This window comes from Stenotrophomonas sp. Steno-Z10-HUANG, from assembly GCF_056393075.1.
Window position 1 is genome coordinate 1 of the sequence record NZ_JBWJPA010000006.1, and the last position, 57671, is coordinate 57671.

Below are 57671 nucleotides of genomic sequence, written 5' to 3' on the forward strand. Positions count from 1 at the left end.
TGCGTGAGGGTGACTTCAACTTCCTGCCTTCGCTGCCAACCACCGGCCGGCGGCGAAGGAGCGGAAGTATGCAACCTGTTTCAGGTTTTGGGAAGAGGCAAATACACATCACCTGCACTTCCCGCATGCGCGGTGTGAACCGATGCGACAACGCCGGCTCAGCCGCCGGGCTTGGCGGTTTCGATGACCACGCCCAGTTCCCTGCCCGCTTCGGCCACCTTCACGCGCCGCCCATCGGCCCGGGCGATCAGGTAGTCCGCCGCCACCCAGCCACTCTGTTCGCCGTGGCGCACGTTGCACCAGCTCAGGTCGTCCAGGCAGCGCTGCACTTCCACCGTGGTGCCGACCGGCAGTACCGCCACCCGGTCGGCGCGCGTGTCCGGCGCGCTGCGCAGGTTCAGGCCGCTGCCACTCACCTTGGCCGGCGGCTCGACGATTTCGGGCTGGAACCACAGCACCACCGCGATGATGGCGGCGGCAGCGGCAAGGCGCGGGATGAGACGGGGCATGGCCGGTCCCTGCGGAGAAGAGCGTCCATCAATACCGCGGCCAGGCATCACCGCGGCTGAATCCCGCCGGGGCGATGCCCATGGCCGTCAGGCGGCCATACCACTGTGCCGCAGCAGGGCATCGATCCGCGGTTCGCGCCCGCGGAACGCGAGGAAGTTCTCGGCCGCACTGCGGCTGCCGCCGCGCGACAGCACTTCGTCGCGGAAGCGCGCGCCAGTGGCGGCGACCTGGTCGGGCGCTTCCTCGAACGCGGCGTAGGCATCGGCGCTGAGCACTTCGGCCCATTTGTAGCTGTAGTAGCCGGCCGCATAGCCGCCCGCGAAAATGTGGCTGAACTGGTGCGGGAACCGGTTCCACTCCGGCGGGACGTTGACTGCGACCTCGCCGCGTACGCGCCCCAACAGCTGCAGTACGTTTTCCTGGGAAGGCTGGTACTGGCTGTGCAGCAGCATGTCGAACAGCCCGAACTCCAGCTGGCGCACGGTGAACATGCCGCTCTGGTAGTTCCTGGCGGCCAGCATGCGTTCGAACAGCGCGCGCGGCAGCGGCGCACCGCTGTCGACGTGCGCGGTCATGGCCTGCACCTGCTCCCATTCCCAGCAGAAGTTCTCCATGAACTGGCTGGGCAGTTCGACCGCATCCCATTCCACGCCATTGATGCCGGCCACGGCCAGCTCGCCAATGCGGGTGAGCAGCTGGTGCAGGCCATGCCCCATCTCATGGAACACGGTAGTCACCTCGTCATGGCTGAAGGTGGCCGGGTTGCCATCGCTGCCACGCCCGAAGTTGCAGACTAGGTAGACCAGCGGGGTCTGCACGCCGGCCGCGGTGACGCGGCGGTTGCGGCAGTCGTCCATCCACGCGCCGCCGCGCTTGCCTTCGCGGGCATACAGGTCCATGTAGAACTGGCCGACCAGCGCGCCGTCGGCGTCGACCAGGCGGTAGAAGCGCACATCCTCGTGCCAGACCGGCGCCCGGTCCGGCTGGACCTCCAGGCCGTACAGGCGCTTGATGACCGCGAACAGGCCGGCGAGCACCCGCGGTTCGGTGAAATACTGCTTCACCTCCTGCTCGGAATAGCTGTAGCGCGCCTGCTTGAGCTTCTCGCTGGCATAGGCCAGGTCCCACGCCTGCATCTCGCCCAACCCCAGTTCATCGCGGGCGAAGGCTTCCAGTTCGGCGCGATCGCGCTGCGCATGCGGCCGCGCGCGCGCGGCCAGGTCACGCAGGAAGTCCAGCACCTGCGCCGGGCCCGTCGCCATCTTGGTGGCGATGGAATACGCGGCGTAATTGTCGAACCCCAACAGTGCGGCCAGTTCGGTGCGCAGCGCGAGGATGCGGTCGATGTTGCCGCCATTGTCGAGCGCGGCGTCGCCGAATTCGGACGCGCGCACCGCATGGGCGCGGTAGAGCGCCTCGCGCAACGCGCGGTTGTCCGCATAGGTCTGCACCGGCAGGTAACAGGGCATGTGCAGGGTCAGCTTCCAGCCTTCGCGCCCTTCCCGGGCGGCGGCAGCACGGGTGCTGGCACGCACATCGGCCGGCAGGCCGGACAGTTCGGCCTCGTCCTCGACATACAGGGCGAATGCGTCGGTGGCGTCGAGCACGTTCTGCGAGAACTTCGCCGACAGCGCCGACAGTTCCTGCTGGACCTGGGCGAAGCGCGCCTTGCCGGCCTCGTCGAGCTCGGCGCCACCCAGGCGGAAGTCACGCAGGGCATTGTCCAGCACCTTGCGCCGGGCCGGGTCGAACGCCGCGGCCTCCGGCGACGCCGCCAATGCCTTGTACTGCGCATACAACGCCGGGTTCTGCGCCATCGCGCTGCCGAAACGGCTGATCCGGGGCAGGTTGGCGTTGTAGGCCTCGCGCAGCTCCGGGGTGTCGGCCACCGCCTGCAGGTGGGCGACCTGGCCCCAGGCGCGATACAGCCGCTCGGTGGCGTCGTCCAACGGCGTCACGAAGGCCTCCCAGCTCACCGGCGCGACGGTTTCGGCGGCCTTCACCGCGGCTTCGGCTTCAGCCAGCAGGACATCGATGGCTGGAGTGACGTGCTCCGGGCGGATCTCGTCGAATCGCGGCAGGCCGGAGAAGTCGAGCAGGGGGTTGGCAATCATGGGCAGTCCTGGAAACGGGTCCGGCGTGGCTGGTATCAGCTCCGATATGGCGACGGCTCGAGCCACGCACAAGGCAGCGCCGGCAGCCCCTGCCCGTTCACCGCCGCGGCGACGGCGGCGTCGGCGGCGGCCACGTCGATACCCTGGTGGTCGTACCAGGCGGGGTCGTAATAGCTGTGCGCATAGCGCTCGCCGGCATCGCAGAGGATGCTGACGATGGACCCGTCACGGCCGGCATCGCGCATCAGCTGCGCGGCCTGCAGCACGCCGATGAAATTGGTGCCGGTGGAACCGCCGACGCGGCGCCCGAGGGTGGCGCTGACGTGGCGCATGGCGGCCAGGCTCAGGGCATCGGGCACCTTGACCATGGCATCGACACAGGTGGGGATGAAACTGCGCTCCACGCGCGGGCGGCCGATGCCCTCCACACGCGAGCCGCCTTCGCAGGTCAGGTCGCGCCAGTCGGCCCCCGCCAGCGCGGCGCAGTAGCCGTCATAGAACACCGATACCTCCGGGTCCGCGCACATGATCAGGGTGTCGTGGCGGCGGTAGCTGACATAACGCCCCAGCGTGGCCGCGGTGCCGCCGGTGCCCGGGCTGCAGACGATCCATTCCGGTACTGGATGCGGCTCCTCGGCCATCTGCTTGAAGATCGATTCGGCGATGTTGTTGTTGGCGCGCCAGTCGGTGGCGCGCTCGGCGTAGGTGAACTGGTCCATGAAATGGCCGCCGGTTTCGCGCGCCAGCCGTTCGGATTCGCAGTTCAGATCACAAGCGCGCTGCACCAGGTGGCAGCGCCCGCCCTGGAACTCGATGGCGGCGATCTTCTCCGGCGAGGTACTGGCCGGGATCACGGCGATGAACGGCAGCCCCAGCAGGCGCGCGAAGTAGGCCTCGGACACCGCGGTCGAGCCGCTGGAGGCCTCGATCACCGGGCAGCCCTCGCGCAGCCAGCCATTGGCCAGCGCATACAGGAACAACGAGCGCGCCAGGCGGTGCTTGAGGCTGCCGGTCGGGTGGCTGGATTCGTCCTTCAGGTAGACGTCGATGCCGGGGAAACCGGGCAGGTCCACCGGGATCAGGTGGGTATCGGCCGAGCGGTTGAAATCGGCTTCGATCTTGCGGATGGCCGCCGCCACCCAGGCGCGCTGGGACATGGATCACACACTCTAATGAAAGCTGAAGCCGATTCTACTGCGGACGGCAACCGCTGCCGCCGCGGGCAGCGGCGCGCGCCGCACGGTGGTATGGTGCGCGCAGGTTTCCCTACCGACGCCGCGTGCCGCGCATCCTGCTGCCCCTGCTGCTGTGCCTGTCCCTGATCGCCGGTGCGATCGGGTCGGTGTGGTCGGCCACGGCGATGGCGATGCCGGCCGCCGCCGCCGCGCCGGTCGCGGCCATGTCCACGGACATGGAAATGGGTCACGGCTGCTGCCATGACGGCGGCGGCCTGCACGATGCGTCCAAGCCGTCCCCGGCTCCCGCGTCGCCCTGCGACGACGGCAAGCAGTGCGACTGCACCCAGCACTGCAACATGCTGCCCACGCCACTGGCGTCGCCGGCCAGTGCCATCGCCCGCGCGACCGAGCCCGGCGCGCCCACGCCAGGGCGTTACGACGTGCGTCCGCGCCAGCTGCACCGGCCGCCCATCGCCTGATCCGGCTGTTGCCGCCGCGCGGGCCATTCGCGCGTGACGGCCATCCCCCCCGGGGCACGCAGCGCGTAGCGCGGGTGACGTCGGTCGCCGCCTTCCGCCGGCGCCTCCCGCGCGCCCCCGGCAAATCCGCAGTTGCCGCCCGCCTTCGCCGGCGGGCGACCGATGGAGTTCCCATGAATAACGATTTCCTTTCCGACCCGCGCTCGGTGCTGTCGCGGCGCCGCTTCGTGCAGGGCCTGGCCCTGGGCGGCGTCGTCGCCGGCAGCGGCCTGTGGCGCGCATCCGACGCATTCGCCGCCGTCCCGCGGGCGATGGCCGCCAGCGAGCTGCGCGGCACCGACCTGAGCCTGGCCATCGGCCGCTCGACGGTCGATTTCACCGGCCGCGCGCGCAGCGCGGTCACCGTCAACGGCTCGCTGCCGGCGCCGATCCTGCGCTGGCGCGAGGGCGATACGGTCAGCATCCGCGTGGCCAACACGCTCGCCGACGAGATGACCTCGATCCACTGGCACGGCATCCTGTTGCCGTCCAACATGGACGGCGTGCCGGGGCTGAGCTTCGACGGCATCGCCCCCGGCGAGGCCTTCCAGTACCGCTTCCAGCTGCGCCAGTCCGGCACCTACTGGTACCACAGCCATTCGCTGTTCCAGGAACAGGCGGGCCTGTACGGCGCGCTGGTGATCGATCCGCTGGAGCCGCCGCCGTACCGCGTCGACCGTGAGCACGTGGTGCTGCTGTCGGACTGGACCGACCTGGACCCGGCCGCGCTGTACCGGCGGATGAAGAAGATGCCGATGCACGACAACACCTACCAGCGCACGGTGGGCGATTTCATGCGCGATGCCCGCCGCGACGGCCTGCGCGCCACCCTCGCCGACCGTGGCATGTGGGGGCGGATGCGGATGACGCCGTCGGACCTGTCCGACATCAACGCCCACACCTATACCTACCTGATGAACGGGACCGCGCCGGCCGGCAACTGGACCGGGCTGTTCCGCAGCGGCGAGAAAGTACTGCTGCGTTTCATCAACGGCTCGGCGATGACCTACTTCGACGTGCGCATCCCGGGGCTGAAGATGACCGTGGTGGCGGCCGATGGCCAGTACATCCACCCGGTGAGCGTGGACGAGTTCCGCATCGCGGTGGCCGAGACGTTCGACGTGATCGTCGAGCCCAGCGGCCAGGACGCGTTCACCATCTTCGCCCAGGACATGGGCCGCACCGGCCATGCCTGCGGCACGCTGGCGGTGCGCCACGGCCTGCAGGCGCCGGTACCGGCGCTGGACCCGCGGCCCTTGCTGACCATGGCCGACATGGCCCACGACCACGGCGGCGGCCACGGTGACATGCCGATGACGCACGGAGAGCCTGCCGGACAGGCAGCGCATGGCACCCACGGCGGACACGGCAGTGGCGGTGGCAGCGCGCCGAAGCATCCACCCGGCGAGCGCGGCAATCCGCTGGTGGACATGCAGAGCGCGGCCAGTTCGCCGCGGCTGGAAGACCCCGGCATCGGCCTGCGCGACAACGGCCGCAGGGTGCTCGCCTATGCCGACCTGCACTCGCTGTTCGAGGACCCGGACGGACGCGAACCCGGCCGCGAGATCGAGCTGCACCTGACCGGGCACATGGAGAAGTTCGCCTGGAACTTCGACGGCGTCCCGTTCGCCGGTGCCGAGCCGCTGCGGCTGAACTACGGCGAGCGCATGCGCATCGTATTGGTCAACGACACGATGATGACCCACCCCATCCACCTGCATGGCGTGTGGAGCGACCTGGAGGATGCCAATGGCCAGTTCCAGGTGCGCAAGCACACCGTGGACATGCCGCCCGGCACCCGCCGCAGCTACCGTGTGCGCGCCGATGCGCTGGGGCGCTGGGCGTTCCACTGCCACCTGCTGTACCACATGGAAGCGGGCATGATGCGCGAAGTGAGGATCGAGGCATGAAGACACGTACCCGATCGCTGCTGTTCATCGCCCTGGCCGCGGCCACCGGCAACGCCGCCGCGCAGGACCCGCATGCCAGCCACCACGGCCATCACCGCCATGGCGCCAGCGCCAAGCCGGATCCGCATGCGGGCCACGTGCCTGCGTCGCCCGGCAACGCCGCCGAGGCCGACCCGCACGCGCACCACGCCGCCCACGCGGCAGCGGCGAAACCGGCCGCACCGGCCCCCGACCCGCATGCGGGCCACCGGATGCCGGCCAGCACGTCCGCACCCGCGGACATGCACGCCAGCCATGCCGCGGCGGCGGCCCCTGCGGCCGACGCGGTACCGCCACAACCGGCCACGGACCCGCACGCCGGCCATGCGATGCCGGCATCCGCCGCGCAGTCCATGCACGGCGATGATCCGCATGCCGGCCATGCCACTCCCGCCGCACCCCCATCGCGGCCTGCCTCCGGCGACGCCCATGCCGGCCATGGTTCTGCGGCCAACGGCCTGGACGTGCATGCCACGCATGCCGATCACGCCGGCCATGGCGCCGCGGCCATGCAGGCGCCGCGCGAGCCGATTCCCGCGCCGACCGCCGCGGATCTGGCGGCGGCGTTCCCGGCGCTCGCGCCGCATGCGATGCAGCACGCGCCCGGCATCAACAGCCTGGTGCTGTTCGATCACCTGGAAGCCTGGGACAACGCCCGCGGCAGTGGCCAGTCGTGGGCGGCCAAGGGTTGGGTCGGCGGCGACATCGACCGCCTGTGGCTGCGCAGCGACGGCCAGCGCAGCGAGGGCCGGTTCGGCGAATGGTCGCTGGACGCACTCTACGGGCGCGCGATCTCGCCGTGGTGGGACCTGGTCGGCGGCGTCCGCCATGACGGTGGCGATGCGCCCGGGCTGACCCGCGCCGCCATCGGCGTGCAGGGGCTGGCGCCATACAAGTTCGAGTTCGCCGCCACCGCCTACCTGGGTGGGCCGCGCCGGGCCGAACTGGCGGTGGAGGCGGAGTACTCGCTGCTGCTGAGCAACCGGCTGATCCTGCAGCCGTCGCTGGAGGCCAGCGTGGCCGCCGACGACGACCCGCGCCGCGGCGTCGGCAGCGGACTGGGCCACGTCGGCGCCGGCCTGCGCCTGCGCTACGAGATCACCCGCCGCTTCGCGCCTTACGTCGGCTTCGTGCATGAGCGGCGCTTCGGCCGCAGTGCCGACCTGCACCGCGACGCCGGGGAAGCCGCTCGCGAATCGCGCTGGGTCGCCGGCGTGCGGTTCTGGTTTTGACCCCGCCCCCACGGCGGAATGCCCCGTGGCGTTCCGCCCCCTTCCGAAGGAGATCCACATGAACACACTGCTGCACAGGACGATATCCGTGCTGATCGTCGCCAGCGCCGTCTTCGCCGTCGCCGCCTGCGATGCCGCCCCGCCAGCGGCGGCGGGCAAGCCACCGGCAGCCGCGCACGCCGCCCACGCGACGCAGGTCGTGCACGTCCACAAGGACGCCAACTGCGGCTGCTGCAACGGCTGGATCGCGCACATGCGCGCGGCCGGCTTCACCGTGGTGGCCCATGACAGTACCGACATGGCCGCGGTGAAGCAGCGCCTCGGCATTCCGCTGTCGCAGGCGTCATGCCATACCGCCGAAGTCGGTGGCTACGTGCTGGAAGGCCACGTGCCGGCCGCGGACGTGCAGCGTCTGCTGCGCGAGAAGCCGGCCGCGCGCGGGCTGGTGCTGCCGGGCATGCCCATCGGTTCTCCGGGCATGGAGTCCGCCGATGGCCGCCGCGAGACGTTCACGGTCGACCTGCTGGGCAAGGACGGCAGCCTGCGGCCCTACGCCCGGCACCCCTGAGCGGCAGGCAACGGCGCACGCCACCGGGAACGCGGCACGCTGCGTTCCCGGTGCATTGCCGCGCCGCGCTCTAGAATCGCCCTCTCCCCCATATCAGGAACACCGCCATGAGCCTGAACGCTCTCCACCAGCAGCCCGGCGTGGCCGCGCAGCCACCGGCCGAAACCAGCGGCTTCGTCTTCAACCACACCATGCTGCGGGTCAAGGACATCGCCGCTTCGCTGGATTTCTACACCCGCGTGCTCGGCTTCCGCCTGGTCGACAGGCGCGACTTCCCGGAGGCCGCTTTCAGCCTGTACTTCCTGGCCTACGTACCGGCGGGCATGCAGGTGCCCGAGGATGACGCCGCGCGCCGGCTGTGGATGGCCGGCATTCCCGGCGTGCTGGAACTGACCCACAACCATGGCACCGAGCACCAGGACGGCCCGGTCTACCACGATGGCAACAGCGAGCCGCGCGGCTTCGGCCATATCTGCGTGTCGGTGCCGGCACTGGAAGCGGCCTGCGCGCGCTTCGAGGAACTGGGCGTGCCGTTCCAGAAGCGCCTGCAGGACGGGCGCATGAAGAACCTGGCGTTCATCAAGGACCCGGACGGCTACTGGGTCGAGATCATCGGCAACCGCTGAGGTCGCCGGTAGCCGCGGCCGGCGCACGGGCCGCGGCTACTGCTGCGTCACGCCGGCGCCTGCTCGCGCGCGATGCGTTCGGTCTCCGCCGCCAGCAGTTCCGGGTGCAGGTCGAACTGGTCGGACAGCAGCAGGGTGCGCGCGGCTTCGGTGACTTCGATGCGCTCGGCCTGCAGCAGGTCGCCGTCGCGGAACAGTTCGATGTAGCTGTCGAGCACGCCGGACAGGGTGCCCTGGGCGGTGTCCGGCGCCGCCAGCACCAGCTGCAGGCCCAGCGAGCGCAGGTAGTTGGTGGTGGCGCGCGCGTTCTGCGCGTCGATCTTGTCGCCGAACTCGTCGAGCAGGATCAGCCCCAGCCCGCCCGGGTGCGCTTCGCTCTTGCCGTAGGCCGCGGCCAGCGCGGCGCCGGCGATCACGTACAGCGGCGCGCGGTGTTCACCGCCGGAGCCCGAGCGCATGCGTTCGCTGAGGCTGCCGATCACCCGGTCGTCCTGGCGGATCTGCACTTCGAAGCGGAAGAAGCGGCGGTAGTCGTCCAGCGGCGAGTTGGCCACGTGGGTGGCGGCCTTGTCCTCGACCAGCGCGCGGAACGCCTCGGGCACCTGGCCGGCGCTCTCGAACAGCGTGTCCTCGCCGCCGATGTCGGCGGCGCGCTGGATGAAGCGGTGCAGTTCGCGGAACTCCGGCACCACTTCGTAATGGAACTGGTAGCGCTCGTTGTTGGAGAACGCCGGGCTGGCGCGCAGGGTGCGGTTGAGCGTGGCGATCTGGGTCTTGAGCCGGGTGAAGTTGTCGTACAGGGTGGAGGCCACGCCGGTGCGGAAGGTATCCACGGCGGTGGCGTAGGCCTGGCGCGCCTCGGCCTCGTACTGCACCAGCTCGGTATCGCGCAGCTGGGTCAGTTCGCGCTGCAGCAGGCTGCGCGCCGGGCGCCAGGCGCTGGCGTCGAAATCCAGCTCCAGCCCATGGTCGCGCGCGTACTGCGCCAGACCGCTCCAGGCCTCGGGCAGCAGCCGTGCCAGCTGCGCGTCGCTGTCCCTGGCGCGCTCCTCGCAGCGGCGCGCGCGTTCTTCCAGCGACGGATATTTTTCGTCCAGCTCCTCGCGCTGGCGTTCGACCCGGTTCGGATCGACGTCCGCATCGGCGAAGGCGTCCACCGCGCGCCGCGCGATCAGTTCTTCCTGCTGGCGCAGGCCTTCGAGCAGGGCCTGGGTGCGCTCGAGGTCGGCCGCCGCCACGGCTTCCTGGCCGACCAGCGCGTCGGCGCGCTGCTCGCAGCCGGCGAGCTGGGCGTTCAGTTCACGCAGCTGTTCGGACAGGCGCAGCAGGTCCGGGTCCAGCGAGGCGAGGCGGCTTTCCTGCGCGCTGCGGTAGCGTTCGGCCACCTGGCGGTGTTCGAGCACGCGCTCGTGCAGCGCCTGCGCCACCGCGTCGGCATCGGCCAGCCGCGCCAGGCCGCGCTGGCAGTCATCGGCGCGGCGCAGGCGCGGCTCGATCTGGCGCAACTCCTGTTCGGCCTTCTCGATTTCCTCGTGCAGCACGCGCAGCCGCGCGCGATTGTCGGAGGCGCCGATGCGCAGGTCGCCGGCCGCCGGCAGGCGCAGGCGTTCGATGCTGCCGCCGCGTGCCAGCAGGCCGTCGCGGGTCAGGCCCTGGCGGCTGCGTACCAGCTCGGCCTCGGTTTCGACGCAACGCAGCTCGCCGAGCTGGCGGCGCAGGAACGCCAGTGCGTCGGCGTTGACGCCCTCCAGCAGCGCGGCGACGCTGCCGCTCTCCGGCTCGTCGGCGCCACGCGACCTGCGTGCATGGCTGGACAGGGCGAGCTTGACCCCATACACCGAGCGCCCGCCGGACAGGCCGCGGTACAGCTTGACCGCGCGTTCCTCGTCCTTGTCCGGGATCAGCAGGGCTTCGACGTTGCTGCGCAGATAACCTTCGATGGCGTGCTGCCAGGTCGCGTCGGTGACCCGCACCAGGTCGCAGACCGGGCGCGCGTCGATGCCGGCATCACGCAGGTAGCTCATCAGCCGCACCGTGTCGGGGTGCAGTTCGGCCTGGCCGGCGGCCAGACGCTTCTGGTTCTGGCGCGCGGTCTCCAGCGCGTCGCGCGCCTTGTCGTGGGCCGCGTGCAGCTGGCGGGCGTGGCGGTCGACCCGCTCGCGCAGCGGGGCGGCGGCGCGCAACGCCTGGCGCGCACCGGCGAACAGGTCGTCCGGGGTCCATGGCAAGGCGGCCTCGGCGGCCAGCGCCGACAGTTCGGCATGCCACGCGTCCCACGCTGCGCGCGCGCCGGCCAGCGCGGCGGCGTCGATGTCGTCCAGCGCGAGCGCGTCGAGCTGGCGGAACTGGTCGCGCACGAAGCCGACTTCGCGCGCCAGGTCCTTCTTCAGCTGCGCGAGGCGGTCGCGGTCGCGGCCGGCCAGTTCGTCCAGCTGCGCCTGCTCGCCGTAGCCGGTACTGCCCTGCAGGCGTGCGTTGGCGCGGGCCTGTTCCTCGCGCAGGGTGTCGCGTTCGACGCGGGTGTCGGCCAGGCGGCGACGGGTGTCGGCCAGCGTGTTCTGCGCGGTGGCGAGCGCGCCTTCGGCCTGGTCGAGCTGTTCGCTGTACAGGTCGCGGGCATATTCGGCGGCCAGTGCGCGCGCCGAGGCGGCGCGGGTGGCCTGCGCGGCGATCTTCTCGTACTGGCGCTCCGCGCCCTCGGCGGCGTCGATGCGCTGCTTGACCTGTTCGATCTTCTCCTTGATCTGGCGGAAGCTGTCCAGCAGCGCGCGGAAGCGGGCGATGTCGGTGGGCCGGTCCTCGGCCACCAGGGTACGCACGAACAGGTCCACGTCCTCGACCCGCTGCAGGTTCAGCGCGTTGAGGAAGGCCTTGCGGTAGGCGTTGAGGTCGGGGCTGGCCGACGGGCTGGCGCGCAGCCGCAGCAGCAGGTCGCGCAGGAAGCGTTCGGCATTGGGATGCAGCTGCGGGGTCTCGCCCACCTCCTTGCAGCGGCGCGCGATGTGTTCGCGGAAGGTATTCCAGGCCAGCGGCAGTTCCTTGCCCTTGACCCGCTCCAGGTGCTCGTCCAGCGCCAGCGCCACGCCCGGCAGCAGGTACAGGCCGTGGGTGCGGTGTTCGGGCTCGTCGACCGAGGCGCCGAGCGCGATGCCGGCGGTCAGCGGCACCCCGGTGTCGGTGTCGCGGAACACCAGCGAGATGTAGGTGGTGGCGGTGCGGCGCTTGCGCCCTTCCTCGCCGCTGCGGAACACGCCCAGGCAGTAGTCGCGGATGGTACGCGCGCGGTGGCTGCCGCCGGCCTGGGCGTTGAAACGGATGCGGCTGCGGTCGCCGCCCAGCAGCACGATCTGCAGCGCGTCGAGCAGCGCGCTCTTGCCGGCGCCGTTGGGCGCGATGATGGCGCTGGTCGCGTCCAGTTGCAGGCTCTGCGCCTCGAACAGGAAGAACTGCACCAGGTGGATGCGTTCAAGCTGCTGCATCGTCGTCCTCCGCGCCGGTGTCGCCGGCCTCGTCGCGGTTGTGCTGGTCCAGGCGCTGCAGCCATTGCTCGCCGACGATCTCGACGATGGCCGGGCGCACCCGCAGGTGGAACGGCTGCGGGTCGTCGCCTTCGGAGTCGATCAGCCGGCATACGCCCCAGCGCTTGAGCGTGCGCGCCAGCGCACGCAGCGAGCCGACGTCGGGCATCGCGCGGCCGGTCAGCGCCTGCCAGCTCTCCTGCAGGTCCGGCAGTTCCACCACCACCTCGCCGTGGTCCTCGATCAAGCCCTGGCGCATGGCCTCGTCGTAACGCTGGCGCAGCACCAGCAGGGCCAGGGTTTCGTCCAGCGTCACCGGCGCGCCCTCGCCATGGGCCGGCAGTGCCACCACGTAGCGGTAATGCGCGTTGCGCTCCAGGCGGATGCCCAGCGGCTCCAGCGCGGCGACGAAATCGGGGTAATGGTCTTCCACCAGGTGGTAGGCCACGCGCGAACGCGGGTCGGTGGCGTACAGCACCTGCTCGGTGGCCAGGCGGTAGGCGGCGCGCTCGAAGTCCTGCACGGCATAGGTGCCGTTGGACATCTGGCTCAGGGTGTTCCAGCTGCGTTTCATGCGGTTTCCGGGAGTTTTGCGCCGACCCGCAGGATGCGGAAGCGCGGGCCGCGCAGGTAATCGTTGTGGTCGCCGTTGCCGGCATCGAGCAGCTCGACGCGGAAACCGCGCAGCAGGCGGCTGAGCGGGTCCTCGCGGCGCAGGCCGCCGACGCGGTTGCCACGCAGGGCCAGCGTGAGCAGGGTCTGGTAGGCGCGCAGGTCCTCGATGCTGGCGATGTCCAGCCGCGCCGAATCGACCGCCGCGCCCTGCCGCAGGTGGCGACCGACGTAGCGCGCCATGTCCTCGGCGTTGACCAGGCGTGCGCGCTTCATCCGCCGCAGCAGCGACAGCCGCGCCAGCTGCTCCGGCGTGGGCGGCGTGGTGGCGTTGGCACTGCGCGGGATCGGCGCCGGCTTGCGGTGCGGCGGGCGCAGGCGTGCTTCGTCCATCAGCGGGCCGGGCGCCACTGGCAGCCGCAGCGCGTCCTCCGGCGCCGACAGCACGCCGCGGCAGGCGCGGCGCAGCAGCACGTCGAGCCGGTCGGGGGCGCGCAGGCGGTAGTCGAGGAAGGCCAGCGCGCGGCGGTTGGCCTGGCGGATGTCCTCGTCCAGCCGGGCCAGGTATTCGTCGATGCGTTCCAGCTCGCGCAGCCGTCCCAGGCTGCGTGACAGCCGCTGCTGGGCGCGCGCGGCGTCGCCGCCGGTCACATGTTCGGCGTACCAGGCCACCAGCGCTTCGCGCTGCGCGCCGGACTCCAGCTGCTGCACCATCGCCAGGATTGAGCTGCGCCGCGCCATCGGGTGGTCGGCGCGGTGCAGTTCGGCATAGTCGCCGATGAACAGCTGGCCGACGTAGCGCTCGAACCACTGCCGGGCGAACTGCGCGGTGGTCTCGGCCTTGCTCAGTTCCGGCATCAGGTCGCGCACCTGCAGGCTCATCGAGGCCAGCGACACCAGCAGCCGCCGCGCCTGGTCGGCGGCCTCGTCGAGGATGCCCCCGTCCAGGCGGCCTTCGGCCACCTGCTGCAGCTGCAGCTCCACCGAGCGCATCTTGGCCGAGACGAAGGTCGGGCCGTGCTCGCTGAACTCCACCAGGGTGGACAGCAGCTGCGCCACCATCGGCGGCATGGTCACCATCTCGCGCGCGCCGATGCGTTCCTGGCGCAGCCAGCCGGCGGCGCGGAAGCGGTCGTGGATGGCGCTGGCGCGCACGTTCAGCAGCGCGTCCGGGGCCTGCCCGTCCTCGTCTTCCCACGGGTCGTCGGCAAGCAGGTAGCGCTCGATCGCGGCGGTGATCTCGCGGCGCGGGAAGCCGTGGCTGGGCGGCACCGGCGCGTCCGGGCCGAAGAACTCGTCGAACATCCGGCACAGCAGCGACCAGTAGTTCTGGCGGTTGGCCGAGGCCAGCGGGCCGAAGATGCCGGCGGGTACGACCGAGAACAGCGGCGGGGTGGTCGTGGCGGTGGTGGTGGTCAAAACGTCGGGGTCCTGCAGCTTCCTGCCGTGCGGCGGCGATTGTGGCATATCGCCGCCGCCGGCGGCCCCCGGCGCGGGAGGGTCGCGGGGCCGCAACGACGACGGGCGCCACCGGGGCGCCCGTCGTGGCAAACAGCCCGGGTGGCGGCTCAGAACTTCTGCGTGTAGCGCAGGTAGACGATGCGGCCGTAGGCGTTGTACAGGTTGAAGTTCCAGGGCCGGCCGTCGGTTTCGACCAGCTGCGGGTAGCGGTTGCCCAGGTTGTTGGCGCCCAGGGTGATGCCGGCGTTCCACGGCGCCTTGTAGGTCAGCGCCAGGTCATGGGTGACATAGCTGCCCACGCGCGTGCCCGGGTCGCCGGCCAGGAAGCCGAAGGTCGGCTTGACCCCGGGGTTGCGCTGGTCGCCGATGTAGTTGACGTTCCAGTTGACGCTCCAGTCCCCGCGGCTCCAGATGTTGCGCAGGCTGCCGCGCATCTCCGGGGCGGCCGCCCAGCCCAGCCGGTCCTTGACCGTGGCCCCGTCGGTCACCTTGAACTCCAGCACGCGCGCCACCTGCAGCCAGCTCTCCAGCCGGCCCCAGCCGCCGCCGTCGAAACGGCCGCGCAGGTTCAGGTCCAGGCCGCGGGTGCTGAGGTCGCCCTCGTTGGCATAGGCGGTGTTGATCTCGCGGATGGAGCCGTTGGCGCGTCGCTCCACCGAGGTTCCGGCCGGCAGCGGCAGGCCGTTGTTGTCGAACTCCACCAGCTCCTGGTACTCGATCTGGCGGATGCGGTCGTCGATGCGGATGTGGTAGTAGTCCAAGGTCAGGTTCAGCCAGTCCAGCGGGTCCCAGGCCAGGCCCAGGCTGTACTGGCGGGAATGCTCGGAGCCCAGCGCGGGGTTGCCGCTGGACCAGGTATCGACCTGGTAGCTGACGTCCTTGCTGACCGGGCCATCGGCGATGCCGTCGTTATTGGCGTCGCCGCCGCACTGGGCGGACGAATAGCCCACCGCCAGGCAGCTGCGGTAGTCCTGCACGTGCTCGGCCGAGAACGAACGCTTGGCATGGATGCTGTTGAGGTTGGGCGCGCGAAAGCCCTTGCCGACCGAACCGCGCAGGGTCAGGTTGGCCAGCGGCTGCCAGCGCAGCGAGAGCTTGGGCGACAGGTCGCCGCCGTAATCGCTGTAGCGGTCGTAGCGCGCGGCCAGGGTGAAGTCGAACCCGTCCGCCACCGGCAGCAGCCATTCGGCGAAGGCGGCCTGCACGCGGCGGTTGCCGGCCGCCGAGTTGCCCGAGGAGCCGGCCACGACGCCGGCTTCGGACAATGAATCGTAGGTGTCGGCATAGTCTTCGCGGCGCGACTCCAGGCCGAACGCCAGCGCCGAGCGCCCGCCGGCCATGTCGAACAGGTCCAGGCTGGCGTTGGCGTAAAGCTCGTCGATGACGAACTTGCCCTCGCGGCTGGTGGTGGTGGTGAAGCCCTTGATGACCTCGTCGGGGTTGCCGAACGGGTCGCGCAGGTTGTAGCGGCCATCGGCGGCGGCGGCCTCGGCCAGCGGGGTGACGATGTAGCCGCGTCCCTGGTCGCGCAGGCGCGCGTCGCTGCGGCGCACGCCGGCATCCACGCTGAGCCGGTCATTGACCTGCCAGTCCACGCCGACGCCCAGGTCGAGCACGGTGTTGTCGATGTAGTTGTCGCGGTTGCCGGCCGCGGCGTAGCGGTGGTAGATGAAGGCGCCGAGGCCGTCGCCGGGCACCGGGTCGTTGGGCGAGTTCTCCGCCACGTAGAGCACCCCGGGCGTCGGCGCGTAGCGGCCGAAACTGCTGGCATGGCTGTAGCTGGCGGTGGAGTACAGCGACACCGCGTCGTTGACCCGCAGGGTGCCGCGCGCGAACAAGGCCTTGTTCTTGATCGAGGCCTCGTTGGCGGCCACCGCGTTGTAGTCGTAGACGCAGTTGCTGCCGTTCATCCAGAAGTTCGGATCCTTGCAGGCATAGCCCGGCAGCGCACCACCGGCATCGCCCTCCTCGCCCGGGCTGGTCGCGCTCTCGAAGTAGAAATTGTTGCCATAGAGCGAGCTGCCGCGCGTGTCGCCGCCGAGCTGGTCGCGGGTGAACACGATGCCGCGCGCGTTGTAGGACGCGCCGAACATCAGGTTGCCGCGCTCGCCGGAGGTACCGAGCAGGAGCGATCCCTCCTCGGTGTCACCGCCGGCGACATCGGGCGATCCCCTGCCGAGACGCAGTTCGGCGCCGTCGAAATCCTTGCGCAGGATGATGTTGACCACGCCACCGATGGCGTCGGAACCGTACAGTGCGGAGGCGCCGTCGGACAGCACCTCGATGCGCTCCACCGCCGCCATCGGGATGGTGTTGAGGTCGGCATTGCTGCCCAGCGACGGCGCGTACGGCGCGCGGCGGCCATCGACCAGCACCAGGGTGCGGTCCGAGCCGATGCCGCGCAGGTTGACGTCGGATACGCCCTGGGCGCTGCTGCCCGAGCGCGGGCTGAAGTTGCCGAACGAGGCGAACGTGGTATCGCGCAGCACATCGGCCACCGAGACATGGCCGCTGGCGTCGATCGCGGCGCGGTCGATCACGGTGACCGGCACCGCGCCCTCGATGTCGGCGCGCTTGATGCGCGAGCCGGTGACTTCGATCCGGTCCAGGCTGCGCACGTCCGGCTGCGATTGCGCCAGCGAAGCGAACGGGACCAGTGCGGCGGCGATGCCCAGCGGGAGCACGGCCAGCCGGGCGACCGGCTTGGAACAGCGATGTTTCACGGATTTCTCTCCAGGTAATGTTGGTGGGACGTCAACGCCACACGACGTTAATGAGCCGCTCACGCCACTGCGCCGCATGCCCTGTCCATTGGGTTTGCAGGGTCTGTCGACAGCGCCTGCGCGCCACTGCGGTACAGCGACGGCGACACGCCGAAGCGGGTGCGGAATGCGCGCGAGAAGCTGCAGTTGTTCTCGAAGCCACTGGCCGCGCCCACCTCGGTGATGGACAGCGAGGTGTCGCGGATCAGGCGCGCGCTGCTGGCCAGCCGCAGCCGCACCGAGGTGGCCTGCGGGCATTCGCCGTAGACCGCACGGAAGGTCTTGGTGAAGTACCAGACCGACATGCTGCTGAGCTCGGCCAGCTCGCCGATCCTGACCACCCGGTGGGTATGTCCTTCGATGTACTGCAGGGCGCGCTGCATGCGCGCATAGACCTGCCGCCGGTGCGACAGTGAACGCCCCGGGCAGCGCGCGATCAGCGCCTGCTGGCCCTGCTGCAGCCCGGCCAGGGCGCGCAGCAGCCGTTCCACCTGCCAGCGGTCGGCGGGCGTCGCCTGCATGCCGCGGCCCGGGCGCCCCAGCACCGCGCGCCAGCGGCGCGCCAGCAGCCGCCGTGCCAGCCCCGTCGCGCTGCCACGGCCCGGGAACAGCGCCAGCTGCGGCGAGCGCAGCAGGCGCATCTGCAGGGCCGCCGGCAACACCAGCCCGACGGCGACGGTGCGTTCACCGGCATGCAGCAGCGGGTGCGCGCCACGGTCGAAGTGGATCCACTGGCCGGCCCCGAGCCGGAACGCACCCGCCCGCGCGGCAATGTCCAGCTCGCCCCGGAGCACCAGCCAGAACGACGCCTCGGCCGCGCCCAGCGCCAGGCTGGCACCGCGCGCGAGCGTCGCCAGCAGCGGCAGGTCGGCATCGCCCACCTGCTCCAGTTCGCGCGTATCACCACGGTCCAGCCACAACACCTGCATTTGCACCTGCATGACCACTCCTTTGTTGGAACTGGCCATCTGTTTGCGCGTCCGCGTGCCGAAATGCCGGAAATGCAGCCGAAATCTTTCCGAAATCCGCTGCCGGCGGCGTGCCACAGAGCCTTGCCGCGTCCGCGCGGCGGACAGGCGGACAGTGCGGACAGCCCGTGCGCACTGGCTGCGCCGCGTATCCGGCGTCCGCGGCGGACACACGAACGCGCAGGCCCGCACCAGGACGGTGCGGGCCTGCGTTGGATCACGGGGTGTCGGGTCAGTTGCGCCGGCGCGCGAGGCGCTTGTACTCGGCCTCGTCGATCGCGCGCATCCCGCGCACCGCGCAGCGGCCGGACCGGGAAGTCACCACGCTGCCTTCGGTGCAGACCACGTTCTGGCGGCCATCGGTGGCGATCACGATGTTCGAATTGCGCATCATCGCCTCGCAGTAACCGCCGAAATCGAGGCGCAAATGCTTGTCGCCATCAGCGATGACCATGCCCTCGCCGCCCACGCGCGCCGCCTTGTGCTGGCCGGACAGGGTGACGCAGGACGCCGGCGTGGCATCACCCTGCTTGCCAGCCGCCACGGCATCCACGGGCAACATGGCGGCGGCGGCCAGGCCTAGGACGATCATCAGATATCGGTACATGGTGCTTTCCTTCTTCATGCCGTGCCCGGCATGGGCACGGACACAAGGCTAGGCAGCGGCCAGCACCGCGGAATCTGCTTGAAGTCGCGATGACCAAGGACCGGGCATGACGCCAAGCCATGCAAACCGCGTGGCGGACGACGCAGGCGAAGGCATCGCCTGGCTGAACGCCGGTGCGCGACCTGACCAAAGGCACATGCCGCTGTGCCGGTGGCGACACATCCTCGGGCGGTGACGGGGCCGTGGCTGCGGCACGGCATCGCACCGGACCGACGCGGTCCGCGTGCCGTGCCGGTGCGGTGCGCGCCCCGTCCATGATCAGGGCGGGCATGCTGGCCAGGCCTGCAGACGGGCAGACCGGCACAAGGGAAGAGCAGGCAGTGAACGACGTGGGTGATACCGGCAACGCGGACCGGGCGCAGGCGTCCGCGGGCCGTATCCTGCGCGTGGGCGACCACGATATCGACGTGGACCGGCGCACCGTGGTCTCGCGCATCGATGGCAACTCGCGGCGGGTGACGCGCAAATCACTGCAGGTACTGCGGGTGCTCGTGGACGAGGCCGGGAAAGTGGTGAGCCGCGACGTGCTGCTGGCGCGCGTGTGGCCCGACACGCTGCCCACCGACGACGTACTGACCCAGGCCATCGCCCTGCTGCGCAAGGCATTCGGCGACGACCGCGGCGCGCCGCGCTACATCGAGACCATCGCCAGGGGCGGCTACCGCCTGCTGGCCACGCATGCGTGGCTGGCGGCGCCGGTCGCGAATGCCGAACCGGCGCGGGACGCCGCCACGCACGAGGCCACGGCGCCGGAACTGCATCCGGAACCGGATCCGGCCCCGCACCCGGCCCCGCCCGCCGCGTCGCGGCGCGCAGGGCGGCGGTGGTGGCCCGCGCTGCTGGCGGTCGCGGTACTGGGGGTGACGCTGGTGCCGGCGCTGCTGCTGCCCGCCCGCACCGCACGCCACGCCGCGGCAACCGCGGCCGGCGGCGCGCGCGAGGCGTCGCTGCAGTACCACGCCATCGTGTCCTCGCCCGAGCAGGAGACCGCGCCGCGCCTGTCGCCGGACGGCACGCAACTGCTGTTCGCGCGCCAGGACCCCGCCACGGGCGGGCAGCGGCTGTACCTGCAGCGCACGTCGCAGGCCAGCGCGCAACCGTTCACCTTCCCCGTCGGCGACGAGCGCGACAGCCTGCCGGCATGGTCGCGCGACGGCCGCCAGGCCGCGTTCGTGCGCAGGTCCGGGCAGGGCTGCCACTTCATGCTCGCCGCGGCCGACGGCGGCGCCGCGCGGGTGGCCGGCGCCTGCGCGGACCGCGAGGGGCAACCGTTCGACTGGACCCCCGATGGCGGCGCACTGGTCGCCGGTGGCCTGCGCGCGGACGGCGGCCGTGGGCTGCACCGGCTCGATCTCGCCAGCGCGCGCTGGCGCGCACTGGACTACGGCGTCGACCGCGATGCCGTCGATTCGCTGCCGCGCCATTCCCCCGATGGCCGCTGGCTCGGCTTCCGCCGCGGCACCACGCTGGGCGACCTGTGGGTCATGCCCGCGGCCGGTGGTACGCCGCGCCGCGTCACTTCGCTGCGCGGCGACATCCGCGGCTGGGCCTGGCTGCCGGACAGCCGCGGCATGGTCTTCAGCCTGGTCAAGGAAGAAGTCCGGCTGTACCGCGTCGACCTGGCCGGTGGCACGCCGGTGCCGCTGCCGGTGCTGGGGGGCGGCAACCCGACCTACCCCGACATCGCCGCCGACCACTGGTCGATGGTGTTCGAGATCGACCGGCTGCGCAGCGGCATGTTCCGCTTCCGCACCGACGGCAGCGGCGGCGGCGAACCGGTGTTCGCATCCAGCGGCGTCGACCTCACCCCCGGCATCTCCCCCGATGGCAGCACCCTGGCCTTCGTGTCCGACCGCAGCCTGCACGCGCAGCTGTGGATCGGCCAGCCGGCGCACCCGCAGACGCTGCGTCCGGTGGCCGGGCTGGTGCCGGTGCCGCGCCATCCGCCGGTCTGGTCCGCTGATGGCCGCCGCCTGCTGGTGATCGGCCGTGGTGAGCACGGCGACCGGCTGTTCGAAGTCGACGTCGGCAGCGACACGGTGAACGCGTTGCCGGTGCCGGCCGCGTCGCCGGCGTTCGCCGCCTACACCGATCGCAGCGACCGCCTGCTGGTGGGCACCGACGCCGGCCAGGGCCGGCTGCAGCTCACGCTCTACTCGCTGCCGGACTGGCGCCGCATCGCATCGCTGGACGACGTGGCGGTTGCCCGCCATGACCCGGCCGGACACCGGGTCTGCTTCACCCGGCCGGCCCGCCGCGGCCTGTGGTGCGCCGACCCGACGCTGCAGGCGGTGGTCCAGCATGACGCCGGGTTCCCGGACGTGGCCCACTACCGCGAGTGGAGCATCGCCGCGGGAACGCCGCACTACAGCGGGCCGGCCGCGGGCTGCGGAACCGCGTGGCTGCCGCTCGGCCAGGCGCGCCGCGACGGCGGCCGCACCCGCTGCCTGATCGCCGCGCAGGCCACGCTGCCCGGCTCCAGCAGTGTCGACCGCGAAGGCCGCTGGTTGTATGCATCGTTGCCGCTGGAGCACAACATCGACGTCGGCTGGACCTCGCTGCAGGCATTGGCCGCGACCGCGCGGTGACGGCGGGTGGGCGGCTGCCCCCGCGGTGGCCGCGGACAGCGTCGCCCGCGCAGGCACGCCTGTCATCGGCCTGCGCTACTGTCGACCACCGCCTTCCGCCATCGCGTCGCGCCATGCCCGCCACCGCTTTCCCGGCCGCCACCGGCCGCCCCCCGTCGCAGCGCGTCCGCAGCCGCCCCGCAGGCGCGGTGCCACCGGGGAGCCGCCGTGGCACATGAAACCGATGCGCCCGGCGGCGCTGACCCGGTGGCCGGCGACAGCGCATGGCGCGTGTTCCTGGTGTTCCTGCGGCTGGGCCTGGTCGCCTTCGGCGGGCCGGTCGCGCACCTGGGTTACTTCCACGCCGAGTTCGTCACCCGGCGCCGCTGGCTGGACCCGCGCGCCTATGCCGACCTGGTCGCGCTCTGCCAACTGCTGCCGGGCCCGGCCAGCAGCCAGGTCGGCATGGCGCTGGGCCTGTCGCGCTGCGGCTACCGTGGTGCGTTCGCTGCCTGGGCCGGCTTCACCCTGCCATCGGCCATCGCCCTGATCGTCTTCGCGCGGTTCCTGGCCGGGCATCCCGGGGTGATTCCGCCCGGGGTGCTGCACGGACTCAAGGTCGTGGCGGTGGCGGTGGTGGCGCAGGCGGTCTGGGGCATGGCACGCAACCTGTACGCCGGCGGCACGTGGCTGGCGCTGGTGGCGATGGCGGCCGCCATCGCCCTGGGCGTTCCTTCGGCCTGGGTGCAGCCGGGCCTGATCGCCGCCGCCGCGCTGGCCGGCCTGCTGCTGTTCAAACCCACGCCGGCGCCCCCAGGCGGCGCCTGGACGATCGCCGTGGGACGCCGCGCCGGCGCGTGGTGGCTGGCGCTGTTCTTCGCCCTGCTGGTGGCGCTGCCGCTGCTCGCCGCGCTGCGGTCCGGCCACGCCATCGCCGAGGCCAGCGCCTTCTTCCGCGCCGGCGCGCTTGTGTTCGGTGGCGGCCACGTGGTGCTGCCGCTGCTGCAGGCGGCGGTGGTGCCAGCGGGCTGGGTCGACAACGACACCTTCCTCGCCGGCTACGGCGCCGCGCAGGCCATGCCCGGGCCGTTGTTCGCCTTCGCCGGCTTCCTCGGCGCCTCCATGCAGGCGGCACCGTCGGGCTGGAGCGGAGGGTTGCTGTGCCTGCTGGCGATCTTCGCCCCGTCGTTCCTGCTGGTCGCAGGCGCGCTGCCGTTCTGGAACCGGCTGCGCGGCAACGCGCGCATGCGCGCCGCGCTGAGCGGCATCAACGCGGCGGTGGTGGGCCTGCTGCTGGCCGCGCTCTACGACCCGGTAGGCACCCATGCCATCCATGCGCCGCGGGACATCGCGCTGGCGCTGGCCGCGCTCGCCGCGCTGGCATGGTGGAAGCTGCCGCCGTGGCTGGTGGTGGTCGGCTGCGGTGCCGCCGGCGGGATCGCGGGCATCGCCGGCCTGCAATGAACCGGCGGCCGGACGCGGTTGCCGCGCCGGCCGCCGTAGGGTCAAGCGGGCACCGCCGCGCTCACTCCACGGTGACGCTCTTGGCCAGGTTGCGCGGCTTGTCCACGTCGGTGCCGCGCGCCAGGGCGGTGTGGTAGGCCAGCAGCTGCACCGGGATGGTGTGCACCACCGGGCTGAGCACGCCGGCGTGGCGCGGGGTGCGGATCACGTGCACGCCGTCGGAGGCGGTGAAGTTGCTGTCCTGGTCGGCGAACACGAACAGCTCGCCACCACGCGCGCGCACTTCCTGCATGTTGGATTTCACCTTCTCCAGCAGGCTGTCGTTGGGCGCGATCACCACCACCGGCATCTCCGCGTCCACCAGTGCCAGCGGCCCGTGCTTGAGCTCGCCGGCCGGGTAGGCCTCGGCATGGATGTAGGAGATTTCCTTGAGCTTGAGCGCGCCTTCCAGCGCGATCGGGTAGTGCAGGCCGCGGCCGAGGAACAGCGCGTTGGCCTTGCCGGCGAAGCGCTCGGCCCAGGCCACGATCTGCGGCTCCAGGTTCAACACGTGCTGCACGCTGCCCGGCAGGTGCCGCAGCTGCTCCAGGTAGTCGGCCTCGCGCGCGGCGTCGACCCGGCCGTGCAGCCGGCCCAGCACCACCGCCAGCTGGAACAGCGCCGCCAGCTGGGTGGTGAAGGCCTTGGTCGAGGCCACGCCGATCTCGGCGCCGGCACGGGTATAGCAGACCAGTTCGCTGGCGCGCGGGATGGCGCTCTCGGGCACGTTGCAGATCGACAGCGTGTGCGCGTGCCCCAGCGACTTGGCGTACTTCAGCGCCTCCATCGTGTCCAGGGTTTCGCCGGACTGGGAAATGGTCACCACCAGGTGCCTGGGGTTGGCATAGGCGGCGCGGTAGCGGTACTCGCTGGCGATCTCCACGCTGCACGGCAGCCCGGCGATGGCCTCGATCCAGTAGCGCGCGGTCAGCCCGGCGTAGTAACTGGTGCCGCAGGCGAGGATCTGCACGCCCTCGATGCCGGCCAGCACCGTTTCGGCGTTGCGGCCGAACAGCGTGGCAGGGAAGCCGCCGGCGTCGATCGCCGCCTCGATGGTGTCGCCCAGCGCGCGCGGCTGCTCGTGGATTTCCTTCTGCATGAAGTGGCGGTACGGGCCCAGCTCCAGCGATGCCAGCGACACATCGGACAGGTGCTCCTCGCGCTGCACCGGCATGTCGTCGGGGCCGAACACGCGCACGCCGGCGCGGGTCAGCTCGGCGGTGTCGCCTTCCTCCAGGAACACCACGCGGCGGGTGGCCTGGATCACCGCCGACACGTCGGAAGCGACGAAGTTCTCGCCCTCGCCCAGGCCCACCAGCAACGGGCAGCCCATGCGCGCGACCACCATCCGCTCCGGCTCCTTGCGGCTGATCACCGCCAGCGCGTAGGCGCCGGTCAATTCCTTGACCGCCCGCTGCAGCGCGCCCAGCAGGTCGTCGTGGTCGGCCTGCAGGTGGTGGTGGATCAGGTGCGCGATGACCTCGGTATCGGTCTGCGACTCGAACGTGTAGCCCAGCGCGCGCAGGCGCTCGCGCTGTTCCTCGTGGTTCTCGATGATGCCGTTGTGCACCAGCGCCACGCCGTGGCTGACGTGCGGGTGGGCGTTGGATTCAGTGACGCCGCCATGGGTGGCCCAGCGGGTGTGGCCGATGCCGAGCATGGCGGTGAAACCTTCGGCCGCGGCGGCACTGGCCATCTCGGCCACGCGGCCGGTGCGGCGCACGCGGCGGATGTCGCGGTCATTGAGCACGGCGATGCCGGAAGAATCGTAGCCCCGGTATTCCAGCCGCTTCAGTCCTTCGATCAGTACCGGTACCACATCGCGATCCGCGATCGCTCCCACAATGCCGCACATAGTCCATCCGCCTGGGTTCACAGACGGACATTCTAGGTCAGCCGCTTCGGACATCCATCGGACATCGGCGCGACACCCGGCCGCGGACACTGTCCGCGCCGGTGTCCGCGGACACCCGGACACCGCACCACGCAGGAATTAATCCTTGTTTTTCATGCACATGGATGTTGGCACGGGACGTGCTTAACAGATACCAACTCTTCCAGCGAAGCCGACGATGATCCGCGACACCTCCGCACAGGACCAGACAATCTCCCAGCGCTCGCGGCCGCAGTGGCGCCGCTGGCTGTGGCCGGCCGTGGCCACGGTCGTGGTGCTGGCGGGCATCGGCTTCGTCGCCAAGGGCTGGCTGGGCGGCTCGCGCTCGTTCGATGGCGCGCGCCTGCGCATCGCCACCGTGGGCCGCGGCGACCTGGTGCGCGACATCGCCGCCGACGGCCGCGTGATCGCCGCCAACAGCCCGGTGCTGTACGCGATCTCCGCCGGCACCGTGACCCTGAAGGTGGTGGCCGGCGACGTGGTCAAGCAGGGCCAGGAGCTGGCGGTGATCGACAGCCCGGAACTGCGCAGCAAGCTGGCCCAGGAACAGGCCACCCTGGCCGGCCTGGAGGCCGAGGCCGGGCGCGCCGCGCTCGACGCCACCCTGGCCCGCGCCACCGCCAGCAAGGTCACCGACCAGGCCGCCATCGACCGCCAGGCCGCCGCCCGCGACCTGGAGCGCTACCAGCGCGGCTTCGACGGCGGCGCGGTGCCGCAGGTCAACCTGGCCAAGGCGCAGGACGACCTGAAGAAGGCCGAGATCACCCTGCAGCATGCGCGCAGCGATGCCGCGCTGCAGAGCCAGGGCGCGGACCTGGACGCGCGCAACAAGCGCCTGCTCGCCAACCGCCAGCAGGCGGTGGTGGCCGAGGTGCAGCGCCAGGTGGACGCACTCACCCTGCGCGCGCCGTTCGACGGCCAGGTCGGCCAGGTGCAGGCCACCCAGCACACCCAGGTCGCGGCCAACGCGCCGATCCTGGGCGTGGTCGACCTGTCGCGCTTCGAGATCGAGATCAAGGTGCCCGAGAGCTTCGCCCGCGATCTGGCGATCGGCATGCCGGCCCAGCTCACCAGCGGCTCCGGCCAGCCGTTCCCGGGCGAAATCTCCGCGGTTTCGCCGGAGGTGGTCAACGGCGAGGTCGTGGCCCGCATCCGCTTCTCCGACAAGCAGCCCGAGGGCCTGCGCCAGAGCCAGCGGATGAGCGCGCGGATCCTGCTCGACACCCGCAAGAACGTGGTCAAGGTCGAGCGCGGCCCGTTCGTCGAGCAGTCCGGCGGCCGCTACGCCTGGGTGGTCAACGGCAGCACCGCCAGCCGCCGCCCGGTGCAGTTCGGCGTCAGCAGCCTGGGCGAGGTCGAGATCGTCTCCGGCCTGCAGCCGGGCGAGAAGGTCGTCGTTTCCGGTACCGACCTGTTCGGCGACGCCGAGAAGGTTTCCATCAACTGATCGAAAAGCCGGGCGCGGGGAACGGGCAACGGGCAATGGAAGCGACGGCAATCGTCCAGACCCCTGCAGGCGCGATCCCCCACCCTTCCGCCCCTGCGCTTCCTGTCCACCACGCCTGATCCCGCGTTTCCCGTTTCCCCTTTCCCAGAGGTCATCCCATGCTCCAGATGCAATCTGTCTCCAAGGTCTTCCGCACCGAGCAGGTCGAAACCCACGCGCTGCGCTCGCTCGACCTGCACGTGCGCGAAGGCGAGTTCGTCGCGGTCACCGGCCCGTCCGGCTCCGGCAAGACCACCTTCCTCAACATCGCCGGCCTGCTGGAGACCTTCACCAGCGGCAAGTACCTGCTCGACGGCCAGGACGTCAGCCACCTGGGCGACGATGCCCGCTCGCGCCTGCGCAACCAGAAGATCGGCTTCATCTTCCAGGGCTTCAACCTGATCCCCGACCTGAACCTGTTCGACAACGTCGACGTGCCACTGCGCTACCGCGGCATGCCCTCGGCCGAGCGCCGCGAGCGCATCGAGAAGGCGCTCAGCAGCGTCGGCCTGGGCTCGCGCATGAAGCACTACCCGGCCGAGCTGTCCGGCGGCCAGCAGCAGCGCGCCGCCATCGCCCGCGCCCTGGCCGGCAGCCCGCGCCTGCTGCTGGCCGACGAACCGACCGGCAACCTCGACACGCAGATGGCGCGCGGCGTCATGGAACTACTGGAGGAGATCAACAGCCAGGGCACCACCATCGTCATGGTGACCCACGATCCGGAACTGGCCGCGCGCGCGCAGCGCAACGTGCACATCGTCGACGGCCAGGCCACCGACCTGCTGCGCGAACCGTCGCTCGGGCGCGCGGTGGCGTCGGTCGAAGCGGCCACCCAGGCCTGAGCCACGGACATGCTGTCGCTGCTCCCCTACTACCTCCGGCAAGGCCTGCGCAGCCTTCGCCGCACGCCGGTGCTCACCGGGCTGATGGTGCTGTCCATCGCCATGGGCATCGGCGCGGCGATGACGACCTTGACCGTGCGGCACCTGCTGTCCGGTGACCCGCTGCCGGGGCGCAGCCAGCACATCTACTACCCGCAGATCGATGCGACGCCCAGCGAGGAACCGCGCGCCAACCCGCTGGACATGCTCGACTACACCACCGCCGTGGACCTGTGGCGCGCGGCCAGGGCCGACCGCCAGGCGCTGGTGGTGGACAGCCCGGTCAAGCTGCAGGCACCGGACAACGGCGAACCGGCGAGCATGGCGACCATGCTCTCCACCACCGCCGATTTCTTCCCGATGTTCCAGGTGCCGATGGCCTGGGGCAGCGGCTGGTCGGCCGAGGACGACGAACGCCGCGCGCGGGTGGCGGTGATCTCCTGGGACCTCAACCAGCACCTGTTCGGAGGCACGGACAGCACCGGGAAGATGCTGCGCATCCGCGGCAGCGACGTGCGCATCGTCGGCGTGCTCGCACCGTGGCGGCCCTCGCCCCAGTTCTACACGGTGGCCGGCGGCCGCTTCGCCCAGGGCGATACGGCGTCGTACTACGCCAAGCCAGAGGACGTAATGGTGCCGTTCTTCACCGGCCTGCAGATCAACGCCGGCAACTTCCACCAGTTCACCTGCTGGGCGCTGCCCGAGCGCCCGGGCCACCTGGAGAACTCGCCGTGCGTATGGCTGCAGCTGTGGGTCCAGCTGGACAGCAGCGCCAAGGTCGCCGCCTACCGCCAGTTCATGGACGGCTACGTGCGCCAGCAGAACACGCTGGGCCGCATCCGCCAGACCGGCAACATGCGCCTGCCAAGCCTGATGGAATGGCTGGACTACAACGGCGCGGTGCCGCGCGATGCGCGCCTGCAGTCGTGGCTGGCACTGGCGTTCCTGGGCATCTGCCTGTTCAACACCGTCGGCCTGCTGCTGGCCAAGTTCCTGCGCCGCAGCGGTGAGATCGGCGTGCTGCGCGCACTGGGCGCCACCCGCACCATGGTGTTCCTGCAGTGCCTGGTCGAAGCGGCGCTGATCGGCCTGGCCGGCGGCGTGGCCGGGCTGGGCCTGACCCTGCTGGGGCTGTGGAACGTGCGCCAGCAACCGCTGGAATACGCCGACATGGTGCACCTGGACCTGCCGATGCTGGCCCTTACCTTCGCCCTGGCCGTGGCCGCCACGCTGCTGGCCGGCCTGTTGCCGGCGCTGCGCGCGAGCCGGATCGACCCCGCACTGCAGGTCAAGTCGCTGTGAGCATGCGCATGGACATCAAACCCATCCTGTCGACCCTGACCCGGCACCGCGTTTCGGCGCTGCTGATCATGCTCGAGATCGCCCTGGCCTGCGCGGTGCTGTGCAACGCGCTGTTCATGGCGGTGTCGCGCATCGACCTGATCGGCCTGGACAGCGGCGTGGACGAAGCGTCGCTGGCCACGCTGTCGCTGAACGACTGCGAGGGCTGCAACCCCGCCGACATCAACGGCCGCTGGCTCGAGCTGCTGCGCCGCCAGCCCGGGGTACAGGCCGCCGGCGTGGTCAACAGCCTGCCGTTCGCGCAGCGCGCCGGCGCCGCCGGCGTCACCCTGGACCCGGAAGGCAAGCGCTTTGGCGGCGTGCCGCACTTCTACACCGTCGACCCCGGCGCGATCCAGGCGCTGGGGCTGGTGCCGGTACAGGGCCGTGGCTTCACCGCCGCCGACTACCAGCCGGTCGACAACTTCCTGCCGGCCAACGCGCAGGTGTGGATCACCCGCGATTTCGCCGAGCACCTGTGGCCCGGCGAGAATCCGCTCGGCCGCGAGTTCTGGATGGGCACCTCGCACCTGAGCGTGGCCGGCATCGTCGCCCACTTCGCCGTGCCCAACCCCGGCCGCAGCGAAGGCGGCGTCGCCGCCGCGCAGTGGTCGGTGATCGTGCCGGTGGCCACCGACGCGCAGAGCGGCACCTACGTGGTGCGCGCCGATCCGCGCGACCTGCCGGGCATTCTCCACGACGCGCTGGCGGCGGCACCGCGGCTGGTCCCCGAGGCCATCGTCAACCGCGAATACAGCCGCACCCTGGCCGAACTGCGCCACCGCTATTTCACCCAGGACCGGGCCATGACCCGGCTGCTGCTGGGCGTCTGCCTGGCAATGCTGCTGGTGACCGCGCTGGGCATCGTCGGCCTGGCCAGCTTCTGGGTACAGCAGCGCACCAAGCAGATCGGCATCCGCCGCGCGCTGGGCGCCACCCGGCGCCAGGTGGTGGCCTACTTCCAGACCGAAAACCTGCTGCTGAGCGCCGCCGGCATCGTGCTGGGCATGTTGCTGGCCTATGCCGGCAACCAGGTGCTGATGCACTACTTCGAGACCGACCGGCTGCCGCTGCTGTACCTGCCGCTCGGCGCGATCGCCCTGTTCGCGCTGGGCCAGGCCGCCGTCATCGGCCCGGCGCTGCGCGCCGCCTCCGTTCCGCCCATCGTCGCCACCCGCGGTCAGTGACCGCCCGCAAGGATACGTCCATGTTCGCCTACTACTTCAAACTGGCGCTGCGCAGCTTCCGTCGCAACAAGGTGCTCACCGCGTTGATGGTGCTGGCCATCGCGCTCGGCATCGGCGCGGCGATGACCACCCTGACCGTGTTCAAGGTGCTGTCCGGCGACCCCATCCCGCACAAGAGCGAGCGCCTGTTCTACGTGCAGCTGGATCCCTACACCAAGGAAGGCTACAAGCCGGGCGAAGAGCCGGAGCAGCAGCTGACCCGCTTCGACGCCGAGGAGCTGCTGCGGCAGAAGAAGGCGCCGCGGCAGGCGATGATGACCGGCGGCGACGGCATCGTCGATCCGCGCGTGGATGCGCTCAAGCCGTTCAGCGTGAGCGCGCGTTACACCTCCGCCGATTTCTTCCCCATGTTCGACACCCCGTTCCTGTACGGACAGGGCTGGAGCGGCACCGAGGACAGCGGCCGCGCGCGGGTGGCGGTGATCAGCCGCAACCTCAACGAGAAGCTGTTCAAGGGCCAGAACAGCGTCGGCCGCGAGGTACTGTTCGAAGGCCATCCGCTGCGCATCGTCGGCGTGCTCGACAGCTGGTCGCCGCAGCCGCTGTTCTACGACGTGTTCGTCGGCAAGTACGACCGCAAGGAAGAGGTGCTGCTGCCGTTCTCCACCTCGCGCGACCTGCAGCTGGACCGCAGCGGCAACATGAACTGTTTCGGCCGCGAGATCGTCAATGACGCCACCGCGCTCAACGTGCCGTGCGCCTGGATCCAGTACTGGGTGGAGCTGGACGCGGCCGGCGACGCCGGTGCGTTCAAGGCCTACCTGGACAACTACTCCGAGCAGCAGCGCGCCGCCGGCCGCTTCGAGCGCCCGGCCAACACCCGCCTGCGCAACGTCATGCAGTGGATGGACTACCGCGGCGTGGTGCCCGGCGACGTGCGCCTGCAGATGTGGCTGGCGTTCGGCTTCCTGCTGGTGTGCCTGGTCAACACCGTCGGCCTGCTGCTGGCCAAGTTTCTGCGCCGCAGCGGCGAGATCGGCGTGCGCCGGGCGCTCGGCGCCAGCCGCGGCGAAATCTTCAAGCAGTGCCTGGTCGAGGCCGGCACCGTCGGACTGGCCGGCGGGCTGCTCGGCCTGCTGTTCGCGCTTGGCGGCCTGTGGGCGGTGCGCCAGCGCCCGGCCGAGTACGCATCGCTCGCGCACCTGGACGGCTCGATGCTGGTGCTGACCTTCGCCCTGGCCATCTTCGCCAGCCTGCTGGCCGGCATCCTGCCGGCCTGGCGGGCGATGCAGGTGACCCCGGCGCTGCAGCTCAAGAGCCAGTAAGGCTGGAACGACTGGAGGGGTGGCGAGCAGGTCCGACCGGCTCTCCACCCGCTTCCCACCCCTCGTTTTTTCTTCCGCTTCCGGAGAACCCCATGGAAATCCGCCCCATCCTCTCCACGCTGGCGCGCCACAAGATGGCGGCCGCGCTGATCGTGCTGGAGATCGCGCTGAGCTGCGCCATCATCTGCAACGCACTGTTCATCGTCACCCAGCGCCTGGAGACACTGAACCTGGCCAGCGGCATGGACGATGACCGGCTGGTCGAGATCGCCCTGAGCGGCATCGGCCAGCAGACCGACGCCGATGCCCGCACCGCGCAGGACCTGGCGTCGCTGCGCGCCATCCCCGGCGTGGAGCGCGTGGCCATCACCAACCAGCTGCCGTTCCAGAACGGCAGCTGGAACACCTCGCTCTCGCTCAGCGCCGAACAGGAAGTCCCCACCCTCAGCGCCACCCAGTACATGTTCGGCGAAGGCACGCTGGCATCCATGGGGCTGAAGCTGGTCGCCGGCCGCGACTTCAACGCCGACGAATACAAGAGCAGCGACGAGCTGAACAAGATCGAGGACGTGAGCAACCTGTCCTCGGCCATCCTGCTGAGCAAGGCCGCGGCCGACAAGATGTTCCCGGAAGGCGATGCGCTGGGCAAAACCGTGTACATGGCCAACATCCCGCTGACCATCGTCGGCGTGGTCGACACCCTGCTGCGGCCCAACCTGATGGGCGGCAACCGCACGTTCTCGGCGATCTTCCCGATCCGCATGAACTTCTCCAACAGCGGCCGTTACCTGATCCGGGTCAGCGACCCGGCACGCCGCGCCGAGGTGCTCGAACAGGCGCTGGCCGCGCTGGACAGGAACGACCCCAACCGCCTGGTCTGGCGCAAGCAGACCTACGAAGAGGGCCGCGCCAAGTACTTCGCCAACGACCGCGACATGATCGGCCTGCTGCTGATCGTCAGCGCCCTGCTGCTGCTGGTGACCGCGCTGGGCATCGTCGGCCTGGCCAGCTTCTGGGTGCAGCAGCGCACCAAGCAGATCGGCATCCGCCGCGCCCTCGGCGCGACCAAGGGCCAGATCCTGCGCTACTTCCAGACCGAGAACTTCCTGCTGGCGACCATCGGCATCATCGTCGGCATGCTGCTGGCGTACCTGCTGAACCAGTGGCTGATGGGGCGCTACGAGCTGCCGCGGCTGCCGCTGCTGTACCTGCCGCTCGGCGCCGCGGCGCTGTGGCTGCTGGGCCAGGTCGCAGTGTTCGGCCCGGCGCGCCGCGCCGCGGCGATCCCGCCGGCCGTCGCCACCCGCAGCACCTGACCACGGACGCCCTTCCCGCGGCGGCAGGACGCACGCGGGGAGGCAGGCCCGGGACCCGTCCCGGGCCACAGGGAACACCGCACCACGGGGAACCATATGCTCGGCTACTACCTGCAGCTCGCGCTGCGAAGCTTCCGCCGCAACAGGGTACTGACCACCTTGATGGTGGTGACGATCGGCATCGGCATCGGTGCGGCGATGACCACGCTGACGCTGTACAAGGTGCTGTCCGGCAACCCGATACCGGACAAGAGCACGCGCCTGTTCTACCCGCGGCTGGAGCCGCGCACGCTCGGCCGCGACGTCAGCCTTGACCCGGAGCCGATGGACCAGCTGACCCGCTTCGACGCCGAGGAACTGCTGCGGCAGAAGCGCGGCGTGCGCCAGGCGATGATGAGCGCCGGCGCGGTGACGGTCCTGCCCGAAGGCACCGCGGCGCAGCCCTTCCGTGCCGCATCGCGCTACACCTCGGCCGACTTCTTCACCATGTTCAACGCGCCGCTGCGCGCCGGCCGCGGGTGGAGCGCGGACGACGACGCCGCCCGCGCGCGGGTGGCGGTGATCGGCTCCGGGTTGGCCACGAAGCTGTTCGCCGACGCCGACCCGGTCGGGCGCGAGATCCGGCTGCCGCAGGGGGTGCTGCGTGTCATCGGGGTGATGGACGAATGGACGCTCAACCCGCGCTTCTACGACCTCAGCAACCGCCGCTTCGGCGGCGGCGAGCAGGTGTTCCTGCCGTTCTCCACCTCGCGCGACATGCGCCTGCCCACCCAGGGGAACATGAACTGCTGGGGCAACAGCAACAACGACCCGGAAGGCGCGCGCGGGCGCAACGCGCCATGCGCCTGGGTGCAGTACTGGGTGGAGCTGGAATCGCCCGGACAGGCTGCCGACTACCGCAAGTACCTGGCCGACTATTCGGACCAGCAGCGCGCCGCCGGCCGTTTCGAACGCCCGGCCAACGTGCGCCTGGACGACGTCATGGGCTGGCTCGACGTCAACCGCGTGGTGCCCAACGACGTGCGCATGCAGATGTGGCTGGCGTTCGGCTTCCTGCTGGTGTGCCTGCTCAACACCGTCGGCCTGCTGCTGGCCAAGTTCCTGCGCCGCAGTGGCGAGATCGGCGTGCGCCGTGCGCTCGGCGCCGCGCGCGGCGATATCTTCCGGCAATGCCTGGTGGAAGCCGGCGCCATCGGCCTGGCCGGCGGCCTGCTCGGCCTGGGCTTCGCCGCGCTGGGCCTGTGGCTGATCCGCCAGCAGCCGGACGATTACGCGCGGCTGGCGCAGATGGATACCGGCACCCTGCTGCTGACCGTGACCCTGGCGCTGGCCGCCAGCCTGCTTGCCGGCCTGCTGCCGGCCTGGCGCGCGATGCAGGTGCCGCCGGCGCTGCAGCTCAAGAGCCAGTGAAGCAGGAACGAGTGAAGAGGAGTGAGAAGTGAGAGAAGTCCAGATCAAGAGCACTTTCAATCAAGTCTGTCGTTTTTTCATGAGCAGTGATCACAGCTGAGAAATGAAGCAACGGCTTGCCGTCGCTTCTTCTCGCTCCTCACTCCTCTTTACTCATTCCTCGCTCCCGGAGATTCCCATGGAAATCCGTCCGATCCTCTCGATCCTCATGCGGCACAAGACCGCCGCGGCGCTGATCGTGCTGGAGATCGCCCTGAGCTGCGCGATCATCTGCAACGCGATCTTCGTGATCGGCAACCGCACCACGGAGATGCGCCGCGAAAGCGGCATCGCCGAGGACGAACTGGTCCATATCAGCGTCAGCAGCCTGCAACCGGACCGCAACCGCGACGCGATGCGGCGCGAGGACACCGCCACCCTGGCCGCCGTCCCCGGGGTCAGGTCGGTCAGCAGCGTCAACCAGCTGCCCTACGGCGACAACGTCTGGGCCTCTGGCATCAACCTGCGCCCGGGCCAGGCCGACGCGGTCGTCACCGCCTCCAACTACATGGACGACGGCCACCTGCTGCCCACCCTGGGCCTGCGCGTGGTGGAGGGCCGCGGCTTCAACCCGGACGAGTACCAGGACCAGGACGCCCTGGACGCACCGGGGCAGGCGCCGCAGGTGCCCGCCGTGCTGCTGAGCCGCGCGCTGGCCGCACGCCTGTTCCCCGGCGGGAGCGCGCTGGGCCGCGACATCTACGTGTGGGGCGACCAGCCCACCCGCGTGGTCGGCGTGGTCGACCGGCTGATCGCCCCCGGGCGCGGACGCATGTTCGAGGACAGCGACCACACCATGATCTTCCCGCTGTGGGTGTCCCAGGGCAGCTATGTCCTGCGTACCGACCCGGCCCGCCGCGACGAGGTGCTGACGGCCGCGGTGGCCGCGCTCACCCGCGCCGACCCCAACCGGATCGTCGACACCCGCAAGACCGTCAGCGAGATGCGCCGCGACTTCTACAGCCGTGACCGCGCGGTGATCTGGCTGCTGGTGAGCGTGTGCGTCGCACTGCTGGCGGTCACCGCGTTCGGCATCGTCGGCCTCGCCAGCTTCTGGGTGCAGCAGCGCACCCGCCAGATCGGCATCCGCCGCGCGCTGGGCGCCACCCGCACCCAGATCCTGCGCTACTTCCAGGCCGAGAATTTCATCCTTACCAGCACCGGCATCCTGATCGGGGTACTGCTGGCCTACACCTTGAACCTCACCCTGATGCGCCAGTACGAGCTGCCGCGCCTGCCCCTGGCCTACCTCCCGGCCAGCGCGCTGGTGCTATGGCTGCTGGGCCAGGTCGCGGTGTTCGGCCCGGCGCGCCGCGCCGCGGCGATCCCGCCCGCCGTCGCCACCCGCAGCGCCTGACCGGCGCAGGAGAAACCCGATGAAGACCCCGCTGTACCTGTTGCCCCTGCTGCTGGCGCCGGCCGTCCCGGCACTGGCGGCCGATGACCTGGCCACTACCATCGCCACGCTCGACCGCGCCGTGTTCGACAGCTTCAACCATTGCCAGGATCCGGCCCAGCTGGAGAAGCACGCCGGCTATTTCGACCCGGCGGTGGAGTTCTACCACGACACCGGCGGCGTCACCTGGACCCGCGAGGCCATGCTCGACAACACCCGCCGCCATGCCTGCGGCCGTTACACGCGCGAACTGATCGACGGCAGCCTGCAGGTGTTCCCGGTCAAGGATTTCGGCGCCATCGCCCAGGGCAGCCACCGCTTCTGCGACACCGCCAGCGGCAAGTGCGAGGGACTGGCCGACTTCGTCATGCTGTGGCGCCTGCACGATGGCCAGTGGTCGATCACCCGCGTGCTGAGCTACGGCCACCGCACGGCGCCCACCCCCGCGCAGCCATGAACTACACGCTGGAAACCGGCCTGCGTGGCTGCCTGCGGCATCCGCGGACAATGCTGCTGGCGGTCCTGACCCTGGCATTGGGGCTCGCATCGGTGATGACCATGCTGACGCTGTTGTCGGTGCTGTCGGCTGATCCGCTGCCCGGCATCAGCCACAGGCTCTACATCGCCTGGGCTGATTCGCGCCCGGCGCCACGCAGTGGCGAGAACGACACCATCGATGGCACTGGCGCCAGCGTACCGCCGCTTTGGAAGCTGCAGGACGTGCAGGCGATGCGTCACCAGCAGGCGGACGTCCGCCAGGTGGCGCTGCTGACCGCGCCGCTGTCGGTGAGCAATGCCGACGGCAGCAACACGCGCACCGCATCGGCGGTGCTGGCGGTAGGGCCCATGCTGTCGATGTTCGGCGTACCACTGCGCCATGGCCGTGCCTGGACGCCGGAGGAAGAACAGACGCGCGCGCCGGTAGTGGTGATCAGCCGCGCGCTGAGCCAGCGCCTGCTTGGCCGCGAAGACGGCACCGGTGCGGGGATCCGTCTCGGCCGCCATACATTCCAGGTGATCGGCATCAGCGAGCGCTGGGCACCACGCCCACGCCCACATTTCCTACCCGGCAACGATCCCGGTTGGCAGGGCCATGGCGACGAGATCTTCGTGCCGGCGATGGCCGCGGTGGACGCGGGCGTGGAGGTCACCAGTACACGCCAATGCGATGGGGGGGGCTTCGATGGCTTCCGCTTCGACGAAATCAACATCGACAACTGCCGGTGGCTGGTGCTGTGGGCCGAGCTGCTGGATGGGGTTCAGCATGAAGCGTATGCACGCAGTCTGCAGGCGTTCGCAGCGCAGCGGCGGGCCAGTGGGGCCTTCGAGCGCGCTGCCGACACGACCCTGCGGCCCATGGGCGAATGGCTGCGCTTCAACCGCGTCGTGCCCGACAGCGTGCGCCTGAACCTGTGGCTGGCCGCCGGCTTGCTGGCCTTGTGCCTGGTCAATGTCGCCGGCCTGTTGGCCGCGCGCTTCCTGCGCCGTGCCGGCGAGCACGGCGTACGCCGTGTACTCGGTGCGCCACGGCGCTCGATCATCGCCGCCTGCCTGGTGGAAGCCGGACTGGCCGGAGTGCTGGGGGGCGTACTCGCATTGCCGTTGACACTGGGCGGGCTGTGGCTGATGCGCCAACAGGGTGAGGCGTATGCACCACTGGCGCGCTTCAGCCTCCCACTGTTCCTTGCCTTGCTGGCGCTGGCACTGCTCACCGGCCTGCTGGTGGGATTGCTGCCTGCGCTGCGCGCGGCCCGGCAGGAGCCGGCGCTGCAGGTCAAGACGCTCTAAGGAAGACCAGCATGTTCCCTCTGTTGTCCGCGCTGCGCCGCAACCCATTGATGCCCCGGCTGATCGTGCTGCAGGTCATGGTGGCCAGCGCGATCCTCTGCAACACCCTGTTCCTGCTGGGCCAGCAAGCCGCCCCCTTGCTGGTGGATGATGGCCTGGCAGGCGATGAACTGGTGATCGTCGACCAACTGGTCAGCCGCGGTGCGCCATGGACCCCCGCGCAGGTCCGTGCAGGTCGCGATGCCCTTGCATCGATCGCCGGCGTCCGCGCCGCCAGCGCCGCGTCCGGCGTACCAATGCGCCAGACGCTGACCCTGGCCTTCGAGCTCAAGTCAGCCGACGGCACGATGCTGGCGACCACCGGCTATGTCGGTGAGCGCCTGCTGGAGACTTTCGGCCTGCGCCTGACCCGCGGACGCGACTTCCTGGACACCGAGTACCGCGACATCCGCATGGCCGACGACATGCATACGCCGATCATCATCACCGAAGCGCTGGCGCGGGCGTTGCTGGGGGATGCCGATCCCGTTGGAGCAACGTTGCGGTCGAGCGAAGACAAAGGCAGCTACAGGGTCGTGGGTGTCGTCGCCCATCTCATGCGCTACCAGCTGTCGGAACTTGACGACGGAAAGGCGGAATACTCGATCATCATCCCCGGCATTCTCGACGGCATGCCCATCGCCAGCTATGTGCTGCGCACCGCCCCCGGCAACCGCGAAGCGCTGCGTGCGCAGGTGTCGAAGGTGCTGGACCAGCACTTCTCCGGGCGGCTGGTCGCGGGCATCGCGCCGGTGGTGGCCGACTATGAACGCCTGCGGGACGACGGACTGCGCACCCGGCGCGCGGCGGTCTGGCTGCTGTCCACGGTGAACGCCGTGGTCGCCACGATCACCCTGATCGGCATCGCCAGCCTCAGTGGCTACTGGATCCAGCAGCGCACACGCCAGATTGGCATACGCCGCGCCCTGGGGGCCACGCGCGGACAGATCCTGCGTCACTTCCTGGCCGAGAACCTGGTGCTGGTCGGTGTGGGGTTGGCGCTGGGCCTGCTCCTGGCGCTGGGCATCAATCAATGGCTGATGCAGCATTACGAGTTGGCACGGCTGCCGTTACCCTACCTGCCGGCGGCGGCGGTGTTGCTGCTGGCGCTGGGACAGCTGGCGGTTGCCGGCCCGGCGCACCGCGCAGCGGGGCTGCCGCCTGCCAGCGCGGCCCGCAGTGTGTAAGGCCGGCGCTCCCCCAACCCCTTCTTTCCTGCAAGGCCCCGAATGCCGCAGATACTGATCATCGACGACAACGCCGCCGTGGCCACCGCGCTGGACGTGCTGTTTTCGCTGCACGACATCGAGACGCGCCATGCGTGCTCGCCCGCGCAGGGGCTGGCGATGCTCGCCGAACAGGAGTTCGACCTGGTCATCCAGGACATGAACTTCACCGCCGACACCACGTCCGGCGAAGAGGGACAGGTGCTGTTCCGGCAGATCCGCGACAGCTGGCCGGACCTGCCGGTGATCCTGCTGACCGCGTGGACCCACCTGGACAGCGCGGTGGAACTGGTCAAGGCCGGTGCCGCCGACTACCTGGCCAAGCCCTGGGACGACGGGCGCCTGCTGACCACGGTCAATAACCTGCTGGAGCTGGCCGAGACCCGCCGCGAACTGAGCCGCCGCCGCCAGCGCGAGCTCAAGCAGCGCCAGAGCCTGCACGAACGCTACGACCTGGCCGGGGTGGTATTCGCCGACCCGGCCAGCGAGCGGGTCATCAGCCTTGCCTGCCAGGTCGCGCGCTCGGACCTGCCGGTGCTGATCACTGGCCCCAACGGCGCCGGCAAGGAGAAGATCGCCGAGATCATCCAGGCCAACTCCGGCAAGCGCGGCGGCGCGTTCGTCGCGCTCAACTGCGGCGCGATCCCGGCCGAGCTGATCGAGGCCGAACTGTTCGGCGCCGAGGCCGGCGCCTACACCGGCGCCAACAAGGCGCGCGAAGGCAAGTTCGAGGCCGCCGACGGCGGCACCCTGTTCCTGGACGAGATCGGCAACCTGTCGCTGGCCGGGCAGATGAAGCTGCTGCGCGTGCTCGAGACCGGCCGCTTCGAGCGCCTGGGGTCCAACCGCGAGCGCCAGGTGAAGGTGCGCGTGGTCAGCGCCACCAACGCCGACCTGCCGGCGATGATCCGCGACGGCAGCTTCCGCGAGGACCTGTATTACCGGCTCAACACGGTGGAACTCGCCCTGCCGGCATTGGCCGAGCGCCGCGAGGACATCCTGCCGCTGGCCCGCCACTTCCTCGGCGACGAGGGCAAGCCGCTGTCGCCGCAGGCCGCGCAGGCGTTGCAGCGGCATACCTGGCCCGGCAACGTGCGCGAGCTGCGCAACGTGATCCAGCGCGCCAGCCTGCTTGCGCAGGGGCCGCGGATCGAAGTGGCCGACCTGAACCTGCCGCGTGCGCCGCAGCGGCCCATCGCGCAGGCGGACGAACCTGACCGCGCGCGCATCGTCGGCGCGCTGGAGCGCGCCGGCGGGGTCATCGCCCAGGCGGCGGCGGACCTGGGCCTGAGCCGGCAGGCGCTGTACCGGCGCATGGACCGCCACGGCATCCCGCGCGACTGACATGCACATGCTGAGAACCCGCTCCTTCACCTTCCGCCTGTTCCTGCGCCTGTTGCCGGTGCTGGGCCTGGCCGCGGCGCTGCCGTGGCTGCTGGCTTACTGGATGGACCGCGGCTGGGTGGTCACCGTGGTTTCCACGGTGCTGCTGCTGTCGCTGATGTGGTGGACGCTGCGCCGCGCCACCGCGCCGATCCGGTCGCTGCTGCGCTCGCTGGCGGGCATCACCAGCAGCTACCGCGACGGCGAGTACAACTTCGGCGTGCACTGGCGCGGCGACGACGAGCTCGCGCAGCTGGTCAAGGCGCATGCCGAGCTCGGCGACGTGCTGCGCGAGCAGCGCCAGGCGCTGGTGCAGCGCGAGCTGCTGCTCGACACCATGGTGCAGAACACGCCGGTGGCGATGCTGCTGCTGGCCGATGGCGGCGATGGCGTGCAGCGCGTGGCGTTCTCCAACATCTCCGCGCGCAAGCTGCTGCACGGCGGCTGGAAGCTGGAAGGCAAGCGCATGCACGAGCTGCTGGAAAACATGCCGGTGGAGCTGCGCAATGCCATCGCCCGCGGCGGCGACAGCCTGTTCGCGGTGCGCGAGGCCGACGGCGACGAGGACGACGAGCAGATCTACCACCTGTCGCGGCGCAGCTTCCATCTCAACGGCCGCCCGCACGACCTGCTGCTGTTGCGCCTGCTCACCGCCGAGCTGCGGCGCCAGGAAGTGCAGACCTGGAAGAAGGTGATCCGCGTCATCAGCCACGAGCTCAACAACTCGCTGGCACCGATCGCCTCGCTCGCGCATTCGGGCGCCGAGCTGGTGCGGCGCGGGCGCATCGAGCGGCTGGAGGACATCTTCGGCACGGTCGAGGAACGCGCGCGGCACCTGGAGGGTTTCATCCGTGGCTACGCGCGCTTCGCCAAGCTGCCGCAGCCGCAGCTGCAGACCGTGGCCTGGGGGCCGTTCCTGCGCGGGCTGCAGCAGCAGATCCCGTTCCGCATGGTGCCGCCGCCCGAGGACCTGTGCAGCCGGGTCGATCCGGCGCAGTTCTCGCAGGCGCTGCTCAACCTGCTCAAGAACGCGCACGAGGCCAGCAGCGACAACGGCGTCACCGAGGACACGGTCGAGGTACGGCTGGCGCGGCTGCCGCATTGGCTGCGCATCGAGGTGCTGGACCGCGGCACCGGCATGAATGAAGCGGTGCTGCAGAACGCGCTGATGCCGTTCTATTCGACCAAGCGCAACGGCACCGGCCTGGGCCTGGCATTGACCCGCGAAATCGTGGAAGCGCACGACGGCCGCATCTCCCTGCAGAACCGCAACGACGGCGGTCTGTGCGTAACGCTGCTGCTGCCGGCCGGCGGCTGACCCGCGGCGGCGCGCCTGCCGCATCGCGCTAGCGTGCGTCGCCGGCGATGGCGGTTGCCGCGGTGGCTGCCGGCACCTGCCCGGCGTACCGATACCACGCGCCGCACCCGTATACCCGCGGCGCTGCCCGGCGCGCGTCGCTACCCGGCCGGCATTGCGGGCCGGCACTGCGATGGACGCCGCCGACAGTGGGCACTACGCGCACAACCGGTGCCGCCCGCGCATTGCCGCCGCGGCCGCGGCCGGCAGGTCAGGTCTTCTTCTGCGGGCGCTTCCAGCCTTCGATGGTCTGCTGGCGGCTGCGCGCCACCGTCAGCCGGTCCTCCGGCGCATCGCGGGTGACCACCGAGCCGGCGGCGATGGTGGCGCCGTCGCCCAGCGTCACCGGCGCCACCAGCGAGCTGTTGGAGCCGACGAACACGCGGTCGCCGATACGGGTCTGGAACTTGTTCACGCCATCGTAGTTGCAGGTGATGGTGCCGGCGCCGATGTTGCTGCCGCTGCCGATCACCGCATCGCCCAGGTAGGTGAGGTGGTTGGCCTTGCTGCCCTTGCCCAGCGTCGCGTTCTTGGTCTCGACGAAGTTGCCCACGTGCACGCCGTCGGCCAGCACCGTGCCCGGGCGCAGCCGGGCGAACGGGCCGATCAGCGCGGCGCCGTCGCTGACCACGCCGTCCAGGTCGCAGTGCGGCCGCACCTGGGTGCCGGCACCGAGCTTGACGTCCTTCAGCCGTACGAAGGCGCCGATGGTGACGCCATCGCCCAGCTCGACCTCGCCCTCCAGCACCACGTTGGCGTCGATCTGCACGTCGCGGCCGACCTTGACCGTGCCGCGCTGGTCGAAGCGCGACGGATCGAGCAGGCGCACGCCCTGTTCGCACAGCGCACGCGCCGCGCGCAGCTGCCAGGCCCGCTCGAGCTGCGCCAGCTGCCAGGAATCATTGGCGCCCTCGGCTTCCTGCGGGTCGGCCACGTGCACCAGCAGCGCCGGGGTGTACTCGGCGGCCGCCGCGGCGAACACATCGGTCAGGTAGTACTCGCCCTGTGCGTTGGCGTTGGACAGGCCCGACAGCCAGCGCCGCAACGCGGTCGATTCGGCGGTGATGATGCCGGTGTTCACGGTGCGGATGCGCTTCTGCTCGTCGTTGGCATCCTTCTGTTCGACGATGGCCGCGACCTTGCCTTCGGCATCGCGCACCACGCGGCCGTAACCACCCGGGTCGTCGAGTTCGGCCACCAGCACCGCGAGCCGCGGCGCGTCGTGCAGCAGCGCGCGCAGGGTATCGGCACGGATCAGCGGCACGTCGCCGTACAGCACCAGCACCTGCGCGGTATCCGGTACCGCCGGCATCGCCTGCAGCACGGCGTGGCCGGTGCCCAGCTGCTGCACCTGCTCCGCCCAGGCCAGGTCGTCCTGGCCGGCGAAGGCGGCGCGCACGGCCTCGCCCCCGTGGCCGTGCACCACGTGGATGCCGGCAGGCTGCAGCTGGCGCGCGGTCTCGATCACGTGCGCGAGCATCGGCCGCCCCGCCACCGGTTGCAGCACCTTGGGCAGGGCCGATTTCATGCGCTTGCCGGCGCCGGCGGCGAGGATGATGACGTGCAGCGGGTGGCTCATCGGCAGGCTTCCGGTAATCGATGCAGGGATTCTAAGAAGGCACCGGCAGGCCGTCGAGCGCGGTGGCGCGGCACCACCGGGCATGTGCGTGGCAGGCCTGCGGCGCGCCTGCCGCTGGCCCCGTGCGTCAGGCGCATGATCGCCGCGGGAAATCCCGCAGCTGGACGATGCCCCGCGCAGGGCGCGCGACCACTGCAGCGCAGGTGCCCCGCGCGCGCCATGGGCATGCGGCCGCCGCCAGCGGGTAGCATGGGCGCCTTTCCCTGCCTGCGTTCATCCCGATGACCCTGTTGCGACAAGGCGGTCGCTATATCGCCGCCGGCCTGATGCAGTTGCTGCTGGACTGGCTGGTGTTCGTGGCGGCCACCGCCGCCGGCCTGCCGCCGGTGCCCGGCAACCTGCTCGGGCGCGGCAGCGGTGCCCTGCTCGGCTTCTGGCTCAATGGCCGCTATACCTTCCCGCGCGCGGACGGACGCCGCCACGGCTGGAAGCACTTCGCCCGCTTCCTCGCGTTGTGGCTGCTGATGACCGCCGCCAGCAGCGGGCTGCTGGCATGGACCACGCATGCGCTGGGGCTGCAGATGGCATGGCTGGCCAAACCGCTGGTGGAAGGCGGACTGGCGGTGCTGAACTTCTTCCTGCTGCGCCACGTGGTCTACCGTTGACCGAAGCGAGGTGCGTGCCGGGCAAGCCCGGCACCTACGGGGCGGCGTAGGCGGTGAGACGCCATGCAGGCCCGGTTGCTCGATGGGGATGCGGGGTTCGCTCCGCAGGGGGGCTTTCCGGCGAGGTGCGTGCCGGGCAAGCCCGGCACCTACGGGGGCGACATGCCCGGCGAGGCGCGGTGCCGGTCTGAATGCTTGATGGGGATGCGGGGTTCGCTCCGCAGGGGGGCTTTCCGGCAAGGCGCGTGCCGGGCGAGCCCGGCACCTACGGGGGCGACATGCCCGGCGAGGCGCGGTGCAGACCCTGTTGCTCGATGGGGATACGGGGTTCGCTCCGCAGGGGGACTTTCCGGCTAGGTGCGTGCCGGGCGAGCCCGGCACCTGCGGGCGGGCAGCCAACGAAAAACGCCGGGCAAGCCCGGCGTTTTTCGTTACCTCGACCGCACCGTGCTCAGTGCTTGAGGTTGCGGCGCAGGCGCTCCAGCGCCTGCAGCTGCGCGGTGACTTCGGCCAGGCGCTGCTGCGCCTCGGCCAGCTCCATGGCTTCGCCACGGTTGGCCAGCACGCGCTCGGCTTCTTCCTTGGCCTTGCGCACCGCCGCCTCGTCGATGTCGGTGGCGCGGATGGCGGTGTCGGCCAGCACGGTCACGACCTGCGGCTGCACTTCCAGGATGCCGCCGGAGATGGCGAAGTCCAGGTGCTCGCCGGCGGCGGTGGTGACCACGACCTTGCCCGGCTTCAGGCGGGTGATCAGCGGCGCATGCTTGGGCGCGATGCCCAGCTCGCCCAGCTCACCGGTGGCCACGACCAGGGTCGCTTCGCCGCTGAAGATCTGCTGCTCGGCACTGACGATGTCGCAACGGATGGTGCTCATGGAACTCTCTTCGCCTGGTTGGGTGGGCCTGCGCCCACCGCAGGATGCCGCAGAGGCGGAGCGGACTCCGCCTCACGCCGGAATTAGGCCTTTTCGGCCATCTTCTTGGCCTTCTCGACCGCTTCTTCGATGCCGCCGACCATGTAGAACGCCTGCTCCGGCAGGTGGTCGTACTCGCCATCGACGATGGCCTTGAAGCCACGGATGGTTTCCTTCAGCGGCACGTACTTGCCCGGCGAGCCGGTGAACACTTCGGCCACGTGGAACGGCTGGCTGAAGAAGCGCTCGATCTTGCGCGCGCGCGACACGGCCTGCTTGTCTTCCTCGGACAGTTCGTCCATGCCCAGGATGGCGATGATGTCCTTCAGCTCCTTGTACTTCTGCAGGGTCTGCTGGACGCGCTGGGCGGTTTCGTAATGCTCGTTGCCGATGACCTGCGGGTCCATCTGGCGCGAGGTGGAATCCAGCGGGTCCACCGCCGGGTAGATGCCCAGCGAGGCGATCGAGCGCGACAGGGTCACGGTCGAGTCGAGGTGGGCGAAGGTGGTGGCCGGCGACGGGTCGGTCAGGTCGTCCGCGGGCACGTACACGGCCTGGATCGAGGTGATCGAACCGGTCTTGGTCGAGGTGATGCGTTCCTGCAGGACGCCCATTTCCTCGGCCAGGGTCGGCTGGTAGCCCACCGCCGACGGCATGCGGCCCAGCAGCGCGGACACTTCGGTACCGGCCAGCGTGTAGCGGTAGATGTTGTCGACGAACAGCAGCACGTCCTTGCCCTTGCCGTTGGCGTCCTTCTCGTCGCGGAAGTACTCGGCCATGGTCAGGCCGGTCAGGGCGACGCGCAGGCGGTTGCCCGGCGGCTCGTTCATCTGGCCGTACACCATCGCCACCTTGTCCAGGACGTTGGAGTCCTTCATCTCGTGGTAGAAGTCGTTGCCCTCGCGGGTACGCTCGCCCACGCCGGCGAACACGGACAGACCCGAGTGCGCCTTGGCGATGTTGTTGATCAGCTCCATCATGTTGACGGTCTTGCCGACGCCGGCACCGCCGAACAGGCCGACCTTGCCGCCCTTGGCGAACGGGCACATCAGGTCGATGACCTTGATGCCGGTTTCCAGCAGTTCGGTCGAGGACGACTGGTCTTCGTACGACGGCGCGGCGCGGTGGATTTCCCACGAATCGGACGCGGCGACCGGGCCGGCCTCGTCGATCGGGCGACCCAGCACGTCCATGATGCGGCCCAGGGTGCCGGCGCCGACCGGCACCGAGATGGCGCGGCCGGTGTTGTTGGCGACCAGGCCACGCTTCAGGCCATCGGTGGAACCCAGCGCGATGGCACGGACGATGCCGTCGCCAAGCTGCTGCTGGACTTCCAGGGTGATGTCGGTGTTCTCGACCTTCAGCGCGTCGTACACCTTCGGCACGTCGCTGCGCGGGAATTCGACGTCGACGACGGCGCCGATGATCTGAACGATCTTGCCCTGACTCATTGCTGCATCCTCTAATTAAATGCTTTGACTGTGCGCGTCAGACTGCTGCCGCGCCGCCGACGATTTCGGAGATTTCCTGGGTGATCGCTGCCTGGCGGGCCTTGTTGTAGACCAGCTGCAGGGTTCCGATCAGCTTGTTCGCGTTGTCGCTTGCCGCCTTCATCGCCACCATGCGTGCCGCGTGCTCGGAAGCAACGTTCTCCAGCACGGCCTGGTACACCAGCGACTCGATGTAGCGCGTGATCACGTGCTCGAGCACGGTCGCGGCATCGGGTTCGTACAGGTAGTCCCAGTCGTGCGAGGCGACCTGCGTGTCGCTGGCCGGCAACGGCAGCAGCTGGTCGAAGGACGCCTTCTGCGTCATCGTGTTGATGAAGCGGTTGTAGACCAGGTACACGCGATCGACCTTGCCTTCGGTGAAGGCGTCGAGCATCACCTTGATCACGCCGATCAGCGTCTCCAGCTTCGGCTGGTCGCCGATGTGGGTGACGCTGCCGACCATGTTCACGTTGACCCGGCGGAAGAACACGCTGGCCTTCTGGCCGATGGTCACCATGTCGATCTCGGCGCCCTTTTCCTGCCAGCCGCGCATTTCGGCCACGGCCTTGCGGAACAGGTTGTTGTTCAGGCCGCCGGCCAGGCCGCGATCCGAGGAGATCACGATGTAACCCACGCGCTTGACGTTGTCGCGCTCGACCAGGAACGGATGCTGGAAGTCGGTGCTGGCCTGGGCCAGGTGGCCGATCACCTGCTTCATCGCCTGCGCGTACGGACGCGAGGTCTTCATCCGATCCTGCGCCTTGCGGATCTTGGAGGCGGAGACCATCTCGAGCGCGCGCGTCACCTTGCGGGTGTTCTGCACGCTCTTGATCTTGGTTTTGATTTCGCGTCCGCTTGCCATCTCTTATTCCCATGGAGCGGGGGCCTTCCCCCGCTGTGTCACAGTGAAGCGGGGCCAAGGCCCCGCTCTACGTGCGGCTTACCAGCTGCCGGTGGTCTTGAACTCGGAGATGCCCTTCTTGAAGGCGGCTTCGATCTCGTCGTTCCAGGCGCCGGTGGCGTTGATCTTGGCGGTCAGCTCGCCGGCGGTGTTGGCGAAGTGGGCGTGCAGGCCCTCTTCGAACGCCAGCAGCTTGTTGACCGGCACGTCGTCCAGGTAACCCTCGTTGACGGCGTAGATCGACAGCGCCTGGTTGGCGATGGACATCGGCGCGTACTGCTTCTGCTTCATCAGCTCGGTGACGCGCTGGCCACGCTCCAGCTGCTTGCGGGTGGCTTCGTCCAGGTCCGAGGCGAACTGCGCGAACGCCGCCAGCTCACGGTACTGGGCCAGCGAGATGCGGATGCCGCCGGACAGCTTCTTGATGATCTTGGTCTGGGCCGAGCCACCGACGCGCGACACCGAGATACCGGCGTTCACGGCCGGGCGGATGCCGGCGTTGAACAGGTCGGTTTCCAGGAAGATCTGGCCGTCGGTGATCGAGATCACGTTGGTCGGGACGAACGCGGACACGTCGCCGGCCTGGGTCTCGATGATCGGCAGCGCGGTCAGCGAACCGGTCTTGCCGGTGACCTTGCCCTCGGTGAACTTCTCGACGTACTCCTCGGACACGCGGGCGGCGCGTTCCAGCAGGCGCGAGTGCAGGTAGAACACGTCGCCCGGGTAGGCTTCGCGGCCCGGCGGACGCTTCAGCAGCAGCGAGATCTGGCGGTAGGCCACGGCCTGCTTGGACAGGTCGTCGTACACGATCAGCGCGTCTTCGCCGCGATCCATGAAGTACTCGCCCATGGTGCAGCCGGCGTAGGCGCTGATGTACTGCATCGCAGCCGACTCGGAAGCGGTGGCGGCCACGACCACGGTATGGGCCAGCGCGCCGTTCTCTTCCAGCTTGCGCACGATGTTGGCCACGGTCGAGGCCTTCTGGCCGATCGCGACGTACACGCACTTGATGCCGGTGCCCTTCTGGTTGATCACCGCGTCGATCGCCATGGCGGTCTTGCCGGTCTGGCGGTCACCGATGATCAGCTCGCGCTGGCCACGGCCGATCGGGATCATCGAGTCGACCGACTTGTAGCCGGTCTGCACCGGCTGGTCGACGGACTTGCGCCAGATCACGCCCGGGGCAACGCGCTCCACCGGAGCGGTCAGCGAGGTGCCCAGCGGGCCCTTGCCGTCGATCGGCTCGCCCAGCGCGTTGACCACGCGGCCGAGCATTTCCGGACCCACCGGCACTTCCAGGATGCGGCCGGTGGTCTTGGCCACGTCGCCTTCGCGCAGGTGCTCGTAGTCGCCCAGCACCACGGCGCCGACCGAGTCGCGCTCCAGGTTCAGCGCCAGCGCGTAGGTGTTGTTCGGCAGCTCGATCATTTCGCCCTGCATCACGTCGGCCAGGCCGTAGATGCGCACGATGCCGTCGGACACCGAGGTCACGGTGCCTTCGTTGCGCGATTCCGCGGACAGCGCGACCTTCTCGATGCGGTTCTTGATCAGTTCGCTGATTTCGGAGGGGTTGAGCGTGGTAGCCATCGTCAAGTCCTAGTGCCGGCGATCAAGCCGGACGATAAGTGAATTCAGTTTGCGAGCGCGGTCTGCAGGCGCGACAGCTTGCCCTTGAGCGAACCATCGATGACCACGTCGCCGGCATCGATCACGGCGCCGCCGATCAGCGAAGCGTCCACCGCGGTCGACACCTCGACGTCGCGGCCGAAGCGGCGACGCAGCGCGAGCTTGATCTTTTCCAGCTCGTCGGCCGACAGCGCGGCCGCCGAGGTGACGGTGGCCTTGACCACGTTCTCGGCTTCGGCGCGCAGCTGGTCGAACAGGCCGGCGATCTCCGGCAGCTGCTGCAGGCGGTGCGATTCGGCCAGCAGGTTCAGGAAGCGGCCGTAGGTTTCGCCCGCCGCTTCCGGGGCCAACAGGGCCACGGCGTCGCCGCGGGCCAGCTCCGGATTGGACAGCAGGGCCGACACGCGCGGATCGGCGGCAACGCGGGCGGAGAACGCAAGCGCTTCGGACCACGGCGCGAACTTGCCTTCCTCGCGCGCAATCGCGAACGCGGCGCGGGCATACGGGCGGGCAAGCGTGAGGGCCTGGCTCATCTATCAGATCTCCGCGGCCAGCTCGTCGAGCAGCGCCTTGTGGGCGTTGGCGTCGATTTCGCGCTTGAGCAGCTTCTCGGCACCGGTCACGGCCAGCACGGACACCTGCTTGCGCAGGTCTTCGCGGGCGCGGTTGGCGGCGGCGTCGATTTCAGCCTGGGCCAATTCTTTCTGGCGGTTGGCTTCGGCGATGGCTTCGTTCTTGGCGGCCTCGACGATCTGGTTGGCGCGGGCATGGGCCTGGTCGATGATCTCGTTGGCCTTGCCACGGGCTTCCTTCAGCGCCTCGTTGACCTTCACTTCCGCCTGGGCCAGGTCTTTCTGGCTGCGATCGGCCGCGGCGAGGCCTTCGGCGATCTTCTGCTGGCGCTCTTCGATGGCCTTCATCAGCGGCGGCCAGATCTTGGTCGCGATGATCCAGATCAGCGCGGCAAAGGCCAGTGCCTGTGCAAAGAGGGTGAGATTGATATTCATGGGTTAGCTCGATCGCTGGTGTCGGGGTGGTTGCGCCGCCGTGGCGGCGCAACCGGACCTTCATCCGAAGCCGGATGCCCGCAGGCACCCGGCCGTCTCACTTCAGCTGGATCAGCCCGCCAGCTTGGCGGCTTCGGCCAGCAGGGCAGCGGCCAGCGGGTTGGCGAAGGCCAGCAGCAGGCCGACGGCGACCGAGATGATGAACGCGGCGTCGATCAGGCCGGCGGTGATGAACATGCGGACCTGCAGGACCGGGATCAGTTCCGGCTGGCGGGCAGCCGATTCCAGGAACTTACCAGCCATGATGGCCAGACCCAGACCGGCGCCCAGCGCGGCCAGGCCGATCATGATGCCGACGGCAAGGGCGGTGGAGCTCTGAACTTGGGCGAGATTGGTCAGGACGGCGAAGTACATGGTTTTCTCCGAGAACTAAGGGTAGCTAAGGGTGATGAAACGGATGAAGGTTGGAACTGGTTGAAGCTTGTAGCTTAGTGGCTGTCTTCCGACAGGCTCAGGTACACGATCGACAGCATCATGAAAATGAAGGCCTGCAGCGGAATCACCAGCAGGTGGAACAGCATCCAGCCCAGGCCGAATACGCCACCGGCAACAGCACCGAACAAGCCGGCGCCGCCCAGCACCCAGATCAGCAGGAAGACGATCTCGCCGCCGAACATGTTGCCGAACAGTCGCATCGCCAGGGAGATCGGCTTGCTCAGCCACTCGACGATGTTGAGGATCAGGTTGAACGGCATCATCCACTTGCCGAACGGGGCGGTCAGGAACTCCTTGACGAAGCCGACCACGCCCTTGGAACTGAGCGAGAAGAAGACCATCAGGAAGAACACGCTGATCGACATGCCCAAGGTGGCATTGACGTCGGCGGTCGGCACCGGCTTCCAGTAGTGGACGCCCGCCCATTCCAGCGGCTTGGCGATGAAATCGGCCGGGATCATCTTGATGAGGTTCATCAACAGGATCCAGAAGAAGATGGTGATCGCGATCGGCGTCACCAGCTTGCTCTTGCCGTGGTAGGTGTCCTTGGCCTGGCGGTCGACGAACTCCAGGCAGATTTCAACGAACGCCTGCCACTTGCCCGGCACGCCGGCGGTGGCCTTGCGGGTGGCCATCCAGAAGGCGAACACCATCAGCAGGCCCATCAGCACCGCGGTGACGACGGTATCGACGTGGATGGTCCAGAAGCTGCCGCCGTCCCCGACCTTGGCGGTCAGGTTCTGCAGGTGATGCTGGATATAGGTGGTAGGGGTTAGAGCCTCGCCCGCCATGAGTCCGGATACCTTTTGTGAATTCGATCAACGCCTGGCCAGAGCCAGAACCTGGAACATCAGCGCCACTGGAATCGCTGCCAGCAGGGCCAAGGGAGGAAGCCGCCACCAGACGAACGCCATTGCCAGCACGGCGACAATCAGCACGATCTTCAGCGCGAACCCCAGGAACATGCGGATCATCGCCGAACCGGCGGCCTGAACGCCGCCGCCGAGTCCCACCCATGCCGCCAGCACCGTCCCCGCCACCACCGCCACGCCGGAAACCAGCGCGCCCAGGGCGTACTTCGGCCCCAACAGCAGGAAGGCCAGCGCGAGGACAACCACTGCGACCAGCGGGTACACCGCGGCACGCAGCATCAGCCGCCGACCCGCATCAACGGAGTTCAGCACGTGGAATGTCCTGCTTCATGGAACAAGGAGATCTGGCGGCGCCGGGGGCGCCTCGTCGAGCCGCGAAAGTATAGCAGCGGGACATTTTGCGAGACAACCGCCACAAGCCGCCCCCCTGCGGATCGCAAGTTGCGGCATTTACTGGAATTTTCAGCCGTCCCGGGTTAGGGCGGGCGAATCCCGTTTTTGCGCTGCAACATGCGGAACTTCGGCCGCGGCGGCGGGTCACACCTGCACGTCCGCCGCCATTACCTCGTCGATGTGCGCGACGGACGCACCGGGCGAGGTGGCCCGCCCAGGGCCACCTCGCCGCATTTTGCACGCCGCGTGCACTCCGCGGTCACGCAGGTGCCACATCGCTTCGGCCACGGTAGCCGCTCCCTGATTTCCTACACGGAGCGAACCGAACGATGCGCCTCCCCCCGCACCTCCCGACCTGCGCCTCCTGCGCGCTTGCCCTGGCCCTGCTGCAGGCCGCGCCCGCCCACGCCGCCGACGGCGATCCGCGCTTCACCCTGCGCCTGGGCGCGATGAACATCGATTCGTCCAATACCCTGCGCGGCAGCGGCACGGTCGGCGGCCAGGAACTGGCGTTCGACGAGGATTTCGACCTGGGGGGCAAGGAATGGGAGCCGCGCGTGGACGGCCTGTTCCGCATCAGCGAGCGGCAGCGGCTGATCTTCGATTACTTCCGCTACGACAAGGACCGCCGCCAGGCGCTGGGCGAGAGCATCAGCTTCGACGGCACCACGGTGCCGGCCGGCAGCTTCGTCAAGGGCAACCTGAAGTACCAGGTGGCCAGCCTGGTCTATGACTACGCGGTGGTCGACGGCGAGCGTTTCGACCTTGGCCTGCAGCTCGGCGCCGAGTACGCCAAGGTGGACGCCAACGCCTATGCCGACCTCGGCCAGCTGTACCAGGGCCAGGTGCTCGACGAGAAGACCGACGGCATCGCCCCGGTGGTCGGCGCGCGCCTGACCTTCACCCCGTCCGAACACTGGCTGATCAACCTGCAGGGCCAGTACCTCAACACGCGCTGGGGCAACTTCGATGACTACGAAGGCGACCTGAGCCGCGCCAACGCCATCGTGCAGTACAACGTCAACCCGAACTTCGGCATCTTCGCCGGCTACGACTGGTTCAAGCTCGACGTCGACCGCAAGGGCAGCGACGGCCTCATCGGCCTGAAGCAGGAATTCAAGGGCCCGCTGGTCGGCGTGAGCCTGTCGTTCTGACCCGGCCGGTCACGGCATGCGTGGCGGCGGGCCATGCCCGCCAGGTGCCGTGCGGGCAAGCCGGCACCGCGCGGCATGGCAGCGCGTCCCGGCACCGATGGCAGGCCTACAGCAGCCTGCCTTCGGCATCGGTGGGCGGCGCCGGGAACATCTGCGCCGCGACGCAGAGGTAATCCGCCAGCGGCATCTGCCCGATGCTGGCGCGGCGCTGGTCCACCTGTTCCGGCGCTTCCATGGCCTTGGGCTGCCACCTGCCGCCGATGGCGGCGAGCTGGCTGCCGTAACGCTGCGGCTTGCCGGCGTTCACCAGCACCCGGTCGGTCAGCAGGGCGAATTCGCGCGATGAGACCTCGCCGCTGGCCAACCGCGGCGCCAGCCCGTCCAGCACCTGCCGCTGCAAGCCGGCATCGGCGTCGGCGTGCTGCACCAGCAGCCAGGCCGCGCGCAGGCCATCCACGCCAACCGCGCGCACGTCCGGCAGTCCCCCATGATCGGCGACCACCTGCCTGATCTTCGCCAGGTTCGCCGCGTCCACCGCAAGCATCTTCTCGACCATCGCCTGCGACCAGTCGCCGTCGCGCGCCTGCTGGTCCAGGCGCGCCATTTCCAGCAGTTGTCCGCGCAACCGCGGTTCGGACGGCTCGATGCCGGCGCTCCTGCGCGCCAGTGCCTGTTCGCGCAGCCTGTCCGCCTCCACGAACGGCGCCGCACCCGGGCATTGCAGCAGCGCCGCGTCCAGCTGCGGGTCCGCCTCCTCCGCCAGCGCACCGCCCGCACCTGCCAGCCACACTGCCGCCACGATCGCTCGCCACATTTCCCTGTTCCTGCAGACGCCGGAAACGACGACGCCCCGGTGAAGGGGCGTCGCGTGGATCACTTCTTCTTCGGGAGGTACAGGTCGGTGATGGTGCCGTCGTAGATCTCCGAAGCCATCGCCACCGATTCGCTCAGCGTCGGGTGGGCATGGATGGTGTGGCCGATGTCCTCGGCCTCGGCACCCATCTCGATGGCCAGGCCGATTTCGGCCAGCAACTCACCGGCATGCACGCCGACAATGGCGCCGCCGATCACACGATGGGTCTCTTCGTCGAAGATCAGCTTGGTGAAGCCCTCGGTGCGGCCGATGCCGATGGCGCGGCCGCTGGCCGCCCACGGGAACTTGGCCACGCCAACCTTCAACCCCTTGGCCTTGGCCTCGGTCTCGGTGACGCCGACCCAGGCGATCTCCGGGTTGGTATAGGCCACCGACGGGATCACCCGCGCCACCCACTCCTTCTTCTCACCAAACGCCACTTCCGCGGCCAGCTTGCCCTCGTGCGTTGCCTTGTGCGCCAGCATCGGGTTACCGACGATGTCGCCGATGGCGAAGATGTGCGGGACGTTGGTGCGCATCTGGCGGTCGACCGGGATGAAGCCGCGGTCGGTCACTTCCACGCCGGCCTTGTCGGCATCGATCTTCTTGCCGTTCGGCGCGCGGCCCACGGCCACCAGCACGCGGTCGAAGGTGCCGCTTTGCATCGCCGGCTTCTCGCCCTCGGTGGCGGCCTCGAAGGTCACCGTGATGCCCTTCTTGTCGGCGGTGACGCCCGAGGCCTTGGTCTTCAGGTGCACTTCGATGCCCTGCTTCTTCAGGCGCTCGGCCAGCGGCTTGACCAGGTCCTTGTCGGCGCCCGGCATCAGCTGGTCCATGAACTCGACCACGGTGACCTGGGCACCCAGCGCGCTGTACACGGTGGCCATTTCCAGGCCGATGATGCCGCCGCCCACGACCAGCAGCGACTTCGGCACGTCGGCCAGTTCCAGCGCGTCGGTGGAGTCCATCACGCGCTTGTCGTCCCACGGGAAGTTCGGCAGCTTCACCGCCTGCGAGCCGGCGGCGATGATGCACTGCTCGAAGCGCAGCAGCTGGGTCTTGCCGTCGTCGCCGGTGATCTCCAGTTCGTTGGCCGAAACGAATTTCGCCACGCCCTGCACGGCGCGCACCTTGCGTTGCCTGGCCATGCCGGCCAGGCCCTTGGTCAGCTGGCCGACGACCTTTTCCTTGTACTCGCGCAGCTTGTCCAGGGTGATCTTCGGCTTGCCGAAGGCGATGCCCAGTTCATCGGCATGCGCGGCATGGTCGATGATCTCGGCCGCGTGCAGCAGCGCCTTGGACGGAATGCAGCCGACGTTGAGGCAGACGCCACCGAGGCTGGCGTAGCGTTCCACGAGCACGGTATCCATGCCCAGGTCGGCCGAACGGAACGCGGCGGTGTAGCCGCCCGGGCCGGCGCCCAGCACCACCATGCGGCATTCGATGTCGGCGGCGCGGCCGGTCGACGGCAGCGCCCGCGCGGCCACGGCCGGGTCCGGTGCGCGGTGCGACGGGGTCACCGGCGGCTTGCTGCCCGGCGCCACGTTGCCGGCGCCGGCCACGGGCGTGGCGCCCTGCGCGTCCAGCACCACCACCACGTCGCCCTCGGACAACTTGTCGCCGAGCTTGACCTTGATCTCCCTGACCACGCCGGCGGCGGTGGACGGCACTTCCAGCGTGGCCTTGTCCGATTCCAGCGTCACCAGCCCCTGGTCCTTCTTCACCGTGTCGCCCACGGCCACCAGGATCTCGATCACCGGCACGCCGCTGTAGTCGCCGATGTCCGGCACCTTGATCTCGACCGGGCCACCGCTTGCGGCCGGGGCCGCAGCTGCCGGCGCGCTCACTACCGCCGGCGCGGCCGCAGCCGCGGCGGCTGGCTGCGCAGCGGGAGCCGGCGTCGCGGCGGGGGCGGCAGGCGCAGGTGCGGCGGCCGCGCCTGCGGCTTCCAGCACCACCACCACGTCGCCCTCGGACAGCTTGTCGTCGAGCTTGACCTTGATCTCCTTGACCACGCCGGCGGCGGTGGACGGCACTTCCAGCGTCGCCTTGTCCGATTCCAGCGTCACCAGGCCCTGGTCCTTGGCCACCGTGTCGCCCACGGCCACCAGGACCTCGATCACCGGCACGTTGCTGTAATCGCCGATATCCGGGACTTTGACTTCAATCGTGTTCGCCATCTTTCAAGTCCTCGGGATCAGAGCAGCACGCGGCGCATGTCGGCCAGCACCTGCGACAGGTACGTGGTGAAGCGCGCGGCCAGCGCACCGTCGATGACGCGGTGGTCGTAGCTCAGCGACAGCGGCAGCAGCAGCTTCGGCGCGAACTCCTTGCCGTTCCAGACCGGCTGGATCGAGGACTTGGAGACGCCCAGGATGGCCACTTCCGGCGCATTGACGATCGGGGTGAACGCGGTGCCGCCGATGCCGCCCAGCGAGCTGATCGAGAAGCAGCCGCCGCTCATCTCGGCCGGGCCCAGCTTGCCGTCGCGCGCCTTCTTCGCCAGTTCGCCGGTTTCCTGCGCGATCTGCACCACGCCCTTCTTGTCCACGTCGCGGATGACCGGCACGACCAGGCCGTTCGGCGTGTCGGCGGCAAAGCCGATGTGGAAGTACTTCTTCAGGGTCAGGTTCTCGCCGCTGGCATCCAGCGAGGCGTTGAACTCGGGGAACTTCTTCAGCGCCGCGGCGCTGGCCTTGATCAGGAACGCGAGCATGGTCAGCTTGATGCCGGCCTTCTCATTCTCCTTGTTCAGCGCCACGCGCAGCGCTTCCAGGTCGGTGATGTCGGCCTGGTCGAACTGGGTGACGTGCGGAATCATCGCCCAGTTGCGCGCCAGGTTGGCGCCGGAGATCTTCTTGATCCGCGACAGCGGCTGCACTTCGGTCTCGCCGAATTTGCTGAAGTCCACCTTCGGCCACGGCAGCAGGTTCAGGCCACCGCCAGCGGCCACCGGGGCGCCGGCCACGGCAGCACCGCCGCCGGTCAGCGCGCCCTTGACGAACTTCTGCACGTCGGCCTTGGTGATGCGGCCGCCCTTCTCGGTGCCAGCCACCTGGGCCAGGTCCACGCCCAGCTCGCGGGCGAACACGCGCACCGCCGGGCTGGCGTAAGGCACGTTGGACGGCAGCACGCCCTCGGCGTTGAACTGCACCGGCGGGCTGGCCGGCTTGCTGGTGGCCAGCACGGCTTCCTGCGCGATCTCGCGCTGGGCCAGCTTGTCCGCCACCGGGGCCACGGCCACCGGCTCGACCCTGGCGCCGGTCTCGGCGGTCGGCTCGACCTTGGCCGGTGCGGCCGGCGCGGCGACGGCGGCCGGCTTTGCGCTCTCCTCGGCCACTTCGATCAGCGCCACGACCTTGCCCTCGGACAGGGTGTCGCCGACCTTGACCTTGATTTCCCTGACCACGCCGGCCACGGCCGACGGCACTTCCATGGTCGCCTTGTCCGATTCCAGCGTGACCAGGCCCTGGTCCTTCATGACCGTATCACCGACGGCGACCAGCACTTCGATCACCGGGATGTCGCTGTAGTCACCGATATCGGGGACAACTGCTTCCTTGATTTCGGCCATGAAACTACTCCAGCAACAGTGAGGGAAACTCCTATTGTGGCGCCAGTGCGGCGCAGCGCCAACCGCCGCCCGTGGATTCGCATACGTATGTCCGCGGACAGGGACGGGCCATGGCAGGCCGGGCGCGGCTGCGCGCGCCCGCCGCGCGGGCATCACCGGCCAGGTGCCTGTCCCGGCCTGTCTCCACGGCCAGGCACCGCGGAAATGGACTGTTCCGCCACCGGCAACCACGGCGCCAGCCGCCGCCATTCATCCAGCAGCCGCGCGAACGACCAGGCGGCGTTGGCCGGGCTGGTGGACGGCAGCGCCAGCACGGTCACCCCATGTCCGGCCGGCAACGCGGGGCGCACATGGCGCTCGAACGCCTGCGCCGCCGCGGCGCCGTTGCAGGCGATCGCGCGCAGATGCGGCAACCGCCCGAGCAGTTCCGGCAGCGGGTTGGCGACTTCGCTGCCACGGACGATGGCCGCGTCCAGACTGCCGCGCCGCCGGCACCGGCCGATCACGTCCCATAGCCCGACACCGGCCTGCTGCAGCCGGGCCAGCCGCAATGGATAGTCCAGCGCCGGGTCGAAACCGCACAGCGCCCCCATCAGCGGCCAGAAGCGATTGCGCGGATGCGCGTAATAGCGCGCCGCCTGCAGCGAAGCCATGCCCGGCATCGAACCGAGTACGAGTACGCGGCAGTGCGCGTTCACCTGCGCAGGCAACCCCAGCAGCAGTGTTTCGTTCGTCACGCGCGACCCAACTCCATGAATGATCCTGCCGCAGCCGCGCCCGCCATTCCGGGCGTGGCGCCATTTTCGCTGAACGACACAGCATGAGGGCATTGGCGCGTACGGATCGATTCATCCTGCCGCGGCGAGGATGGGCGCGCCCCGAGCGAGGGCCTCGATAACAACGCAATCCCGAGAGCACTACGAGGAGTCACCCCATGCGTACCATCAAGATCATGAGTTTCGCCGTCCTGGGCGCCCTGGCGCTGTCGCCCGCCGCGTTCGCGCAGGACGCCGGCGCCGCGCCGGCCGATACCGCCTCCGGCAAGCGCTTCGCCGTCGTCGGCGGCGTGACCCTGCTGCAGCCCAAGAGCGGCCCGGCCACCGGCATCGACAAGGTCGACGGCGGCCCGGCGCCGACGCTCAGCGCCAGCTACTACTTCAACGACAACGTCGCGGTCGAACTGTGGGGCGCGGCGGACAAGTTCGACCACCGCGTGCGCACCAGCGGCGGCGCCAAGGCCGGTACGGTCGAGCAGCAGCCGCTGGCGCTGAGCGCGCAGTACCACTTCGGCGCGGCCGACAACGTGTTCCGTCCGTTCGTGGGCGCGG

Annotated in this window: 47 protein-coding genes (1 of these 47 running past the window's edge); 23 read left to right on the forward strand and 24 right to left on the reverse strand. The window is 69.7% G+C overall.

What is annotated here, in order from left to right:
* Positions 1-158: 158 nt before the first annotated feature.
* The 3 genes from AC06E6_RS09580 to AC06E6_RS09590 all read right to left on the reverse strand — a co-directional run bounded on the left by AC06E6_RS09580 (position 159) and on the right by AC06E6_RS09590 (position 3781).
* On the reverse strand, positions 159-509 hold the full coding sequence (locus AC06E6_RS09580) for an SH3 domain-containing protein (protein ID WP_161614342.1): 351 nt from the start codon (positions 507-509) through the stop codon (positions 159-161).
* A gap of 87 nt (positions 510-596) precedes the next feature.
* Entirely contained in the window at positions 597-2621 is a 2025-nt protein-coding gene (locus tag AC06E6_RS09585; RefSeq protein ID WP_478061265.1) for a M3 family metallopeptidase, read from the reverse strand.
* A gap of 38 nt (positions 2622-2659) precedes the next feature.
* Complete coding sequence (locus AC06E6_RS09590; protein ID WP_104937952.1) at positions 2660-3781, reverse strand: PLP-dependent cysteine synthase family protein; 1122 nt, start codon at positions 3779-3781, stop codon at positions 2660-2662.
* A 122-nt stretch (positions 3782-3903) separates the two neighbouring features.
* Here AC06E6_RS09590 and AC06E6_RS09595 point away from each other — a divergent pair, with 122 nt between their 5' ends.
* From AC06E6_RS09595 to gloA, 5 genes are all read left to right on the forward strand, one after another.
* On the forward strand, positions 3904-4281 hold the full coding sequence (locus AC06E6_RS09595; RefSeq protein ID WP_478061115.1) for a CopL family metal-binding regulatory protein: 378 nt from the start codon (positions 3904-3906) through the stop codon (positions 4279-4281).
* Between the two features lie 173 nt (positions 4282-4454).
* Positions 4455-6230: a copper resistance system multicopper oxidase gene (locus tag AC06E6_RS09600; RefSeq protein ID WP_478061117.1), complete on the forward strand. Its 1776-nt coding sequence runs from the start codon at positions 4455-4457 to the stop codon at positions 6228-6230.
* The gene (locus AC06E6_RS09605) at positions 6227-7501 is read left to right on the forward strand and encodes a copper resistance protein B (protein ID WP_478061119.1); all 1275 of its coding nucleotides are present in this window, start codon (positions 6227-6229) and stop codon (positions 7499-7501) included. Before AC06E6_RS09600 ends, AC06E6_RS09605 begins: the two co-directional genes overlap by 4 nt.
* Before the next feature lie 70 nt (positions 7502-7571).
* Positions 7572-8069 carry a DUF411 domain-containing protein gene (locus AC06E6_RS09610; protein WP_478061266.1) on the forward strand — a complete coding sequence of 166 codons (498 nt, stop codon included), beginning with the start codon at positions 7572-7574 and terminating at the stop codon, positions 8067-8069.
* A gap of 107 nt (positions 8070-8176) precedes the next feature.
* Positions 8177-8695 (forward strand): lactoylglutathione lyase, encoded by a 519-nt coding sequence (gene gloA / locus AC06E6_RS09615; RefSeq protein ID WP_478061121.1) that lies wholly within the window; start codon positions 8177-8179, stop codon positions 8693-8695.
* Between the two features lie 47 nt (positions 8696-8742).
* Here gloA and AC06E6_RS09620 read toward each other — a convergent pair whose 3' ends face one another.
* The 6 genes from AC06E6_RS09620 to AC06E6_RS09645 all read right to left on the reverse strand — a co-directional run bounded on the left by AC06E6_RS09620 (position 8743) and on the right by AC06E6_RS09645 (position 18623).
* A complete protein-coding gene (locus AC06E6_RS09620) occupies positions 8743-12174 on the reverse strand; it encodes an SbcC/MukB-like Walker B domain-containing protein (RefSeq protein ID WP_478061122.1) in 3432 nt (1143 codons plus the stop codon).
* Positions 12161-12787 carry a DUF4194 domain-containing protein gene (locus AC06E6_RS09625; RefSeq protein WP_478061124.1) on the reverse strand — a complete coding sequence of 209 codons (627 nt, stop codon included), beginning with the start codon at positions 12785-12787 and terminating at the stop codon, positions 12161-12163. Before AC06E6_RS09625 ends, AC06E6_RS09620 begins: the two co-directional genes overlap by 14 nt.
* A complete protein-coding gene (locus AC06E6_RS09630; protein WP_478061126.1) occupies positions 12784-14244 on the reverse strand; it encodes a Wadjet anti-phage system protein JetA family protein in 1461 nt (486 codons plus the stop codon). Before AC06E6_RS09630 ends, AC06E6_RS09625 begins: the two co-directional genes overlap by 4 nt.
* 149 nt (positions 14245-14393) lie before the next feature.
* A complete protein-coding gene (locus AC06E6_RS09635; protein ID WP_240212958.1) occupies positions 14394-17009 on the reverse strand; it encodes a TonB-dependent receptor plug domain-containing protein in 2616 nt (871 codons plus the stop codon).
* A gap of 59 nt (positions 17010-17068) precedes the next feature.
* Positions 17069-17989 carry a helix-turn-helix transcriptional regulator gene (locus AC06E6_RS09640; protein WP_313249773.1) on the reverse strand — a complete coding sequence of 307 codons (921 nt, stop codon included), beginning with the start codon at positions 17987-17989 and terminating at the stop codon, positions 17069-17071.
* Positions 17990-18248: 259 nt separating this feature from the next.
* Complete coding sequence (locus AC06E6_RS09645) at positions 18249-18623, reverse strand: hypothetical protein (RefSeq protein ID WP_161614327.1); 375 nt, start codon at positions 18621-18623, stop codon at positions 18249-18251.
* 380 nt (positions 18624-19003) lie between these two features.
* Between AC06E6_RS09645 and AC06E6_RS09650 the strand changes: the two genes are divergently transcribed.
* The gene (locus tag AC06E6_RS09650) at positions 19004-21271 is read left to right on the forward strand and encodes a winged helix-turn-helix domain-containing protein (protein ID WP_478061129.1); all 2268 of its coding nucleotides are present in this window, start codon (positions 19004-19006) and stop codon (positions 21269-21271) included.
* 207 nt (positions 21272-21478) lie between these two features.
* On the forward strand, positions 21479-22714 hold the full coding sequence (gene chrA / locus AC06E6_RS09655; protein WP_478061130.1) for a chromate efflux transporter: 1236 nt from the start codon (positions 21479-21481) through the stop codon (positions 22712-22714).
* Between the two features lie 61 nt (positions 22715-22775).
* Here chrA and glmS read toward each other — a convergent pair whose 3' ends face one another.
* Positions 22776-24608, reverse strand: coding sequence for a glutamine--fructose-6-phosphate transaminase (isomerizing) (gene glmS, locus AC06E6_RS09660; RefSeq protein ID WP_104937942.1), 1833 nt, complete (start codon positions 24606-24608; stop codon positions 22776-22778).
* Positions 24609-24825: 217 nt separating this feature from the next.
* Here glmS and AC06E6_RS09665 point away from each other — a divergent pair, with 217 nt between their 5' ends.
* The 13 genes from AC06E6_RS09665 (at position 24826) to AC06E6_RS09725 (ending at position 40782) form a co-directional block, all read left to right on the forward strand.
* On the forward strand, positions 24826-26094 hold the full coding sequence (locus AC06E6_RS09665) for an efflux RND transporter periplasmic adaptor subunit (RefSeq protein ID WP_104937941.1): 1269 nt from the start codon (positions 24826-24828) through the stop codon (positions 26092-26094).
* Positions 26095-26252: 158 nt separating this feature from the next.
* The gene (locus AC06E6_RS09670; RefSeq protein ID WP_104937940.1) at positions 26253-26975 is read left to right on the forward strand and encodes an ABC transporter ATP-binding protein; all 723 of its coding nucleotides are present in this window, start codon (positions 26253-26255) and stop codon (positions 26973-26975) included.
* Positions 26976-26993: 18 nt separating this feature from the next.
* Entirely contained in the window at positions 26994-28316 is a 1323-nt protein-coding gene (locus AC06E6_RS09675; protein ID WP_104940095.1) for an ABC transporter permease, read from the forward strand.
* Positions 28317-28324: 8 nt separating this feature from the next.
* Complete coding sequence (locus tag AC06E6_RS09680) at positions 28325-29542, forward strand: ABC transporter permease (RefSeq protein WP_478061133.1); 1218 nt, start codon at positions 28325-28327, stop codon at positions 29540-29542.
* Between the two features lie 20 nt (positions 29543-29562).
* On the forward strand, positions 29563-30867 hold the full coding sequence (locus AC06E6_RS09685) for an ABC transporter permease (RefSeq protein ID WP_161614322.1): 1305 nt from the start codon (positions 29563-29565) through the stop codon (positions 30865-30867).
* Positions 30868-30959: 92 nt separating this feature from the next.
* Positions 30960-32183 (forward strand): ABC transporter permease, encoded by a 1224-nt coding sequence (locus AC06E6_RS09690; protein WP_478061135.1) that lies wholly within the window; start codon positions 30960-30962, stop codon positions 32181-32183.
* Positions 32184-32279: 96 nt separating this feature from the next.
* Positions 32280-33593 (forward strand): ABC transporter permease, encoded by a 1314-nt coding sequence (locus tag AC06E6_RS09695; protein ID WP_478061137.1) that lies wholly within the window; start codon positions 32280-32282, stop codon positions 33591-33593.
* 178 nt (positions 33594-33771) lie between these two features.
* A complete protein-coding gene (locus AC06E6_RS09700; RefSeq protein ID WP_478061139.1) occupies positions 33772-34989 on the forward strand; it encodes an ABC transporter permease in 1218 nt (405 codons plus the stop codon).
* Between the two features lie 19 nt (positions 34990-35008).
* The gene (locus AC06E6_RS09705) at positions 35009-35485 is read left to right on the forward strand and encodes a nuclear transport factor 2 family protein (RefSeq protein ID WP_202626394.1); all 477 of its coding nucleotides are present in this window, start codon (positions 35009-35011) and stop codon (positions 35483-35485) included.
* A complete protein-coding gene (locus AC06E6_RS09710; RefSeq protein WP_313256446.1) occupies positions 35482-36816 on the forward strand; it encodes an ABC transporter permease in 1335 nt (444 codons plus the stop codon). The genes AC06E6_RS09705 and AC06E6_RS09710 overlap by 4 nt, the downstream gene beginning before the upstream one ends.
* 23 nt (positions 36817-36839) lie before the next feature.
* Positions 36840-38042 carry an ABC transporter permease gene (locus AC06E6_RS09715; RefSeq protein ID WP_478061141.1) on the forward strand — a complete coding sequence of 401 codons (1203 nt, stop codon included), beginning with the start codon at positions 36840-36842 and terminating at the stop codon, positions 38040-38042.
* Between the two features lie 42 nt (positions 38043-38084).
* Positions 38085-39425, forward strand: a complete 1341-nt coding sequence (locus AC06E6_RS09720; RefSeq protein ID WP_104937933.1) for a sigma-54-dependent transcriptional regulator — start codon at positions 38085-38087, stop codon at positions 39423-39425.
* A gap of 10 nt (positions 39426-39435) precedes the next feature.
* Positions 39436-40782, forward strand: a complete 1347-nt coding sequence (locus tag AC06E6_RS09725) for a sensor histidine kinase (RefSeq protein WP_104940092.1) — start codon at positions 39436-39438, stop codon at positions 40780-40782.
* A gap of 250 nt (positions 40783-41032) precedes the next feature.
* Here the strand turns inward: AC06E6_RS09725 and glmU are convergent, their stop codons facing one another.
* On the reverse strand, positions 41033-42400 hold the full coding sequence (glmU, locus tag AC06E6_RS09730; RefSeq protein ID WP_478061142.1) for a bifunctional UDP-N-acetylglucosamine diphosphorylase/glucosamine-1-phosphate N-acetyltransferase GlmU: 1368 nt from the start codon (positions 42398-42400) through the stop codon (positions 41033-41035).
* A gap of 281 nt (positions 42401-42681) precedes the next feature.
* Between glmU and AC06E6_RS09735 the strand changes: the two genes are divergently transcribed.
* Complete coding sequence (locus AC06E6_RS09735; protein ID WP_104937931.1) at positions 42682-43065, forward strand: GtrA family protein; 384 nt, start codon at positions 42682-42684, stop codon at positions 43063-43065.
* 451 nt (positions 43066-43516) lie between these two features.
* On the opposite strand, the gene AC06E6_RS09740 is transcribed toward AC06E6_RS09735, so the two are convergent.
* The 9 genes from AC06E6_RS09740 to AC06E6_RS09780 form a co-directional block, all read right to left on the reverse strand.
* Positions 43517-43939: a F0F1 ATP synthase subunit epsilon gene (locus AC06E6_RS09740; RefSeq protein WP_054661996.1), complete on the reverse strand. Its 423-nt coding sequence runs from the start codon at positions 43937-43939 to the stop codon at positions 43517-43519.
* 83 nt (positions 43940-44022) lie between these two features.
* Complete coding sequence (atpD, locus tag AC06E6_RS09745; RefSeq protein WP_104937930.1) at positions 44023-45429, reverse strand: F0F1 ATP synthase subunit beta; 1407 nt, start codon at positions 45427-45429, stop codon at positions 44023-44025.
* Positions 45430-45466: 37 nt separating this feature from the next.
* Positions 45467-46330: a F0F1 ATP synthase subunit gamma gene (gene atpG, locus AC06E6_RS09750; RefSeq protein ID WP_104937929.1), complete on the reverse strand. Its 864-nt coding sequence runs from the start codon at positions 46328-46330 to the stop codon at positions 45467-45469.
* Between the two features lie 78 nt (positions 46331-46408).
* Positions 46409-47956: a F0F1 ATP synthase subunit alpha gene (atpA, locus tag AC06E6_RS09755; protein ID WP_104937928.1), complete on the reverse strand. Its 1548-nt coding sequence runs from the start codon at positions 47954-47956 to the stop codon at positions 46409-46411.
* Positions 47957-48000: 44 nt separating this feature from the next.
* Entirely contained in the window at positions 48001-48528 is a 528-nt protein-coding gene (locus tag AC06E6_RS09760) for a F0F1 ATP synthase subunit delta (RefSeq protein WP_104937927.1), read from the reverse strand.
* Between the two features lie 3 nt (positions 48529-48531).
* Positions 48532-49002 carry a F0F1 ATP synthase subunit B gene (locus AC06E6_RS09765; RefSeq protein WP_104937926.1) on the reverse strand — a complete coding sequence of 157 codons (471 nt, stop codon included), beginning with the start codon at positions 49000-49002 and terminating at the stop codon, positions 48532-48534.
* 111 nt (positions 49003-49113) lie between these two features.
* On the reverse strand, positions 49114-49416 hold the full coding sequence (gene atpE, locus AC06E6_RS09770; protein WP_054661978.1) for a F0F1 ATP synthase subunit C: 303 nt from the start codon (positions 49414-49416) through the stop codon (positions 49114-49116).
* 74 nt (positions 49417-49490) lie between these two features.
* Positions 49491-50288 carry a F0F1 ATP synthase subunit A gene (gene atpB, locus AC06E6_RS09775; protein ID WP_293760588.1) on the reverse strand — a complete coding sequence of 266 codons (798 nt, stop codon included), beginning with the start codon at positions 50286-50288 and terminating at the stop codon, positions 49491-49493.
* 27 nt (positions 50289-50315) lie between these two features.
* Complete coding sequence (locus AC06E6_RS09780; protein ID WP_199776756.1) at positions 50316-50681, reverse strand: ATP synthase subunit I; 366 nt, start codon at positions 50679-50681, stop codon at positions 50316-50318.
* 410 nt (positions 50682-51091) lie between these two features.
* Between AC06E6_RS09780 and AC06E6_RS09785 the strand changes: the two genes are divergently transcribed.
* Positions 51092-51916 carry a hypothetical protein gene (locus AC06E6_RS09785; RefSeq protein WP_240212947.1) on the forward strand — a complete coding sequence of 275 codons (825 nt, stop codon included), beginning with the start codon at positions 51092-51094 and terminating at the stop codon, positions 51914-51916.
* Positions 51917-52022: 106 nt separating this feature from the next.
* On the opposite strand, the gene AC06E6_RS09790 is transcribed toward AC06E6_RS09785, so the two are convergent.
* The 4 genes from AC06E6_RS09790 to AC06E6_RS09805 form a co-directional block, all read right to left on the reverse strand.
* Positions 52023-52730 (reverse strand): DUF6624 domain-containing protein, encoded by a 708-nt coding sequence (locus tag AC06E6_RS09790; protein WP_478061145.1) that lies wholly within the window; start codon positions 52728-52730, stop codon positions 52023-52025.
* A gap of 59 nt (positions 52731-52789) precedes the next feature.
* Complete coding sequence (lpdA, locus tag AC06E6_RS09795) at positions 52790-54949, reverse strand: dihydrolipoyl dehydrogenase (protein ID WP_478061147.1); 2160 nt, start codon at positions 54947-54949, stop codon at positions 52790-52792.
* A gap of 17 nt (positions 54950-54966) precedes the next feature.
* Positions 54967-56343, reverse strand: a complete 1377-nt coding sequence (locus AC06E6_RS09800) for a dihydrolipoyllysine-residue acetyltransferase (protein ID WP_478061148.1) — start codon at positions 56341-56343, stop codon at positions 54967-54969.
* Positions 56344-56495: 152 nt separating this feature from the next.
* Complete coding sequence (locus tag AC06E6_RS09805) at positions 56496-57080, reverse strand: DNA-deoxyinosine glycosylase (RefSeq protein ID WP_478061150.1); 585 nt, start codon at positions 57078-57080, stop codon at positions 56496-56498.
* A 197-nt stretch (positions 57081-57277) separates the two neighbouring features.
* Here AC06E6_RS09805 and AC06E6_RS09810 point away from each other — a divergent pair, with 197 nt between their 5' ends.
* Positions 57278-57671, forward strand: the 5' portion of a protein-coding gene (locus AC06E6_RS09810) for an OmpW/AlkL family protein (protein ID WP_161614310.1). 257 nt of this gene lie beyond the right edge of the window; only the first 394 of its 651 coding nucleotides appear in the window; its start codon is at positions 57278-57280; the stop codon falls past the right edge of the window.

Excerpts from the sequence above, each read along its gene's own strand:
- AC06E6_RS09580 (WP_161614342.1), bottom strand. The coding sequence starts at position 509 with ATGCCCCGTCTCATCCCGCGCCTTGCCGCTGCCGCCGCCATCATCGCG.
- AC06E6_RS09590 (WP_104937952.1), bottom strand. The coding sequence starts at position 3,781 with ATGTCCCAGCGCGCCTGGGTGGCGGCGGCCATCCGCAAGATCGAAGCC.
- AC06E6_RS09600 (WP_478061117.1), top strand. The coding sequence starts at position 4,455 with ATGAATAACGATTTCCTTTCCGACCCGCGCTCGGTGCTGTCGCGGCGC.
- AC06E6_RS09605 (WP_478061119.1), top strand. The coding sequence starts at position 6,227 with ATGAAGACACGTACCCGATCGCTGCTGTTCATCGCCCTGGCCGCGGCC.
- gloA (WP_478061121.1), top strand. The coding sequence starts at position 8,177 with ATGAGCCTGAACGCTCTCCACCAGCAGCCCGGCGTGGCCGCGCAGCCA.
- AC06E6_RS09620 (WP_478061122.1), bottom strand. The coding sequence starts at position 12,174 with ATGCAGCAGCTTGAACGCATCCACCTGGTGCAGTTCTTCCTGTTCGAG.
- AC06E6_RS09625 (WP_478061124.1), bottom strand. The coding sequence starts at position 12,787 with ATGAAACGCAGCTGGAACACCCTGAGCCAGATGTCCAACGGCACCTAT.
- AC06E6_RS09640 (WP_313249773.1), bottom strand. The coding sequence starts at position 17,989 with ATGCAGGTGCAAATGCAGGTGTTGTGGCTGGACCGTGGTGATACGCGC.
- AC06E6_RS09645 (WP_161614327.1), bottom strand. The coding sequence starts at position 18,623 with ATGTACCGATATCTGATGATCGTCCTAGGCCTGGCCGCCGCCGCCATG.
- glmS (WP_104937942.1), bottom strand. The coding sequence starts at position 24,608 with ATGTGCGGCATTGTGGGAGCGATCGCGGATCGCGATGTGGTACCGGTA.
- AC06E6_RS09665 (WP_104937941.1), top strand. The coding sequence starts at position 24,826 with ATGATCCGCGACACCTCCGCACAGGACCAGACAATCTCCCAGCGCTCG.
- AC06E6_RS09670 (WP_104937940.1), top strand. The coding sequence starts at position 26,253 with ATGCTCCAGATGCAATCTGTCTCCAAGGTCTTCCGCACCGAGCAGGTC.
- AC06E6_RS09680 (WP_478061133.1), top strand. The coding sequence starts at position 28,325 with ATGGACATCAAACCCATCCTGTCGACCCTGACCCGGCACCGCGTTTCG.
- AC06E6_RS09685 (WP_161614322.1), top strand. The coding sequence starts at position 29,563 with ATGTTCGCCTACTACTTCAAACTGGCGCTGCGCAGCTTCCGTCGCAAC.
- AC06E6_RS09690 (WP_478061135.1), top strand. The coding sequence starts at position 30,960 with ATGGAAATCCGCCCCATCCTCTCCACGCTGGCGCGCCACAAGATGGCG.
- AC06E6_RS09695 (WP_478061137.1), top strand. The coding sequence starts at position 32,280 with ATGCTCGGCTACTACCTGCAGCTCGCGCTGCGAAGCTTCCGCCGCAAC.
- AC06E6_RS09700 (WP_478061139.1), top strand. The coding sequence starts at position 33,772 with ATGGAAATCCGTCCGATCCTCTCGATCCTCATGCGGCACAAGACCGCC.
- AC06E6_RS09705 (WP_202626394.1), top strand. The coding sequence starts at position 35,009 with ATGAAGACCCCGCTGTACCTGTTGCCCCTGCTGCTGGCGCCGGCCGTC.
- AC06E6_RS09710 (WP_313256446.1), top strand. The coding sequence starts at position 35,482 with ATGAACTACACGCTGGAAACCGGCCTGCGTGGCTGCCTGCGGCATCCG.
- AC06E6_RS09720 (WP_104937933.1), top strand. The coding sequence starts at position 38,085 with ATGCCGCAGATACTGATCATCGACGACAACGCCGCCGTGGCCACCGCG.
- glmU (WP_478061142.1), bottom strand. The coding sequence starts at position 42,400 with ATGAGCCACCCGCTGCACGTCATCATCCTCGCCGCCGGCGCCGGCAAG.
- AC06E6_RS09735 (WP_104937931.1), top strand. The coding sequence starts at position 42,682 with ATGACCCTGTTGCGACAAGGCGGTCGCTATATCGCCGCCGGCCTGATG.
- AC06E6_RS09740 (WP_054661996.1), bottom strand. The coding sequence starts at position 43,939 with ATGAGCACCATCCGTTGCGACATCGTCAGTGCCGAGCAGCAGATCTTC.
- atpD (WP_104937930.1), bottom strand. The coding sequence starts at position 45,429 with ATGAGTCAGGGCAAGATCGTTCAGATCATCGGCGCCGTCGTCGACGTC.
- atpG (WP_104937929.1), bottom strand. The coding sequence starts at position 46,330 with ATGGCAAGCGGACGCGAAATCAAAACCAAGATCAAGAGCGTGCAGAAC.
- atpA (WP_104937928.1), bottom strand. The coding sequence starts at position 47,956 with ATGGCTACCACGCTCAACCCCTCCGAAATCAGCGAACTGATCAAGAAC.
- AC06E6_RS09760 (WP_104937927.1), bottom strand. The coding sequence starts at position 48,528 with ATGAGCCAGGCCCTCACGCTTGCCCGCCCGTATGCCCGCGCCGCGTTC.
- AC06E6_RS09765 (WP_104937926.1), bottom strand. The coding sequence starts at position 49,002 with ATGAATATCAATCTCACCCTCTTTGCACAGGCACTGGCCTTTGCCGCG.
- atpE (WP_054661978.1), bottom strand. The coding sequence starts at position 49,416 with ATGTACTTCGCCGTCCTGACCAATCTCGCCCAAGTTCAGAGCTCCACC.
- atpB (WP_293760588.1), bottom strand. The coding sequence starts at position 50,288 with ATGGCGGGCGAGGCTCTAACCCCTACCACCTATATCCAGCATCACCTG.
- AC06E6_RS09785 (WP_240212947.1), top strand. The coding sequence starts at position 51,092 with ATGCGCCTCCCCCCGCACCTCCCGACCTGCGCCTCCTGCGCGCTTGCC.
- AC06E6_RS09790 (WP_478061145.1), bottom strand. The coding sequence starts at position 52,730 with ATGTGGCGAGCGATCGTGGCGGCAGTGTGGCTGGCAGGTGCGGGCGGT.
- lpdA (WP_478061147.1), bottom strand. The coding sequence starts at position 54,949 with ATGGCGAACACGATTGAAGTCAAAGTCCCGGATATCGGCGATTACAGC.
- AC06E6_RS09800 (WP_478061148.1), bottom strand. The coding sequence starts at position 56,343 with ATGGCCGAAATCAAGGAAGCAGTTGTCCCCGATATCGGTGACTACAGC.